The sequence below is a fragment of the Uliginosibacterium sp. sgz301328 genome, from assembly GCF_041807905.1.
Taxonomy (GTDB): domain Bacteria; phylum Pseudomonadota; class Gammaproteobacteria; order Burkholderiales; family Rhodocyclaceae; genus JBGVSA01.
Genome location: NZ_JBGVSA010000025.1, coordinates 1 through 56,320, shown reverse-complemented (window position 1 = coordinate 56,320; position 56,320 = coordinate 1). Strand labels below are relative to the sequence as shown.

Genomic DNA, 56,320 nt, shown 5'->3' with positions numbered 1-56,320 from the left:
CACGGGGATGTCGGCGAGGAAGGGAATCACCAGCGGCTTGAGCCCCGGCAGGCTGAAACTCACGTAGTGCTGGCCGATGAAGGAGGACAGACCGATACCGAAGATGGTCAGCGCCAGTCCCGCCGCCGCCTGGTTGCCGATGAGCGACAGCGACAGCACGGCAAAGATGAGCGAAGCAAGCATGCCGGCCACCGCCCCGGCACCGAGTCCGGCAAAGGCGCCCAGCCCGGTGTCGGCCGCCATGGCGAAGCCTGCCACCGCGCCGATGAGCATCATGCCCTCGACGCCGAGATTGATGACGCCAGAGCGCTCTGCCACCAGTTCGCCGAGGCCGGCGAAGATGAGCGGGACAGCGGCGCCAAGTGTGCCGGCGAGGATGGGTACGAGGTGTTCGATCATTTGTTGTCCTCAAATGCTAATTAGCGCTGAGGTCCCGACATCACTCACCATGACGGTTGGGACCAAAGGTGAAGCCCTGTGCTGCTTGATTCTTCGCTGTTTCTAGCTGTTCGCACTTGCTCTGACGCTCTTGCCGATCACGTCGGCTGGTCGGACAACGCACAAGTCCCAAAACGGCGGATGACGCTTCGCTTTTCCGCCCTGCTCGCATGCATTGGCACTCCCCATGAAGGAGCTTTAGCTCTACGCATATACAGGTGCGAGCCATGGGTGGCCCCATTTGAGCCGCCGAGCAACGCAGTCAAGTCAGGTCGCCCGCGTAGCGGGTCGGCGAGGACTGTTTGAGGAGCGCAGCGACGAGTTCCGCAGGCGCCTGACTTGACGAGTAGCGCGGGGGACCTGCCGCAGGCTGGCGCCGATGCTGGGGTCGAATCGACGGTTACTTTCTTGTCGAAAACAAGAAAGTGACTCGGCCGCCGGGACGAACTCCCGGCCAACGCAATCAAGCAGTCGAGACCAAGCCCGAACACTCCCAAAAAAGGCAAACCCCTAAACCGCCACCAACCTCCCCTTCCTCTTCAACCGATAATCCACAAACACATCCGTCCCCAACAAAAAGAACAACAGCATCCCCTGGAACAAGCCCGTGATCGCTGATGGCAATTGCAGCGACACCTGCGCCGACTCGCCGCCGATGTAGATCAGCGCCATCAACAGTCCCGACAACACAATGCCAAAGGCATGCAAGCGCCCCAGGTAGGCCACGATGATCGCCGCGAAACCATAGCCGGGCGAGATGTTCAGATTGAGCTGGCCGACCGGTCCGGCGACTTCACCGACGCCGGCGATACCTGCCACCAGCCCCGAGAGGGTCAGGCTGAACCACACCGTACGGTTGCTCGAAAACCCCGCGTAACGCGCTGCCGCTGGCGCTTGTCCGCCAACGGCGAGCTGGTAGGCCAGAAAGCTCTTCGATACGAACAACCAGAACGCGAAGACCGCAAACAGCGTGATGAACACCGACGTGTTCACGCGCATGCCTTCCATCAGTGGCGCGAAGAGCGAGGCGTCACTGAACATGATCGACTGCGGGAAATTCATGCCGCCAGGATCGCGCCACGGGCCATTAACCAGGTACGAGAGCGCGAAGGACGCGATGTAGGTGAGCATCAGCGTGGTGAGCGTTTCTTCCGCGCGGAAGGCGGTCTTGAGCCACGCGGCCAGGGCACCCCACAGTGCGCCGCCGAGCGCGCCGGCGACGACCATCAGCGGCAGAATCCACCATGAGTCGAGCCCGTCGAAGGCGATCGCCACGCCGCCGCCAAAGATCGCACCCATGATGAGCTGGCCTTCGGCGCCGATGTTGTAGATGCGCGCGCGAAAACCGATCGCCAGTCCTTGCGCGATGAGGATCAGCGGGCTCGCCTTGACCAGCAGTTCGCTCCATCCGTAGTTGGTCAGCATCGGTTCGATGAAGAACACATGGAAGGCCTGCCATGGATTCTTGCCCAGTGCCGAGAACAGGATCGAGCCGGTAATCAGCGTCAGCGCGATGGCGATCAGGGGTGACGCCAGCCGCATCGGCGTCGACGGTGACACGCGCGGTTCAAGCAGCGACATGGATCTTTTCCGGTTGATGAGGCTCGACGGCGAGCCCCGACATCTGCATGCCGATGCGTTCAGCGTTGGTCTGGCTGGTGGGGACAGCGGCGGACAGGCGACCACCGGCAAGGACGGCAATGCGATCGGATATCTCGAACAGCTCGGCGAGCTCTTCGGAGATGACCAAGATCGCCACGCCCTGCCGCGACAGATCGAGCAAGGTCTGCCGCAGGAATGCCGACGCACCGACGTCCACACCCCACGTTGGCTGTGCGACCACCATGACGCGCGGGCTTTGCGCGATTTCGCGCCCCACGATGAATTTCTGCAGATTGCCACCCGACAGGCTGCGCGCCGCGGCACCGACACCGCCACCGCGCACGTCGAAGCGTTCGATGCAACGCCGTGCGAAATCGCGCGCGGCCGCAAAGCGCACGAACCCGAAGCGCTTCAACCCATGACGATGCGCAGTGAGAATGCCGTTGTCGCTCATCGACATTGGCGGCACGGCACCGCGCCCGAGACGCTCTTCCGGCACGAACGAGAAACCATGGTCGCGCCGGCGGCCCGGATTGAGCAGACCGACGTCGCGCCCATCGATGCGAATGGCGTCCGCGCGCACCGGCCGCTCACCGGACAGCGCGGAAAGCAATTCCGCCTGCCCGTTGCCCGAGATGCCCGCGATGCCAACGATCTCGCCGCTGTTGACCGTGACCGACACGTCGATGAGCGAAGTACCGAACGGATCGTCGGATTCGAGTGAAAGGTTGCGCACTTCCAGCATGGGCCGCACCTCGCCGTGATACGCGGGGGCCTCGCATACCGGCAGGTCCCGGCCGATCATCATGCGGGCCAGGCTGGCGGTACTTTCTTCGGACGGCACGGCTTCGCCCGTGACCTTGCCGCCACGCATGACCGTGGCCTTGTGGCACAACTCCTGGATCTCGTGCAGCTTGTGGCTGATATAGAGGATCGACACGCCTTCGGAAGAAAGGCGCCGCAGCGTATCGAAGAGCTTCTGCACGGCCTGTGGCGTCAGCACCGAGGTCGGCTCGTCGAGAATCAACAATTGCGGGTCCTGCAGCAGGCAGCGCACGATCTCTACACGTTGCCGCTCGCCCACCGACAGGCTGTGCACCAGGCGGTTCGGGTCCAACGGCAACCCGTAGCGCTCGGAGACATCCTTCACCCGCAGGGCCAGTGCAGCCAGATCGAATTTGCCCTCGAGCGCCAGCGCGATGTTCTCCACCACGGTCAGCGTTTCGAACAGGGAGAAGTGCTGGAACACCATGCCGATACCCAGGCGGCGCGCCTCGGCGGGATTGGCGATCGAGACCTGCCGGCCGTTCCACGTGATCTCGCCGGCGTCGGCCTGCGTGGCGCCGTAGATGACCTTCATCAGCGTGCTCTTGCCAGCGCCGTTTTCGCCGAGCACGGCATGGATCTCGCCGGGCATCACCTTGAGGCCAACGTCGTCGTTGGCAACGACGCTCGGGTAGCGCTTGGTGATGTGCAGCAGTTCCAGTCGGGGAACGCTCATGCATAGCCCTCGTGCGGATACTTCATGTCAGGGTGCGCGGCTCAATCGCGGTGTTCGACGAATCGTGCGCCGTAGGTGATGCCGGCCACGCCCTGCACCGCTTCGCGCGCCTCGCGCACTTGCAAGAGTTGGGCCACGACGCCGGCGGCAATCACTGCCGGGGCCTTGCCGCGGATACCCGGAATGCCGATCGGGCACGTCATGTCGGCCATCCGCTCGTGCGCGATGCCGCGCTCGGTGAGTTTCCGCTCGAATGACATCCGCTTGGAGCGCGAACCGATCAGTCCGAAATAGGCAAAGTCGTGCCGGCGCAGGATGCGCTCGGATAGTGCAAGGTCGAGTGCATGGCTGTGCGTGAGCACCAAAAAATAGCATCCGGCGGGAGCGTCATCGATTTCGCATTCGGGCGTGTCGGTTGCCACCACGGTCACCCGGCCCGGCGGATGCGAGGGAAACATGTCGTCGCGCGAATCGATCCAGGTCACGTTCGCTTCGATGGGCGCCAGCGCCCGGACGATCGCTTCGCCGACGTGCCCCGCACCAAACAGGTGCACGTTGAACGGTTCGTCGGCGATCTCCTGCACGAAGGCCCAGTGCTCGCCTTCGAATACGGCGCGCGCCAGATCGTTCTGCGCCCGTTGCGCAATGACTCGCCAGTCGGACGTCGCCATGTCCGCGCAGGCCGTGCGCGACAATCTTGCGCCTGCATCCAGGGCATCGAGCCGGCCCTGCCAGTCGGCGGCCGTCGCCGCCTCGATGCGCTCGAACAGCACCCATACCACGCCGCCGCAGCATTGCCCGAGGCTTGCCCCCAGCGCGAAACGCCGCAACATCATCGTCTGCCCTTCTTCGAGCATGTCGCGGGCGTACTGCATGGCCTGCCATTCGAGATGCCCGCCGCCGATGGTATCGATGGCGCGTCGCGCGCTGACCAGCATCGACGCGCCAGCCTCGCGCGGTGTGGAGCCGTCGGCGCGGATGATCGACATCAGCACCACCGCAGGTTCTCGACGAAGCCAGCCGGGCAAGGTCCGCAGCCAGGTCGGGATCATGTCGCATCCTCCATGGGAGTGCCGCGGCCGGCGGCGATGGCGCGCAGAATGGCTTCGGGCGTGGCCGGCGCGTCGAGCCGCAACGGCGCATCGGCGGGAATCGCCGCGGCGGCCGCTGCACGGATTGCGAAGAACACCGAGAACGGCAGCATCAGCGGCGGCTCGCCCACGGCTTTCGATTTGTGGATGCTGTCTTCGATGTTGGCGTTGTCGAAGAGCTTGACGTTGAACACCTCCGGACAATCCGAAGCGGCCGGGATCTTGTATGTCGACGGTGCGTGCGTCATCAGCTTGCCATCGTCGCGCCACCAGAGTTCCTCGGTGGTGAGCCAGCCCATGCCTTGCACGAAGCCGCCTTCGATCTGGCCGATGTCGAGCGCCGGATTGATCGAACGGCCGACGTCGTGCAGTACATCCACACGCAGCACGCGGGTCTGCCCGGTGAGCGTGTCGATGGCAACTTCCGACACCGCCGCGCCGTAGGCAAAGTAGAAGAATGGCCGCCCCTGCATGGTGGTAGGGTCGTAGTGGATCTTGGGCGTCTTGTAGAAGCCCGCCTCCCACAACTTGATGCGCGAGCGATAGGCCTCCATCACCAACGCCGCGAAGGGCTGGTCGGTGCCGGCCACGTGCACGCGGCCGTCAGCGAATGTCACGCTCGCCGCATCGACACCATGCAAACCGGCTGCGAACTGTGCCAGCCGCTCACGGATTTCAAGTGCCGCCGCGCGCGCGGCCATGCCATTGAGATCCGTGCCGCTGGACGCCGCGGTGGCGGATGTATTGGGTACGCGCGTCGTGTCGGTGGCGGACATGCGCACGGCGTCGAACGGCAGTCCGAACACTTCGGCCACGATCTGCCTGACCTTGGTGTACAGCCCTTGTCCCATCTCCGTGCCACCCTGGCTGACAAGCACCGTACCGTCGTTGTAGACATGCACCAGCGCACCGGCCTGGTTGAACAAGGTGGCCGTGAAGGAGATACCGAACTTGACGGGCGTGAGCGAAATGCCGCGCTTGACGATGGGGTTCGCCGCGTTGAATGCGGCGATGCGATCGCGGCGCGCAGCGTAATCGGAATCCGCCGCGAGTTGATCTATGAGCGGCGCGAGAACGTTGTCCTCCACCTTCATGCCGTATGGCGTCGTGGTGCGCACGTCGCCCGCCGAATCTCCGTACAGGTTGCGGCGCCGCACGGCGAGCGGGTCGGCACCGAGACGGCGCGCGATATCCTCGATGACCGATTCGATGGCGAACGTGCCCTGCGGCCCACCGAATCCACGGAAAGCGGTATTGGACACCGTGTGCGTCTTCATTCGCAGACTGCGGATGGCAACCGCATCCAGGTAGTAGGCGTTGTCGCAGTGGAAGATGGCGCGGTCATTCACCGGCCCCGACAGGTCGGCCGAATACCCGCAGCGCGAGGCTAGCTCGAACTTGATGCCGAGGATCAATCCGTCGTCGGCGAAGCCCACTTCGTAACGGATGTCGAAGTCGTGCCGCTTCCCCGTGATGCTCATGTCATCGTCGCGATCAAGCCGCATCCTGACGGGCTTGCCGGTCTTCCACGCCAGCAGGGCCGCCACGCACGCGGTGTGTTGCGACTGCGATTCCTTGCCGCCGAAACCGCCCCCCATGCGGCGGCAGGTGATCTGCACCTGGTGCGCCTGCCAGCCGAGCGCGTCGGCAACGAGATGCTGCATCTCGGTCGGATGCTGGGTCGAGCAGTACACGTGCATGCTGTCGCCCTCGCCAGGCACGGCGTAGGACACTTGCCCTTCCAGGTAGAAATGCTCCTGCCCACCGAGGTAGACCTCGCCAGCCAGCCGATGCGGAGCGGCGGCAATCGCGGCCTGCGCGTTACCGCGCGCGACTTCGACCGTAGGCAGCAGGTGCGAATCGGCCGCGAGCGCGTCATACACGCTCAGCAGTGCGGGCTGCTTGTCGTATTCCACTTTGGCGCGACGCGCCGCGCGGCGGGCGAGGTCGTGAGACGTGGCAACCACGGCTGACAGCGGCTGGCCGTAGAACTGCACTTTGTCAGCAAAGATCGGTTCGTCATGCGCATGCACCGGACTGCATTCGTTGTGGCCCGGTACGTCGGCACCGGTCATCACATCGACCACGCCCGGCTGGGCGCGCAAGGCGTCGACATCGATCCTGCGCACCGAGCCGTGCGCCACTTCGGCCAACACAAGCGCCGCATGCAGCGTACCGGCCAGCTCCGGCATGTCATCGGTGTACACGGCCGAGCCGGTCACATGCAGCGCTGCACTTTCGTGCGGGCGGGCGTGGCCGACAACGGCGAGCGTCTCGGGTTGGGCTGCGGCCTGGAAGACGATGGGTTGAGGATGATTCACGCGTCTGGCTCCGTCCTGATCCTGTCGTCGGTGGGGGCTATGCGTCTGCCAGCTCTTCTACACGCAGGACGGCGTCGCCACCCTGCGTGCTCAGCCACAGTCGTTCAAGGAGATTCGCCGCCACCGTGCGTCGATACGCGGCACTCGCGCGCATGTCGGAGAGCGGTGCGAAGTCTTCGGCCAGCGCGGCCTGCGCGTTGCGCACGGCAACCTGACTCCATGGCAGACCTTCCAGTGCGCGCTCGGCACGCAAAGCGCGGCACGGTGTGGCTGCCATGCCGCCGAATGCGATGCGAGCGTCTTCCACGATGCCGCCGCGCACCGTAAGGGCGAAGGCGCCGCACACGGCCGCGATGTCCTGATCGGCACGCTTGGACACTTTCCAGATACGAAACAGCCGAGCATCATCCCGCGGTCGCCGGGGGATGCGGACGGCCGCGACGAATTCGCCTTCCTGCAGTGCGGTGCGCCGATAGGCGAGATAGAAATCTTCCAGCGGCATGTCGCGACGCACGGCTTCGCGCTGCAGCACGACGCGTGCGCCAAGCGCGATCAGGCCCGGCATCGAGTCACCGATGGGCGAGCCGTTGGCCACGTTGCCACCCAGTGTGCCGGCGTTGCGCACCGGCGGGGACGCGAAGCGCCGTGCCAGCTCGGCCCACATCGGCTCTTCGGATGTCATGACGGCAAACGCGTCGGTCAGGCTTGCCGCCGCGCCGATATCCAGCCAGTCGTCATCGATGTGGATGTGGCGCAGCGCATCGACCGCGCCGGTGTAGAGGATGTCCGGCAGTTCGCGCAGTTGCTTGGTGACCCAAAGACCGACATCCGTCGACCCGGCCAGCAACGTGGCCTGCGGATGCTCGGCGCGCAGGCGGCCAAGCGTATCGAGATCGCGCGGCGCCCAGAAGCGCTGTCCATGTGATTCATACGCCAGAGCCGGTGCGGCGCGCATGTTGCGCAATGCGTCAATGACGGCGGCACGATCCATCTCAACGCGCGGTTGCTGGTAGGCGGCGCGCGCCGCGTCGAAGATCGGCCGGTAACCCGTGCAGCGACACAGGTTGCCGGAGAGCACGTCGGCCACTTCCTGGCGGGGCGGGCATGACGTGGCGTTCTCGTACATCGCCCACAGGCTCATGACGAATCCCGGCGTGCAGAATCCGCATTGCGAACCGTGGCAATCGACCATCGCCTGCTGCACGGGGTGGAGGTTCGTTGGGCCCTGCCCGGCCAGGTCTTCGACCGTGAACAGCGCCTTGCCGTCGAGCGTGGGCAGGAACTGGATGCAGGCGTTCATCGCGCGCAATTGCAGCGCGTCGTCGACCAGTTCGCCCACCACGACGGTACACGCGCCGCAATCACCTTCGGCGCACCCCTCCTTGGTGCCGCATTGATGGAGGTCTTCGCGCAGGTATTGAAGGACGGTGCGCGTGGGACTGACGCCGGCCACATGGCGGACGCCACCACGGAAGTAGAACTGGATCGGTCTTGCGACCGGCTCTGCGGGTGTCGTGGGGTTCATGATTCGACCCTGCGTCCATTTGATTTGGATCATGAACGCATTATTGCCCCAGCGCCAGTGCGGCTGTCCGCCGGAAAGACGATATCGGTCATTCGCCAAAACCGATGTCGGGCCGGATCGCGATGAGCCCGGAATAAAAAGGCCCGGACGAGCCGGGCCTCTTGTGAGTGCTGCGCCGAGCGGCGCTTATGCCGGTTGCGCGACAGCGCGCGGCTCCAGATTGGCGGGCGCGTCCCGCAGGATCGACCATACGGCGACGGCGGCCAGAATGTCGAAGCAGGCCAGCATGGCGAACAGCGGCGAGAAACCGATCTTGTCGGCCAGCGCGCCGACGACCAGCGCAAACAGCGTGCTGGCGGTCCACGCCGCCATGCCGGTGAGGCCATTGGCGGTGGCGACTTCGTTCTTGCCGAACACGTCCGCGGACAGCGTGATGAGCGATCCGGACAGCGCCTGGTGGGCAAAGCCGCCGATGCATAGCATGGCGATGGCGATGTAGGGGCTCGTGAAGAGGCCGATGATGCCCGGCCCGAGCATGAGGAAGGCGCCCAGCGTCACCACCATCTTGCGCGAAACGATCAGCGTCACGCCGAAGTGCTTCTGGAAGAACGGCGGCATGTAACCCCCGATCACGCAACCGAGATCGGCGAAGAGCATCGGCATCCAGGCGAAGAGCGCGATCTGCTTGAGATCGAAGCCATAGACCTGGTGCATGAACAGCGGAATCCAGGCGTTGAACGTGCCCCACGCCGGTTCGGCCAGGAACCGCGGCAGCGCGATGCCCCAGAACTGACGGTTGCGCACGATCTGCCAGACGGAGGCTTTCTGCGCCTTGTCGTCCTTCAGGCGTTCTTCCTGCCCGTCGAGGATGTAGGTGCGCTCCTCGTCAGTCAGCATCTTGTGTTGCTTGGGGCTACGGTAAAAGACGATCCACAGCGCCGCCCACACGGCACTCAGCGCGCCGCAGATGATGAACGCCATCTGCCAGCTATGGACGAGAATCGCCCACACCACCAGCGGCGGCGCGACCATGGCGCCAATCGATGAGCCGACGTTGAACCAGCCGACGGCCGCCGAGCGCTCTTTGGCCGGAAACCATTCGGAAGACGCTTTCAGGCCGCCCGGAATCATGGCCGCTTCGGCGGCGCCCACCGCAGCGCGGGAAATCGCCAGCCCCTGCCAACTGCCGGCGAAAGCCGTGGAGATACAGAACACCGACCACAGGACGGCGAACACGGCGTAACCAAGCTTGGTGCCCAGCAGATCAAGCACATAGCCTGCAATAGGCTGCATGACGGTGTAGGCCGCCGAGTAGGCGGCAACGATGTAGCTGTACTGCTCCGTGGTCATATGGAGCGTGCGCTCCAGCTCGGGGACTGCCACGGCGATGGAGTTACGGGTCAGGTAGCCAAGCACGGTCCCGAGCGTGACCATTGCAATCATGTACCACCGGAGCCCTTTGATCTTTTTCATGCGATGTACCTCACAGGAATTTTCCGACACCAGAATTCTTCGGACATCTGAAAAGTAATCCTACTACATCGATAAATAAAGCTTTTCACCGCCTCCACCGGTGAAAACTTGTTTCAAATGCAATTACTTTGGAATGATGCGACGACGCGGAGCCGATATTGCCCGGCCACGCGAACGTCAAAGATCACGGAAAAAGAGAACGAACGGAATCACGGTCACGGCCAGCACATACACCAGCCATTCCGCGTGAAAGCGCGCCAGATGGCCCGAGAAGTGAAGACCAAGCACGACCAGGGCCACCACGTAATACAGCGTAAAAAGCATGCCGCCACTCCGAGCAGACTCTGCCCTGCACTGTTCGAGGATGTACCGGACCGATCCTGCAGGCGGATCGGCACGGACCGATACTGCGCAGCGACGCCACCCGGAGGGAATGGAAAGACTGGGCGTGCCACGCCAGAAATGTAGTCTAACTACAGACACCGGTCTGAATTGACCGGCTTACTCCTCTACGTGACGCAGCGAAAAATCGACGGACTGAACATCCTTGGTCAGCGAGCCGACCGAAATACGATCAACGCCGGCCAGAGCGATCTCGCGCACGCGCTCAATGCTGATGCCGCCAGACGCTTCGAGCTGGGCGCGCCCGGCGGCGATGCGGACGGCTTCTGCCATCTGCGGCACCGACATGTTGTCCAGCAGCACCATCGTCGCGCCGCAATCGAGCGCTTCGCGCAACTGGTCGAGGTTTTCCACTTCGATCTCGACGAACGCCGTAGGCGGTGCGATCGACTTGGCCTTTTCCAGCGCCGGACGGATGCCACCGGCGGCGATGATGTGGTTCTCCTTGATCAGGATACCGTCATAAAGCCCAATGCGGTGATTCGAACCGCCCCCGGCCTTGACTGCGTACTTTTGGGCAAGGCGCAGTCCCGGCAGCGTCTTGCGCGTATCGACGATGCGTGCGCGGGTGCCTTCGACGGCGTCCACGAAATGGCGCACGGTGGTGGCGGTACCTGAGAGCAATTGCAGGAAGTTGAGCGCTGTACGCTCGGCCGTGAGCAGGCTGCGCGCATTGGCAACGATGCTGCACAAGGACTGGCCGGCCTGCACGCGCTCGCCGTCACGGGCGTGCCACACCACGGTGCTGGTCGGATCGAGCATATGAAAGGCAGCATCGAACCAGGCGGCGCCGCACAGCACGGCGTGCTGGCGCGTGATGACCCGACCGCTGGCATTGGCCTCGCCGGGGATGAGCATGGCGGTCAGATCGCCGGTGCCGACATCTTCAGCCAGGGCACAAGCCACTTCGCGCTGGATTTCCAGGCGCAGGACAGGATCGATGTGGGGGCTCGTGTATTCCATGGTACGCATGCTCATGCTGGGGGAGCGCACGATTCTACACGCGCAGGGCGCATGCGAATCAGCTACGCCCGTCCCCTGCTGCCGTACAGGGCGACCGCGACGCCCGAGGCCATGATGATGGCAATCCCCAGCATGCCCACATGGTCGGGCAATTGCCCGAATACCAGCCAGCCGAGCAAGGTCGCCCAGCCGAGTTGTGCGTAGCTGATCGGAGCCAGCAGAGAAGCTGGCGCGTCGCGGAACGCCAGCGTGAAGAGCCAGTGTCCGACGAACCCGAGCAAGCCGATGCCGACGAAGAACGCCACGTCCAGCGCGGTCGGCTTCGGCCCTGACCATGACCAGGGCAGGAACAAGCCAAGGATGAAGGTGCCCAGCAGCGCGGTGTAGAACAACATGTTGATGGTGCCGTCAGAGGCACTGAGCACGCGCGAGAGCAGCAGGTAGAAGGCGTAGCAGACCGCTCCTGCCAGCACCAGCCCGACCCCCAGCCAATCAAGTTGCGCCCCGGGGCGGACGACCAGCAACATGCCGCCAAAACCAGCCGCGACCGCGATCCAGCGTACGGCGCCGATGCGCTCTCCCAGGATCGGCCGCGCGAGCAACACCACGAGGAACGGCGACACGAACAGGACGGCGGTCGCTTCGGCCTGCGGCATATGACGGAAGGCCAGCGCCATGAAAAGCGTGACTGGCGCCAGGCAGGCGCCGCGAATGAGCACCAGCGCGGGCCGGCGCATAGTGAATAACGCCCGCCCCATGCGGGGAGCGAACAGGGCCGACATCATCAGCAGGTGCAGCGCATAACGCATCCAGCCGACGAGAGCGGCTGGATAGACGGCCACGAGATGCTTGGTGATCGAGTCGAGGCACGCGAACATCAGAAGCGCGGTCACGCACAACATGACACCTCGCATCGGCCGCTGGACTGCAACCGATGACGCAATGCTGGATTCAGGCGGCAACTGCGACCCCGATTTTTCTGATCACAAGGATTATTCTGCCACGATCATTAGCCCTCTCTCGTTTTGAGACCGGTCGCCATGTCCGCGTAGACAACTGGCGCGATACGCCGCAGGGACTATTTCGCGTCAGATGGCGGACATGCGGTAGAGGGATCGTCTCCACGCTGCAGCGCGAGCAGCCAGCGCTCGGCCGCTCCGAGCTGCAGATCGCTGAATATCTTGACGCCGCACGCCGCCAAGCGCGCCGCCACGACGCCCATCCCTAGGACGCGGCGCCCGCTGAAATGCCCGTCATGGATATTGAGGACCCCGCATGAAGGGCTGCTCTCCTTGAGGACGGCAAACGCGACGTGATGCTCGCGCGCCAATCGGACGGCATGATCAGCCCCTTCCTTGAATCGTGCGGTAAGGTCCTGTCCTGTCGCGTCAATGACTCGATGCGCTCCGCGCCACACGGACGAACCATCGCCGCCAGGCTCGATCTCGGCCGGCGGGCGTGGCGTTGGCAATCCGCCGGCGACTTCCGGGCACACCGCCACGACGCGCCCCTGCTCAATCCAGCGCAGGAGGATCGTATCGAGCCGGGCCGCCCCTCTTCCGTGATAGCGCACGGGATGTCCAAGCAGGCATGCGCTGACGAGAATGCGGTGCATGTGTTCAGGCGTCACGTCTGCGCCATCATGCTCCGGCGCCCTTTGAGTATTCCCGCTGCGACCATTGGGCATCAGAAAACCGGCTCCATCAAAGGTACGTTTTGAACAGGGTCACCGAAGCTTCTACCGGGCCGCCCAGGTATGGCATGAGTTCTTGCTGCGGTTGTCTCGCAAACGCGGTTCTGGAAACGAGAAAGCCCCGCATGGCGGGGCTTTCGGATCGTACAGGCAGGTTTGCGTTTTTACTTGCCGCGCTTGAGGCGGGCGTTTTCGGCAATGCGCATGCGCAATGCATTGAGCTTGATGAAGCCGCCGGCGTCAGCTTGGTTGTACGCACCGCCATCATCATCGAACGTAGCGATGGTCTGATCGAACAGCGTGTCCTTCGAATCGCGGGCCACCACCGAGACGCTGCCCTTGTAGAGCTTGACGCGCACCCAGCCATTGACGTTTTGCTGCGTGTGGTCGATCAGCGTTTGCAGTGCCACGCGCTCCGGCGCCCACCAGTAGCCGTTGTAGACCAGGCTGGCGTAACGCGGCATGAGGTCGTCCTTGAGGTGGGCGACTTCGCGGTCCAGGGTGATCGATTCGATACCACGGTGGGCCTTCAGCAGGATCGTGCCGCCCGGGGTTTCGTAGCAGCCACGGCTCTTCATGCCGACGTAGCGGTTTTCAACCAGATCGAGACGGCCGATGCCGTGCTTGCCACCGATCTTGTTCAGTTCGGCGAGCAGTTCGTGGGCCGCCATCTTCTTGCCGTTGATAGCAACCAGGTCACCCTTGACGAATTCCAGGTCGAGGTATTCCGGCGCGTCCGGCGCCTGTTCCGGTGACACGGTCCAGCGCCACATGGATTCTTCGGCTTCGGCCTTCGGGTCTTCGAGGTGACGGCCTTCGTAGCTGATGTGCAGCAGGTTGGCGTCCATCGAGTACGGCGCGCCGCCGTTCTTGTGCTTCATGTCGACTTCGATGCCGTTGGCTTCGGCGTAGGCCATGAGCTTTTCGCGCGACAGCAGATCCCATTCGCGCCACGGGGCGATGATCTTCACGCTCGGCATCAGCGCGTAGGCGCCCAGCTCGAAACGAACCTGGTCGTTGCCCTTGCCGGTGGCGCCGTGCGAGATAGTGTCGGCACCGACCTTGCGAGCGATTTCGATCAGGCGCTTGGCGATCAGCGGACGAGCGATCGACGTGCCCAGCAGGTATTCGCCTTCGTAGATGGTGTTGGCGCGGAACATCGGGAAGACGAAATCGCGCACGAATTCTTCGCGCAGATCGTCGATGAAGATGTGCTCGGGCTTGATGCCGGCCTTGAGCGCCTTGACTCGCGCGGGTTCGAGCTCTTCGCCCTGCCCCAGATCGGCGGTGAAGGTCACCACCTCGCACTTGTAGGTATCCTGCAGCCACTTCAGGATCACCGACGTATCCAGGCCGCCCGAATAAGCGAGCACCACGCGTTTCACATCACTCATATCTTCCTCGATTTCAGATCGCGGTCCGTCGCCTAACGAAGCGCCCAAGACGACTCTGCATGACCGGGTCGGGTCACCCTGCCCAGTGGGCTTGCCGTTCAGCGCAGGGGATCGTGCACAGCGCCCGCCCGGTGCCGGACGCTACAGACCGAAGTCCGCTATTGTATTACGTTGATGCAGGCAAGGTGGCTGCAATGGCGGGACAAGCGTCGGCGTTGCCGTCGATCAATGGTAAGAGAATGCAACGGCGGCGGCGCGCCTAGGGTTCTGAGCCGTGAAAGACGGCTTCGATGTTGTGCCCGTCCGGATCGAGCACAAAAGCGGCGTAGTAGCCGGGGTGGTATTGCGGGCGCATGCCTGGGGCACCGTTGTCGCGTCCACCGGCGGCGAGCGCAGTCCGGTGGAAGGCGTCGACTTCTGCATGGTTGGCGGCGCGGAAGGCGACGTGAACGCGTGGCGTTTGCGGCACGCCGTGCGAAACCCAGAAGTCACCACCGGGATCAGAACCCGGCTGCGCATCGCGGACTGCACCGAAACCGGCTGCCTTGTCGCCAAAACGCAGCACCACTGCGTAACCCAACGGCGCCAGTGCGGCCTCGTAGAAAGCAATGCTGCGGGGCACATCGGTCACGGTGACGCCAGTGTGGTCGATCACGATGCGCCCCTTGCAAAAACGGATCGTCAGTCGGCGATCGGCATGCGTTCCGCAGCATCCAGCCGCCCGAGCACCAGGTACTCAAGCAGGGCCTTCTGTGCATGCAGGCGATTTTCGGCTTCTTCCCACACCACGCTTTGCGGCCCGTCGATGACTTCGGCGGTGACTTCTTCGCCGCGATGTGCCGGCAGACAGTGCATGAAGAGCGCGCCAGGTGCAGCTACGCGCATCATGTCGCCGTCAACCTGGAAGTCCGCGAAGTCGCGCATGCGTTCTTCGTTTTCGGCTTCAAAGCCCATCGAGGTCCAGACGTCAGTAGTGATGATGTCCGCACCCTTGGCGGCTTCCATCGGGTCGGCGAATTGCTCGAAGTGATCCGTGCCGTAGAGGTTGGCGCGGTCGGCTTCGACCTCATACCCGGGCGGCGTGGCCACGTGCACGTTGAAATCGAGCACTTCGGCTGCCTGCAGCCAGGTGTTGCAGACGTTGTTGGAGTCGCCGATCCAGGCCACCGTCTTGCCCGCGATCGAGCCGTGATGCTCGATGAAGGTAAAGATGTCGGCCATGATCTGGCAGGGGTGGTATTCGTTGGTCAGCCCGTTGATCACAGGCACACGCGAGTTGGCCGCAAAGCGCTCGATGATCGATTGCTCGAAGGTACGGATCATTACCGCGTCGGACATGCGCGAGATGACCTGCGCGGCGTCTTCCACCGGTTCGCCGCGCCCCAGTTGCGAGTCGCGCGTGTTCAGGTAGATCGCTGACCCGCCCAGTTGTTGCATGCCGGCTTCGAACGACAGTCGCGTACGCGTGCTGGCTTTCTCGAAAATCATGACCAGCGTGCGGTCGAACAGCGGGTGATGCGTTTCGTAATTCTTGAACTTGCGCTTGATCGTGGCCGCACGCTCGAACAGATAGGCGTATTCGTCGCGGGTCAGATCGTTGAACTGGAGATAATGCTTGGGCGTTTTCATGATGTGGTCTGTCGCGACTGTCCGGCCCATGCGGCCGTGAGCAGCCGCCTTGGCCTTTCACTGACGCTACAAAACACAACGGCGGCAATAGAAGCCGCCGTCAACCAAGTAACGAATTGTAGCAGAAAACTCCGGCCACCCCACCGGCGCCCGATGCCTTCCTGCAAAGGTTTTGCGCCGCAGCACAAACTCGTCAAGACGGTCTTTTCTGGTAGACTGCGTCCTGCTCAAGCGGCACAAGATCGCTGGGCACGTCCGGCGCCGTTCGCTCTCCTCCGAACGATCAACACCGCCCCGGACACCACCTTCCAACAGACTTCGCGCGCACAGGCTTAATGTCCGCCCCTGCCACCAGCTTTATCATCGTCGGCCAGACTCGTGACGGGCAACGCTTTCGCCCGAGCGATTGGGCCGACCGGCTGTGCGGCATCATGTCTGCCTTCGGGACAGACCGGAAAATGAAGTTCTCTCCCTACGTGCGCCCCGGCTGTACGCTCACCGGCGAAAAATGCGTCATGGTTGATGGGCAGCTCCAATTCATCGAACCGCTGGCGTACAAGTTCCTGCTCAACTTCGCCAAGGATAACGACCTGAAGGTCGACATCCTGGCATCCGAAGTCTGAGTCCTCACCGCTCCGGCACAGGCAATACCATACCGATTGCAGTAGCCGTCGACGGATCCGCACGCGCACGAATACCACTGAGTGCATGATCACACTCACGCGCGGCGCGCCAAGTTCAAACGACTGAAGGGCAAAACAGGAAAGAAGGGATGGGGCGACGGACGGGACTCGAACCCGCGACAACTGGAATCACAATCCAGGACTCTACCAACTGAGCTACCGTCGCCACTTCTGACTGCAAGCGCGAATGCTTGCAGGGAAAAACTTTACTGCGCTGGCCTGCCCGACAGGAATCGAACCTGTAACCTACGGCTTAGAAGGCCGTTGCTCTATCCAGTTGAGCTACGGGCAGATCTCTTATGCCGGACCGGTCTTCGGAATTAAATCACTTCCACCAGTGCATTCTGGTCGGGGTGGAGGGATTCGAACCCCCGACATCTTGCTCCCAAAGCAAGCGCGCTACCGGGCTGCGCTACACCCCGAGGAGGCAGAATTCTAGTAGAGCCTCTCGATTACGTCAAATCATTTTGAGTGGTTCTGCGCAAAGCCATTCTGCCATCCGCGCCACACGCATATTGCGTACTGCATGCGGCGCGAAACACATCAATCAATGATGGTGATGGCCGTGCGGACCATGAACGTGGCCATGGGTGATTTCTTCCTGCGAGGCGGGACGCACGTCGGCGATGGTGATGTCGAACACCAGCGCGGTGCCGGCCAGCGGATGATTGCCGTCGACCACGACCTTGCCGTCTGCCACATCGGTGATGCGGTAGAGCATGTCGTCTTCGCCGTCGTCGCCCACGCGCTCGAAAGCCATGCCGACTTCGACGTTGTCGGGGAAGAGGCTGGCGTCTTCGATATGCACGAGGCTTTCGTCGTATTCACCGAAGGCATCATCCGGTTGCAGCTTGACCTGCAGGGTTTCGCCCTTGTTCTTGCCATGCAGGGTTTCTTCGAGCAGCGGGAAGATGCCGTCGTAGCCTCCGTGCAGGTACACCAGCGGCTGTTCGCCGTTGTCGACGATGTTGCCGTCCGGGTCGCGCACCTTGTAGTCAAGCGTGACGACGGTGTTCTTGACGATTTCCATTTCTGCTCCTAGCGAGTTCTTGTATGAGTCCGAGTATTTCATCCGTGTGCGACGACTGGCTCCAGTCTTCGAACGTGTGATGGATGAATCCATCGCGACCGATGATGAAGATTGCGCGTTGCACATCGGGCTTGATCGTGCCGCCTACTTCACGCTCCTGCCACACACCATAGAGGCGGCAGACCGATGCGTCGGGATCCGACAGCAGCGTGACACCCAGGCCATGCCGATCACAGAATTCGCCGTGCACCAGGCAGTCGTCGAGGCTCACGCCCACCGGTATGGCAGAGCATTGCTCGAAGATTTCGCCGGCATCCGAAAACTCGATGGCCTGCCGCAGGCTCGAAGGCATGCTGTCGCGGGGGTAAAAGTACAGCACGACAATATGGGATCGCGTCACCTCGGCAAGGTCGAACGCTTCCATGTCGGCGTCGGGAAGCGAGAACATGGGTGCAACTTCGCCCGGAGCCGGTCGTGCCTTGCGGCCGATGGCGGATTCTACCCCGCTCACCGACCGAGCACTATCGTTTGATACCGGAGTTGCTTGCGCCATGACGACTCTCCTTCGAACCAGGGCTGCGGCGTCGCTCCCGCGACATTCTGATGAGATAGCCAAGGACCCGCGCAGCCACAAGTTAATTCGTGTCACCTTCATGCCGGCTTGCGACAGCGCATGCGCAAACCGCAACGCACTATCGCAGGCAGACCTTTCGTACTTGCGCCATGTCGGTGTGGCCGGCGAGCACTTTCTCGATGCCGTCCTGGCGCAACGTTCGCATGCCATCACGCAATGCAGTGGCGAAGAGATCCGCCACCGGCGCGCGCGTCTGGATGCGGCGCTTGGCCTCTTCCGTGCCGACCATCAGTTCATGCAACGCAATGCGACCACGGTAACCGGAGTTGCTGCATTCGGGACAACCCTTGGCACGATGCAGCACAAAGTTGCCTGACGCGTCGGCGAACTGCGCGCGCCATGCATGCAGGATGTGGGTGCGCGCGGCGTCGGGGTCGCGGGCAAACGCTTCCGTCTTGCGCAGGTCTTCGCAATATTCCGACAGCAGTGCGTCGATCTCTTCGGGCGATGGCGCATAAGCCTGGCAGCAATTCTTGCAGAGCCGCCTGGCGAGCCGTTGCGCCAGTACGCCCAGCAGCGCATCGGCGAAATTGAACGGGTCCATGCCCATGTCGAGCAGGCGCACTACGGATTCCGGCGCACTGTTCGTATGCAACGTGGATAACACGAGGTGGCCGGTGAGCGATGCTTCGATGCCGATCGCGACCGTTTCGCTGTCACGCATTTCGCCGACCATGATGATGTCCGGGTCCGCTCGCAGGAACGAACGCATGACGGTCGCAAAAGTCAGGCCCGCCTTGCGATTGACCTGCACTTGCCGCAAGCCGCGTTGCGTGATTTCCACCGGGTCCTCGGCGGTCCATATCTTGGTCTCGGGTGTATTGAGTGCCTTGAGCACCGAGTGCAGCGTGGTCGTCTTGCCGGAGCCGGTCGGACCGCACACGAAGAAGATGCCGTAAGGCTTGCTGATGGTCTCCTTCAAACGCGCAAGGTTGTGCGGCGACAGCGCCAGATCGTCCAGCGCGATAGGCTCGCCGCCAGAGAGCAGGCGCATCACGACATCCTCGGCGCCACCAGAGGTGGGCACAGTGGCGACGCGCAATTCGATGTCCAGCGGGCCGTACTTGCGAAAGCGGATCTTGCCGTCCTGCGGTTTGCGTCGCTCGGCGATATCGAGGTCGCACATGATCTTGATGCGCGCCACCAGCGCGTTGCGATAGCTGGCGGGCACTTCAATGTACGGCGTCAGCACGCCGTCCTTGCGAAAGCGGATGAGCGTCTTTTCCTTGCCGGGTCGCGGCTCGATGTGAATGTCGGACACGCCCTGCCGATGCGCATCGATGATGACGCGATTGACGAGCTTCACGAGTTCATTGTCGGCGGCGGCGGAAAGATCGTCCGCCGAGCTGTAGCCCTCGTCGTCCTCGCCCATCTCCGACAGCAGATCGCCCACGTCCAGATCGTCGGTCATGGTGTCGAAGAACTGTGCAACCGTCAGCGCAAACTCGCGTTGTGTCGTCACGCGATAGTTGATGCGCGCATCAAGGAATACGTTCTGGGCCACGCGCGAAGAGGCCACCTGCTCCGGATCGACGGCCACGATCTGGATACCCTGCTCGTTTTCTTCCAGCGGCAACCAGAGACTCTTGCTCGCGTACTCGCGCTTGATGTTGCGCAGCAGATCGATCGGCCGAACCCGGTCGGCGCGGTAGGGCTCGTACGGCACTTCGTAGAAGCGCGCCATCGACTCCCCAAGCTCGACATCGGTGCATGCAAACCCTTCGCGCAGCACCTGCTCCACCGACAGCCGGCGTTGCCGCGCGATGGCCACCGCCGCATCGAGATCGCCCTGCGTCAGGCGCCCGCACGCAACGAGCTGGTCGTAGCGCGAGCGCAGCGGCATGTCGGCATGCTGGCGTTGCGACAACGCGACGGCAAACGTGCGAGCCAAGCCTTGCAGGCCTTCTTCATGGATGCTGGTGAAGGCTTCGTCATCCACGCTGTCGGCCAGCAGCACGACACCGATGAGAGAGTCGTCTTCGCCGTTGATGATCGGCGCGGCCAACGCCTGCCGCTGCGGGCCGTCCTCGCCGATGTCTTCCGGCGCCCAATCGTCGGCGAGCGACTGCATGGCGGCGAGGTTGCCGACATTGGGCAAATTGAGCGTGCGCCGCTCGAACGCACACAGCCCCACCACACCACGCGGTGCAATTGCGATGCGCAGCACGCGCACCATGCCCGCATCGCGCACCCGGGCGCGCAGGCTGCTCTGCGCATGATCGGCCATGAACACCAGCATCCGCCTCGCACCGAACAGCGCGCAGACTTCGTCGGTCAGGCCGAAGATCAGTTCTTCCTGACTGTGCGTCGCATGCACGCGCGTCGTCAGCGCCTGCAGCCCCTTGAAGAAAGCCAGACGTTGCGCGAGTTCGCCGCCCGGTCTCGCGTTGGGTGCATTCATGTCGCTCTTCTCTTACTCGGTGTTGTGGGCGGCAGCGTACCGCGTCTCCGTGTCGCTATAAATAAAAGACTTCATCGGCCTGCAGGGCGCGGGGCTGGAACGGAATTTCGTAGCCCTGCAGTTCGCGCATGATCTGGACTTCGCTGCCCGGCTTGAGATGGGAGACGAACACCTCGGGCCGCACGTCCAAGGTACGCAAGAACTCTGCCAGCAACTGCGGGCACATGTGGCGCGCGGCCGTGGCCATTTCGCGCTGTGCGTCGGTGTAGGCTGTCTCGATGAGAAGGTAGCGAAGGTCATCGAGCGTATTGAGCGCCGCGGCCAGTTCGGGGCTGTGCGTGGTATCGCCCGAAAAGGCCAGGCCAGCGCCATCCGGCGAGGTCGCGCAATAACCCATCGCCGGCACGGCATGGTCGACAGGCAGCCCGCGAATGCACCGGCCATGGCCGAGTTCGATCGTCTGGCCAACGTCGATGGCGTTGAATCGAAGGCACGGCGCCGCACAATCGGGGATGGCGGTGAAATCGGGCCACACGCGCCAATTGAAGATGTGCTCACGCAGAACGCCCAGCGTCGCCGCGTTGGCGAACACTTGCAACGGCTCGCGGCGCAGCTCGCTGACGGCATCGATCAACATGGGCAGCAGCGCAATATGATCGAGATGGGCGTGCGTCACGAAGACGCGATCGATGCTCGCCATCTCATCAATGTCCAAGACTCCGACCCCCGTGCCGCAGTCGATCAGCGTGTCGTCGTCGACCAGCAGCGCAGTGGTGCGCGAACTGACGCCACCAATGCCGCCGCTGCAACCGAGAACTCTCACGCGCATGACGTCTCCCCTGACCAGGCGCATCCCCGCGGAGCGAGCGCGCGAAGTTGCCACAATGCCGCCAATCCGGCGTCGGCACACATGACTTGTGTCACGCTCGACCCCGCAACGCACGCTGCTGCGCAGCACGCCCGCTCACTTCATCCCCCGCGTCGGCGGACACCGAAAACAGATCGATCAGCCCGACGAGCGACAAAACGGCCATGAACGCAAAAGCAACCTGGAACGCCTCGCGCGACATCGCCTGACCTTCCGCCGGGAACCACACCGATGCCGCTCTGAGCAGCACGGCGCCGATCGCCACACCCATGCCGGCGCTCATTTGTACGAGGACGCTGCTGAGCGTGGAAGCGTCGCTCATGCGCGCCGGCGCGATATCGCAGAAACTGAATGTGCTCAGCCCGGTGAATTGCATCGAGCGCGACAGGCCCGTGAAGAACAGCACCAGCATGATGACGGTGCGCGGCGTATCGGCCGTCAAGAACATGCACAGGGCGAACCCCGCTGCAACCAGCACACCGTTGGTGATGAGAACGCCGCGGAACCCCCATGCGCGCATCCACGGCGTGGTCAGTGGCTTCATCGCGATGTTGCCGGCGAACAGGGCGAGCAGAAGCAGGCCCGAAGTGGTCGCGGAAAATCCAAAGGCCAATTGGAACATCAGGGGCGCGAGAAACGGCACGCTGTTGATCGCCATGCGAAACAGGAAGCCGCCGCGCATGGACACCAGGAATGTGCGTACCTTGAATGCGCTCAGGTCCACCAGCGGGTGCTTCGTGTGCAGCAAGTGATGTCCCGCCCAAAGCAGCGTCACGATGCCCAATATGGCGCACAGGCCGACCTGCCACATGTCGAAAGGCGAATGGCTGGACAGATCGCAGGCGAACATCAAGGCGCTGCAACCCACGCCGCTCAGGATGAAACCCTTGACGTCGAATGGACGCGGTCCTCCTGGCTCGCCGCTCACCAGCAACAACGTCAACGCGAAACCGAGCAGACCGAAAGGCACATTGAGAAGGAATATCCAGTGCCAACCCCAATGCGTCGTGATGTACCCGCCCAGCTCCGGGCCGAGCACGGGAGCGCCGAGCGCCGGCCACGTGAGCATGGCGATCGCGCCGACAAGCTGTTCCTTCGGCGTGGAACGCAGCACCACGAGTCTGCCGACCGGCACCATCATCGCGCCGCCAAAGCCTTGCAGAATACGAGCGGCCGTGAAGAACCACAGGTTGTCGCTCAGGCTGCACAGCACCGACGCGAAGGTAAACACCAGAATGGCACCGCCAAAGACCTGGCGCGGCCCAAAGCGATCGGCCATCCAGCCCGACAACGGAATGAACACGGCGAGCGCCAGCATGTAGGCGCTCACCCCCATCGACAGATGGATCGGCAGCGTATGGAAGCTCTGCGCCATTTGCGGCAGAGCGGTGGTGATCACCGTCGAGTCCAGCAGCTCCATGAAGAAAGCGCCGGCGACGAGCCAGACGAGATAACGATTGCGAGCGGATGCGTCGGAAGGGGCGATACTGGACATGAATCAGCAGCAATGCGCCCGCACCGTCCAGACGCAACGCCGCGCCGGACTCATCTGGGCGGGCAGACCGTCAAGCGGACGGCCGCAGGTAAAACTCCATTTTGACTCCGGCGATCTCGATCACGTCGTGATCCCCCAGCAGATGGGCCTGGGCATCGAGCTGCCGGCCATTCAGGATCGGGAAACTGTCGCCTTCCACGTGGGTGATGAAATAGCCGTGGGGGCGGCGCGTGATGACCGCGACCTGCATGCCGGGTTTGCCCAGCGTTGTCAGCGATTTGGACAATTCCAGTTCGCGACCGGCATTGCGCCCGGAGAGAATCTGCACCACGCCAACGGCTTCGCTGCCACTGCCAGCAGGTGTGGCCTGCCCGGCCGCTTCCGGCGGCGTCTGCCAGCCATTGGTGGGCGTGCTTTCAGTCAGAGTGGTCTCGCCAAAACCGAGCATGGTCTCGGTATGCGCGCGCGGAGCATTGCCCAGTTGCGCGCCCTCGCCCTGCGGCAGGAATGCCTTTTCAAAGGTATTGGCGGCCTGAAACTCCGGCGCATCCTTGAGGAATTTGAGACGATATTTGCCGAGCTCGACGACGTCGTTGTCCTTGAGCACGTGCTTCTTGACGGCCATGCCATTCACGTATGTGCCGTTGGTACTGTTGAGGTCTTCGAGAAAGGCGTCGTTGAGTATGGCGACGATGACCGCATGCTCGCCGCTGATGGCAAGGTTGTCGATCTGGATGTCGTTGTGAGGCTTGCGACCGATGGTCGTGCGCTCTTTGGTGAGCGCAATTTCCTTCAGCACCAGCCCGTCCATGCTCAAAATCAGCTTTGCCATGTCTTCCTCAGTGACCGCGTCGCAACGCCGTCATGTGTCTGTCACGTCCGTTCGTTCAGTATGGCAGGTTCCGCCCGAGTCCGGCAGCGCGTGCGCGCTCGAGCAGATCGAGCCCGAGCGACAGGTCCTGGATGCCCATGCCCTGCGACTCGAACAGCGTGATCTGCTGCTCGGTGGTTCGCCCCTTGCGAAAACCCGCGACGAGGTCGCCCAACTCGACCAGACGCCCCGCAGCCAGTCGCCCTTTTTCGAGGCTCGGCAACAGATCGCCCGCTTCCTTCAGCGCAGTCTCGACCGCATCGACACAGATCAGATCAGCACGACTGACCAATGCCTCATCGACCTCGCGCCGTGCCAGCGAATTGGAGCCCATCGCGTTGACATGCGTGCCTTCGCGCAGCCACACGCCTTCCAGCACCGGCTTCGGCGAAGTCGTGGCAGTGACCACGATGTCCGCCAGCCTCGCCAGCGCCTGGGCACTTTCGGCGGGCTCCACTGAGAGCCCGGTCTGGGCGGACATGTCGCGGCAGAAGGTCGCGAGCCGCTCGGCATTGCGGGCGAATACGAGCACACGTTCAAGCCGGCACACATGCGCCAGCGCCAGCAATTGCCCGCGCGCCTGCCAGCCAGCGCCGATAATGCCAGCGATGCGGGCATCGCTTCGCGCAAGGCGACGGGCGGCAACGCCGCCTGCGGCCCCCGTGCGCATCATGCCGAGCAGATCCGCTTCAATGACCGCCATCGGCAGTCCGCTCACGATGTCATAAAGATGCAGCCAGAAGCGTGCCTTGCCTCCCGCCACGGTGTAGACCTTGAAGCCGGTTGCGCCACGTGCAGGCCATCCGGCCTGCAGCAGATGCTGCGTGCCAGCCCCGGCCCGCACACGATTTCGGGGAATGTCGATCGCCTCGCCGCGCGCCAGCGCCATGTGGGCAGCTTCGACCGCGTCGACGGCCATCTGCATGTCGATGAGCTTCTCGACGTCTTGCTCGGTCAGGTAGATCGTCATTCCAGTCGCTCCGTCGGAACCCGTCCAGAGGAATCGCAAAATCACGGCCGGGATCGGCCTGCGCCATCGCTTTTCGCGACGTCCGTCGATCCAGGGTGGGCAGGTGCGCCCCCCCTGTAGAGAGCAAAACGCTCAGGAGGAAGAAGATTCCTCGCGCGCAGTAGCCGAATCGGCCGCCAGCGCCCTGCGTTTGCGCAGCTTTGCAATGGCGAGCACCAGTAGCGCGCCGACGATCGCAAATGCGTAGTGCAAGGTGCGGGTCATGTGGACGACGGACTCGAGCCCCGGCTCGTCCGACAGCATTTCGCCCGCGATCCAGCCCAACAGCATGGCGCCCAGCACCACGATGACCGGGAAGCGCTCCATCAGCCACAACACGATGTTGCTACCGAACACCACGATGGGAATCGACAGCGCCAGACCGATGATCAACAGCAGCAGGCGCGCGCTCTCGGGTGCCGTATTGGCCGCACCGGCGACCGCCAGCACGTTGTCCAGGCTCATCACGAGGTCGGCGATCAGGATAGTGCGAATGGCCGCCAGGATAGAGGTGTGCGCTTTGATGTCTGCATCCCCATCCTCTTCATCGAGCAACTGCACGCCGATCCACAGCAGCAGCAGTGCTCCGACCATCTTCAGCCACGGCAGTTCGAGCAGGCGGGTGGCGAAGATCGTCAGCACGACGCGCATGACGATCGCTGCAACCGATCCCCAGATGATGGCCTGCTTCTTCTGGGCCGTCGGCAGCGAGCGCGACGCCAGCGCGATGACAACCGCGTTGTCGCCCGACAGCAGAATATTGACGCCGATGATGGCGAGCAAACTCAGCCAGAAAGCGCTGGTTTGTATGACTTCCATTCTTGTCTCCCTAACAATGTACGACTCGCCATGCTAAGTGGTCGGACATTTCCTGCAAATTGATTGCAGACAATTATGACCGTGTTCAAGCCAAGAAAAACGCCCGGCTTTGGACCGGGCGCTTTTTTGACAGATACCGAGATATCCGTGTGACCGTTTACAACACCGACTTCAGCAGCTTGCCCATTTCGGAGGGGTTGCGCGTCACCTTGAAACCGCACTCTTCCATGATGGCGAGCTTGGCTTCGGCGGTGTCTGCGCCCCCCGAAATCAGCGCACCGGCGTGGCCCATGCGCTTGCCGGCCGGCGCGGTGACGCCGGCGATGAAGCCCACCACCGGCTTCTTCATGTTGTCCTTGCACCAGCGGGCGGCTTCAGCCTCGTCCGGACCGCCGATTTCACCAATCATGATGACGGCGTCGGTATCAGGATCGTCATTGAAGAGGCGCATCACATCGATGTGCTTCAGACCATTGATGGGGTCGCCACCGATACCTACGGCGGACGACTGGCCCAGGCCCAGTTCAGTCAGTTGTGCGACAGCTTCGTACGTCAACGTGCCCGAGCGCGATACCACGCCGATGCGGCCCTTGCGGTGAATGTGGCCCGGCATGATGCCGATCTTGATTTCGTCCGGGGTGATCAGGCCGGGGCAGTTCGGGCCGAGCAGCAGCGTCTTCTTACCGCCAGCGGCTTCCTTGGCCTTCATCTTGTTGCGCACTTCGAGCATGTCGCGAACGGGGATGCCTTCGGTGATGCAGATCGCCAGATCGAGGTCGGCCTCGACCGCTTCCCAGATGGCAGCGGCGGCACCTGCGGGCGGCACGTAGATCACCGACACGGTGGCGCCGGTGGCGGCCTTCGCTTCGGACACATTGCCGTAGATAGGAATGCCTTCGAAGTCTTCGCCAGCCTTCTTCGGGTTCACGCCGGCCACGAAACAGTTCTGGCCGTTGGCGTAGTCACGGCACATGCGCGTGTGGAACTGGCCGGTCTTGCCGGTGATGCCCTGGGTGATGACCTTGGTGTTCTTGTCGATCAGGATGCTCATTTGAAATTCCTTCTGTGTCGCTGTGGGGGTCGCAATTACTTCGCAGCAGCGACGACTTTTTGCGCGGCTTCGGCCATGGTGTCGGCAGCGATGATCGGCAGGCCCGATTCGGCCAGGATCTGCTTGCCCAGGTCTTCGTTGGTGCCCTTCATGCGGACGACCAGCGGCACCTTCAGGTGCACTTCGCGCGCGGCGGCGACGACGCCCGTGGCGATGGTGTCGCAGCGCATGATGCCGCCGAAAATGTTCACCAGGATGGCCTTGCAGTTGGGGTTGCGCAGCATGATCTTGAAGGCTTCGGTGACCTTCTCGGTGGTGGCGCCGCCCCCCACGTCGAGGAAGTTGGCCGGCTCGCCACCGAACAGCTTGATGGTGTCCATGGTGGCCATGGCCAGGCCGGCGCCGTTCACCAGACAGCCGATGTTGCCGTCGAGCTGGATGTAGGCCAGATCGAACTTGGAGGCTTCGATTTCGGCCGGATCTTCTTCGTCCAGGTCGCGCAAGGCAACGATTTCCGGGTGACGGAAGAGCGCGTTCGCGTCGAAGTCGAACTTGGCGTCCAGCGCCTTGATGCTGCCGTCGCCTTCGAGAATCAGCGGATTGATTTCGGCCAGCGAAGCGTCGGTTTCCATGTAGCACGTGTACAGACGCTTGAGCGTGTCGACGGCTTGCGGGATCGAACCTTCGGGAATGCCGATGCCCTTGGCCAGTTCCAGCGCCTGGGCGTCGGAGATGCCGACCTGCGGGTCGATGAAGACCTTGAGGATCTTCTCGGGCGTGGCGGCGGCGACTTCTTCGATTTCCATGCCGCCTTCGGAGGAGGCCATCATGACGACCTTCTGCGTGGCGCGGTCGGTCAGCGCGGCAACGTAGTATTCCTTCTTGATATCAGCGCCCTCGGCGATCAGCAGGCGATTGACCTTCTTGCCTTCCGGGCCGGTCTGGGGCGTCACCAGTTGCATGCCCAGGATCTTCGAGGACAACTCGCGCACTTCTTCCTTCGAGCGTGCCAGCTTCACGCCGCCGCCCTTGCCGCGGCCGCCTGCGTGGATCTGCGCCTTGACGACCCAGATCGAACCGCCCAGCTTGTCGGCGGCCGCGACCGCTTCGTCGACCGAGAAAGCGGGAATCCCACGGGGAGTCGCAACCCCGTACTTGTGAAGGATCTCTTTCGCTTGATATTCGTGGATTTTCATAGTTGCCCTTCGTCAGACCGCAACCGTAGGCAAAGCCCCCGGAAATACAGCCACACGCCTCGTGAGTTGTTGGAGAAACGTCAGGGTTGGTGAAGGCCAACATCAGACAGCCCCTACACTATTGATGCACTGCACACCAAGACCTGAGTCAACCAACGATTTTAACCGAAACGGCCAGGGTCTTCGAAAAATCGTTCGAAACCAAGCGTGGAGCGGGTTTCCGGCGACACAATCCGTACTAGCCACAAGGGCAGAAGGCTTGACGGATCCCTAAAGGCTGTATCACATCGAAACAACAAAAACTATAAATTTGCGTCCGCATCATTCAGAATGCGCTTACAACATAAGTTGCATCCCCTCGCATAAGGATTCCTGCCTATGAGCATGTCGTGGCCCAACTCGTCGATCGGCCGTCTGCTGCGCGCCTCTCGCAGCGTCCGCGCCGCAAGACGACCGGTGCTGAGCATGGCCTGTTTCGCAGTTGCAATGGCTTGTTCGCCCGCGGCCCACGCGCTTGGAATGGGTGATGCAACGACCCGCAGCCATGTTGGCCAGGCGCTGCGCATCGAAATTCCGCTCCAGCTCTCCGCTGGCGAATCGCCGGACCCTTCATGCTTCCAAGTCGTGCCGGGCAACCACGAAGACGACGGCATTCCGTGGATCACCAATGGGCGCGCCGCTATCGAAGGTAGTGGCGCCACGGCCCGTCTGGTCTTGCGCGCGCCCGCGACCGACGCACCTGCCGTTCGCCTGGCTGTACGCGCAGCATGTGGCGCCAATCTGCGCCGCGAATACGCGCTCTTGCTCGAACCGCCACTGAATGTCGAGTCGGTTCCCACCGTGGCATCGGGAGACGCTGTAGCGCCCCAGCGGGGACGCAGTCCGCAAGCCGCCAGTAGCACGCCCGACACGCCTTCCACGGGTGCCCCCTCTGCGCCGCGTCGCGCAGCAAGCGGCAACCCTCGCCGCCCCGCCGTCGCGCAGAGCGGAGCGACTCGCGCCCGCCCCACGCCGGCCCTGGTGCACGAATCTCCACCGGCATCGCCCGCCGTTCCTGTACGAACACAAACCGCTGCGCCGGCACCGAAGGCGGCGCCGCATGATCAATTGGTGGTCGGTCCGTCATCCACTGAACAACTGGCCGCCAGCCTTCCGCCGGGCGACGCCTCGGCGCCGGTGCGCAGTTCGCATGGCCGCACCGAAGCGGAACTCATCTCCGAACTGGATGACCGCATCGCCCAACAGATCGCCCTCACGGAGCGCCTGCATCGCCTCGAACAATTGCAGACCGAGCTGGCAGCCGACAATGCCCGCCTCGAAGCACAGGTCCGCCAATTGCGCCAGAGTGGCGGCGCGGTAAGCGCTGCCCAGCCAGTCTTCTCGAACGATGACTCGCTGCTATCGCAGCGCTGGCCCTATGCCATCGTGGCGGTGCTGTGCCTGCTGGCGGCCTGGCTGGTCAAGCGACACAAGGACCGCGCCATTGCCGTTCATTCGGAAGGGCCGCACACGGTACGCCTGAATCGCCGCTACAAGGGTCCGGCCTCCGAGGACGAAGACGACGTTTTCGCTCCCCTGACCGAACGCGACCTGTGGCCGGAACGCTCGAGCCTCGTTCCTTTGCCGATCGCGGACAGCGTGACCGAATCGCTGGAGCCGATCCTCAGCATTCCGTCCACGCCGGATGTCGTCGTGACGGAGGACATCGAAGAACACGACTCGGCCGTGGAACTGGCTGAAATCATGATGTCCTTCGGGCGCGTACAGGGTGCGGCGCAGACTCTGGCCGACTTCATCCGCACCAACCCGAAGCAGGCCGTCAAACCGTGGATCAAACTCCTCGAGGTCTACCATTCGGCCGGCATGCGCACGGAATTCGACGGCCTGTCAGCGCAGATCAACAAGACTTTCAACATCCAGCCCGTCACGTGGGAGGATTTCGAGGTCGCATTGCGCGATCCCGCGTCGCTCGAATCGATGACGCATATCCGCAAGCGCCTGTGCGAAACATGGAACACGCGCGATTGCCAAGCCTATCTGCATGCGTTGTTGCGCGACAACCGCGACGGCACGCGCCTGGGCTTCCCGCTGGTGATCGTGGATGAAATCCTGATGCTGCTCGGCGTCCTCGAACAGACCCTGGGGCACTTCCGCTACGAGCCGCCGGCCCCGGCCGAATCCCAGCCCGCCCCCGAATTGCCGGAAGCAGGCCAGACCCCGCTCTCGACGAGCGATACGCATACGCAGTTGGAAACCTGGGTGGATGAAGTGCCCGAGCTACCCATTGAGATCCCGCCTGCCGGCACGGCGCCCCGCACGCCTGCGCAGCCCAATCCGTTTGCCGGCAGCCTGGTCGATCTCGACATCGACGGGCAGGACTTCGGCAAGACGCTGCACTTCAATCTGGACGAACTGGACGGCCACACTCGTCCCATGCCCGAACTGGACAAGAAACAAGCCTGAGCGCAGTGCGTGCGATCGGTTCGGAGGCGTGGCCTACGCTTCCGAACCGAATCCTTGCGCCGGCACGCGGGCGACGCCGCATGCCGGAATCGTGCTTCAGACCGGATTGTCGATGTCGATAAACATCGTCTCCAGCCCCTTGGCTTGCGCAAGGTGCGCGGACAACGCGTGGATACCGTAGCGTTCGGTCGCGTGGTGCCCTGCCGCGATGTACGCCACGCCGCTCTCGCGGGCGAGGTGGACGGTGGGCTCGGAAATCTCCCCCGACACATAGGCGTCCGCACCGGCATCGATTGCCTGTTGCAGCGACCCTTGGGCGGCGCCGGTGCACCAGGCCAGGCGGCGCACGGGTTGATCGGCATCGCCAATCACCAGCGGTTCGCGCCCTAGGCGCGCAGCCAGCGAACGGGCAAGCTGGCCGACCGTATGCGGAGAATCCGGCTCGCCTAGGCAGACGAGGTCCATCTCACCGGTACGTGCGGTCAGATGCCATCCACATATCCGCGCCAGTTGGGCGTTGTTGCCCAGCTCCGGATGAAGATCCAGCGGCAGGTGGTAGGCAAAGAGATTGATGTCATGCGCAAGCAGCGCAGCCAGGCGCCGTCTTTTCTGGCCGATCACGCGATAGTCCTCGCCACGCCAGAAGTACCCGTGATGGACGATGACGGCGTCGGCCCGCTCGTCGATCGCGCGATCGATCAAGGCCTGGCTGGCGGTGACCCCGCAGACGATGCGCGACACATTCTCGCGACCTTCCACCTGCAGGCCGTTTGGGCAATAATCCTTGATACGCGCGCAGTCCAATAAAACATCAAGATAGGTCTGCAGTTCAGCGCGTTTCATCACCCGTCCCCCACTCCGACATCAACGTAATCTGGAATCCGGTCGCATTATGCATCGCCTCTGGCTCGTCTTTGCACAAACCGTGACCGTCGCGCTCGGCGTGCTGTTCGTATTGCTCACCTTCAAGCCGGCATGGTTCGGCCAGCGGGTGGCCGCCATGCCAGTGGTCAATATTCTCACCGCGGCCGAACCCGCGCCGGGCACGCGCGCCACCAGCGACCGCGCAAGCTATGCCGACGCCGCGCAGAGTGCGCTGCCATCGGTGGTGCACATCTTCACCAGCAAGGAAGTCCGCCAGCAACGCAATCCGCTGCTGGATGATCCGGTGTTCCGCCATTTCTTCGGCGACCGCGCGCAACCGCAGGAGCAGCACACGGCGGGCCTCGGCTCGGGCGTCGTGGTGAGCAGCGAAGGCTACATCCTGACCAACAACCACGTGATCGATGCCGCCGACGAGATCGAAGTCGCGTTGCAGGATGGCAGCAAGTTTCCGGCGCGCATTGTCGGCCGCGACCCGGAAACCGATCTGGCCGTCCTGCGCATCGATGCGGCAAAGCTCCCGGCAATCACCTTTGCCAACAGCGACAGCGTGCGCGTGGGCGACGTGGTGCTGGCTATCGGCAACCCGTTCGGGGTCGGGCAGACGGTGACCCTGGGCATCGTCAGCGCCATGGGGCGCAACCACCTGGGGATCAACACGTTCGAGAACTTCATCCAGACGGATGCCGCCATCAACCCCGGCAACTCGGGCGGCGCGCTGATCGACAGCAAGGGCCACCTCATCGGCATCAACACGGCCATCTATTCGCGCACCGGCGGATCGCTGGGCATCGGTTTCGCCATTCCCGCCAGCTTTGCGCGCGACGTGATGGAACAGATCATCAAGACCGGCAGCGTGACGCGCGGCTGGATCGGCGTTGAAGTGCAGGAGATCACGCCGGACCTGGCCAGTTCATTCGGCCTGCCGCGTGAAGGCGCATTGATTTCCGGCATCGCGCGCAACAGCCCTGCGGCGAAGGCCGGCGTACGCCCGGGCGATGTATTGGTGGCCGCCGACGGCAAATCGATCAACGACGCGCAAAGTGTGCTATCGACGATCGCTGCGCTGCCGCCCGGACGCCTCGTGCAACTGCGCCTGATCCGTCAGGGCAAGACGATCGAAGTCAACGCGCAGATCGCGCGCCGGCCGCTGCCGACCGCCAACGAATAGCGCACACTCATGCGATGGCCGGCATACCCGGCCAATCGCGCCAGGCGCCGATGCGCTGTGTGGCGCCGTCCAAATCGGCCAGCCCCTGCGAAGCCAACACGGCATACCACACCGAGCCCTGCAACTGACGCACCGCCAGGAACGGCGCCAACGAAGGCCACGACGGCGCGCCCGGATACAGACGCAGCGCCGCTTCAGGGCCGCCCGGCATGCGCCGGGCGAAACAGGTCAGATCCCATTCGATGGGCCCGCAGCACGCATCTTCGAAGTCGTTCCACAACAGTCGCCCGTCGCGGGTCCGCAACAGGTTCGGTCCTTGCGCATCGCCGTGCAGCGCCTGCGCGGGAAAGCCATGGCGGGCGAACCAGTCGATGACTTCACCGTGCGCGGCGGCGAGCATGTCGGCGTCGCCGGCATTCAGGATGGTCTTGTCGCGAGCAGTGGCGATCCAATCGCCGATCTCGCCGATGAGCCGATCAAAACCCGGCAACTCGCCACGATAGGCGACCAGGGCTTCGTGCAGACGACGCAGGCGCGGCGCCATCTCTTCGGGGGTGGGTGGCTCGTCGACCACATCCACCCATTGCCAGAAACTGAAGACAAAACCGTCGCGCGAATGCGGCCCCGGCGGCAACAGCCCAGACGGAGGCACGACATCGATGCCACCATCGTCCAGGAATGCCGCGAGCGAGACTTCGCGTGCCAGCCGCTGCAACACATCCGGCCGGATGAGCGCCGTGGTCGCCGCCACACGGGCGACGATCGGCAACGGTGCCAGATGCACCAGCACGTTGCTCCAATGCGCCAGCACACGCGGCACGCTCACCGCCAGACCGTGCTCACGCGCAAAGGCGGCCACGCATGCGGCCGCCTGGTCGGCATAGCGAGGGGCCGGCATGCCAATCACATTTCCTGGTAGATGGGGCCTTCTCCGCCCTGCGGCGCCACCCAGTTGATGTTCTGCAGAGGGTCCTTGATGTCGCAGCTCTTGCAGTGCACGCAGTTCTGCGCGTTGATTTGCAGACGCGGCTCCCCGCCCTCTTCCCGCACGATTTCGTACACCCCTGCCGGGCAATAGCGTTGCTCGGGGGAATCGTACTTGGCGAGATTCACCTCGATCGCCAGCTTCGGATCGATGAGCTGCAAGTGGCAGGGTTCGTCTTCTTCGTGATTGGTGTTCGAGAGGAACACTGAAGACATGCGGTCGAAGGTAAGTGTGCCGTCCGGCTTCGGATAAATGATCGGCTCGCATTCGGCAGCAGGCTTGAGCTGGTCGTGATCGGCCGAGTTGTGCAGTGTCCAGGGCGCCTGTCCGCCAAACACTTTCTGGTCGATGCCGAAGAGCAGCGAGCCCATGAACAGCCCCTTCTTCATCAACGGCTTGAAGTTGCGCGTGGTGTGAAGTTCGCGATGCAGCCAGCTCTGGCGGAAGGCCGACGGATACGCGGTCAGCTCATCCTGGGCGCGGCCTTCGCCGATCGCCGCAAAGGCGGCTTCGGCCGCCAGCATGCCGGTCTTGATGGCGCCATGCGTCCCCTTGATACGTGCCGCATTCAGGAAACCGGCGTCGTCGCCGATCAGCGCGCCGCCCGGAAACACCAGTTTCGGCAGCGACTGCAGCCCACCCGCCGTGATGGCGCGCGCGCCATAGGCCACGCGTTGGCCGCCCTGGAGGAAGGGTCTGATTTGCGGATGCGTCTTGTAGCGCTGGAATTCCTCGAAGGGAGAGAGGAACGGGTTCTGGTAGTTGAGACCGACCACGTAACCGACGGCCACCTTGTTGTCGTCGTAGTGGTACATGAACGAGCCGCCGTACGTGGCCGAATCGAGCGGCCAGCCGGCCGTGTGCAACACCATCCCGGGCCGGTGATTGGCGGCAGGGACTTCCCACAGCTCCTTGATGCCGATGCCATAGGTCTGAGGATCGACACCTTCGCGCAGGTTGAATTTTGCTTCGAGTTGCTTGCCCAGATGGCCGCGGCTGCCTTCGGCAAACAGCGTGTAGGCGGCGTGCAATTCCATGCCGGGCTGGTAATTGGGGCCTTGGCTGCCATCCTTGAGCACGCCCATGTCACCGGTGATCACGCCCTTTACGCGGCCGGCTTCGTCGTAGAGCACTTCGGCGCCGGCAAAGCCAGGGTAGATTTCCACGCCCAGCGCCTCGGCTTGCTCGCCCAGCCAACGCGTCAGGTGGCCCAGGCTGATGATGAAGTTGCCGTGATTCTTGAAGCAGTCGGGCAAGGCGAATTCGGGCACGCGCAGGCCGCCCGTGGCGGTCAGCATCATGAAGCGGTCTTCGCTCACCTCCGTCTGCAATGGGGCGCCCTGCGCCTTCCAGTCGGGGATCAGTTCCGTCAGGGCTCGCGGATCGAGCACTGCGCCCGACAGAATGTGCGCGCCGATTTCGGCGCCCTTTTCGATCACACACACCGACAGCTCGCGCCCGGCCTGCTGTGCCAATTGCTTGGCGCGGATCGCCGCCGACAACCCGGCAGGCCCGCCGCCCACGATCAGCACGTCAAATGCCATCGATTCGCGTTCCATCAGTGTTTCTCCCTCATCCCAAATTGCGCAAAAGCCGCTATTTTCTCGCAGCGGCGTGCCAAAGCGCCAGCAAAGAAAAGAACAAGATCTCATGATCGAGTGCGCGGGCGTTATCGAAAGGATCTGATACCGCGCAAACGCACCCCGAAGCAGCACCCGGACAGGAGAGCCCGATGATCGACCGTCCCTTGTGGCAACCCGATGCGGCGCGCATCGCCAGCACGCGCCTGACTGCATTCACGCAAGAAATCGAAGCCCGGACGCGTCGGCGTTTTGACGACTACGCTGCCCTGCACGACTGGTCGATCGACGAGAAAGAGGCTTTCTGGAGCGCGCTGTGGGACTTTGCCGGCGTCGTCGGGCACAAAGGTGAGCGGGTGCTGATCGACGGCGAGCGCATGCCCGGCGCGCAGTGGTTTCCGGATGCGCAACTGAACTTTGCACGCAACCTGCTGCGCCAGCGCGGCAATGGCGAGGCGATCGTTTTTCGGGGCGAGGACCGTGTCGAGCGCCGTCTGTCGCACGACGGGCTGTACACCGAAGTCGCGCGACTGGCCGCGGCATTGCGAGCCATGGGCGTGACGCGTGGCGATCGCGTGGCGGCCTACATGCCCAACATGCCCGAAACCGTCATCGCCATGCTGGCGACGGCGAGCATCGGCGCGATCTTTTCGTCGGCGTCACCGGATTTCGGCGTACAGGGCATTCTCGACCGCTTCAGCCAGATTGAACCGAAGGTGCTGATCGCCAGCGACGGCGCCTTTTATGCAGGCAAACGCATCGACAACCTGGCGCGCGTGGCCGAGATTGCGGCGCACCTGCCCACCGTGGAACGCGTCGTGGTGGTGCCTTACGTTGGCGCGACCGAGGGATTCGATAGCATCGAACGCGCCACGTGGTGGGCGGATTTTCTCGCGCCGCACGCGCACGTCACAGACATCGCGTTCACCAATATGCCGTTCGCGGCGCCGCTGTACATCCTGTTCTCATCGGGCACCACGGGGGTACCGAAGTGCATCGTGCATGGTGCTGGCGGCACGCTGCTGCAGCACCTCAAAGAACATCAACTGCACAGCGACGTACAGCCGGGCGACCGGGTTTTCTATTTCACCACCTGCGGCTGGATGATGTGGAATTGGCTGGTGTCGGCACTGGCATCGGATGCCACGCTGCTGCTCTATGACGGGTCTCCCTTCGCGGGAGACGGCGCGATTCTGTGGGACTATGCGCAAGACGAACGCTGCACGCTGTTCGGCACCTCGGCCAAATATCTCGACGCCGCGGCAAAGACCGGACTCACCCCTGCGCGTACGCATTCGTTGCCTGCGCTTCGCGCAATCCTGTCGACCGGCAGCCCGCTGTCGCCCGAAGGCTTCGAGTACGTATATCGCGGCATCAAGTCCGACGTGTGCCTGTCGTCCGTTTCCGGCGGCACCGATATCGTGTCCTGCTTTGCTCTTGGCAATCCCAATGGCGCAGTGTGGCGCGGCGAATTGCAGTGCAAAGGTCTCGGCCTTGCCGTAGAGGTCTTCGACGACGACGGCCATCCAGTGCGGGAACAGAAAGGCGAACTCGTATGCACGCGCCCTTTCCCCTGTATGCCGATCGCATTCTGGAACGATCCGGACGGCGCCCGTTACCACGCGGCGTATTTCGAGCGCTTCGCCAACATCTGGTGCCATGGAGACTGGTGCGAGGAAACCTCCCATGGCGGGCTGATCATCTACGGTCGGTCGGACGCAACGCTCAATCCGGGCGGCGTGCGCATCGGCACGGCCGAGATATATCGACAGGTAGAAAAACTGCCCGAGGTGCTCGAATCCATCGTCATCGGGCAAGACTGGGACAATGACGTACGCGTGGTGCTGTTCGTGCGACTGCGAGAGGGCATTCAATTCAGCGACGAACTCGTCGCACGTATCCGCAAGACGATCCGCGACAATGCCAGCCCCCGGCACGTACCGGCGGTGATTCTGCCGGTACCGGACATTCCGCGCACCAAGAGCGGCAAGATCGTGGAGCTCGCCGTGCGGGCCGTCGTCCATGGCGCCCCCGTGAAGAATGTCGAAGCGCTTGCCAACCCGGAGGCGCTCGATAATTTTCGCGACCTGCCAGCGCTGCGGGCTTGAGTCCGCAAACGAAAAAAGGGACGCCGCAGCGTCCCTTTCTATTGCCTGAACCTGGCGCTTACTGCTGCGCCGGTTGCTCGGCCGGCGCTTCGTTCAGCAGTGCCTTCATCGACAGGCGAATCTTGCCCTTCTCGTCCGTTTCGAGCACCTTCACGCGCACCGCCTGGCCTTCCTTGACGTAGTCGGCGACGTTGTTGACGCGCTCGTTGGCGATCTGCGAGACGTGCAGCAGACCGTCGCGGCCCGGCATGATGTTCACGATGGCGCCAAAGTCGAGCAGACGCACGACGGTACCGTCATAGACCTTGCCGACTTCCACTTCCGCAGCGATCGCTTCGATGCGTGCCTTGGCCAGTTCGGCCTTGGACGAATCCACCGACGAAATGGTGATGCTGCCGTCGTCCTGAATGTCGATCACGCAGCCGGTTTCTTCGGTCAGCGCACGGATCACGGCGCCGCCCTTGCCGATCACGTCGCGGATCTTTTCCGGATTGATCTTCATGGTCATCATGCGCGGCGCGAATTGAGACACTTCGCCGCGGTGTTCGCCCAGCGCGCCCTTCATCAGGCCGAGGATGTGCAGGCGGCCTTCGCGAGCCTGTTCCAGCGCCTTGTGCATGATGGCCGGCGAAATCGAGTCGATCTTCAGGTCCATCTGCAGCGCGGTCACGCCGGTCGCCGTGCCGGCCACCTTGAAGTCCATGTCGCCCAGGTGGTCTTCGTCACCCAGGATGTCGGTCAGCACCGCGAAGCGGTTGCCTTCCTTGATCAGGCCCATGGCGATGCCGGCAACGTGATCCTTCATCGGCACGCCGGCATCCATCATCGACAGCGAACCGCCGCAGACGGAAGCCATCGAGCTGGAACCGTTCGATTCGGTGATTTCGGAGACCACGCGCACGGTGTAGCTGAAGTCCTTGTCGCCCGGCAGCATGGCTGCCAGTGCGCGCTTGGCCAGGCGGCCGTGGCCGATTTCGCGGCGCTTGGGCGAACCCACGCGGCCCGTTTCGCCAGTGGCGTACGGAGGCATGTTGTAGTGGAGCATGAAGCGCTCCTTGTATTCGCCGGCGATGGCGTCGATCACTTGCTCATCGCGACCGGTGCCCAGCGTGGTGACGACCAGCGCTTGCGTCTCGCCGCGCGTGAACAGTGCCGAGCCGTGGGCGCGCGGCAGCACGCCGACGCGGATGTCGATCGGGCGCACCGTGCGGGTGTCGCGACCGTCGATACGCGGTTCGCCATTCAGGATGCGCGAACGCACGATGTTCGATTCGAGGTCGAAGAGCACATTCTTGACGGCATTCTCCGACGGAGCGCCCTCTTCGCCCGTTACCAGACCGGCGATCGCCTTCTTGGTTACGTCCTTCAGCAGGCCACTGCGCTCGCTCTTGCTGGTGGTGCGGAAGGCCTGCTCCAGATCGGCCTGGACCAGTTCCTTGACGCGGCCGATCAGCACTTCGTCCTTGGCCGGGGCGGTCCAGTCCCATTCGGGCTTGCCGGCTTGCTCGACCAGTTCGTTGATGGCCTGGATGACGGCCTGCATCTGCTGGTGACCGAACACCACGGCACCGAGCATCACGTCTTCCGGCAGGCCGGTGGCTTCGGATTCGACCATGAGCACGCCGACTTCGGTACCGGCGACGACCAGATCCATCTGGCTGTCTGCGAGCTGCGTCTTGGTCGGGTTGATCACGTATTGGCCGTCGATGTAGCCCACGCGGGCGGCGCCGATCGGGCCATTGAACGGAATACCCGAGATTGCGAGCGCGGCCGACGTTGCGATGAGCGAGGGAATGTCGCCATCGACTTCAGGGTTCTGCGACATCACCGTCGCCACGACCTGGACTTCGTTGTAGAAGCCTTCCGGGAACAGCGGGCGAATCGGACGATCGATCAGGCGGGAAGTCAGCGTTTCCTTTTCGGTCGGACGGCCTTCGCGCTTGAAGAAACCGCCGGGGATACGGCCGGCAGCATAGAACTTCTCGACGTAATCAACGGTAAGCGGGAAAAAGTCCTGACCCGGCTTCGGGTCCTTGGCGCCAACAACGGTCGCCAGAACGACGGTGTCGTCAATCGTGCAGATGACGGCGCCATGCGCCTGGCGAGCAATCTCGCCGGTTTCCAGCGTGACGGTGTGAGCGCCGTACTGGAAGCTCTTCTTGATAGCGGTGGGCATGGGATTCCTTTCTTGGAAGAAGCCTCGGGTGGCGTCACATGACGCAGCGAGTCAGAGGCTTGAAGGCTTGCTACCGGGTAGAAAAAAGCAAAGCCGGCGCGCCCACGGGGCGACACCGGCTTTTGCCGTGTCAGTGCAACCGCGCCGGCCCGAGAGGCCCGGCACGCCAACGGTCACGACCGCGAGCGCTCATGGCGGTTGAGCACAAGATGATTACTTGCGCAGGCCCAGACGCTCGATCAGGGAACGATAGCGGTCGTAGTCCTTGCCCTTCAGGTAGTCCAGCAGCTTGCGGCGCTGGCTCACCATCTTGAGCAGACCACGGCGCGAGTGGTGGTCCTTGACGTTGGCCTTGAAGTGATCGGTCAGGCCGTTGATGCGTGCGGTCAGCAGGGCAACCTGCACTTCCGGCGAACCCGTGTCGCCTTGGGATTGTTGGTACTCGGCGACGATCTTCGCCTTAACTTCAGTAGCGATCATGGCTAATGTTCTCAATTGCTTTCGGCAAGCCTGCGATTCTAAAGGTTTTTTTCAGTCGAACGCAAGCGAGCCGCCGCCACCCAGCATTACCTCCAGGCGGCGGAGACGAAAAAGAGGCGGACGAGCCAAATGGCCATCCGCCCCGCGAATTTGGAATTCTACCTCAGTTTAGAGCGGCTTGATAGTCGAAGCCTGACGACCCTTGGGGCCTTGCTTGACTTCGAACTCGACGCGTTGGCCTTCCTTGAGCGAGCGGAAACCCGCGCCGGCGATCTCGGAAAAGTGTGCGAACAAATCTTCTCCGCCCTGGTCAGGGGTGATGAAGCCGAAACCTTTAGCGTCGTTGAACCACTTGACGATACCAGTTGCCATACTGCGATTTCCTTACTTGCAAATAAACGATGGAATCGGCTGTTGAGCCTTGCCGCAAACGAATCGGGAAAACCATGGAGGAGAACAACATGTTTTCCCCGTCCGTTGCTGATTGGCAAGATACGGGAATAAATTCTGACAGGCAAGCGATATGCCCTTTCCTACAGACATTTTTTTATTGATGTAAACCCGCGTAAGGAACATCCCAACGGAATACAGAAAATCGCACTAAAAAGAGCAAAAATCAGCACCACAACAGTGCATGAACTTCCGGAAAGCCGCGCCATATCGACATTACAAGGCAGTGACCCTGCTCGTCGATTTTGTTGTTTTCAACAGATATGAATAAGCATTCCATTGAAACTCTATTACGCCAATCAATTCGTTCTGCCTTTACCGGACGGCCATCGCTTTCCGATGGAGAAATATTCCAGGCTGAAAGAAGCCCTTATTGATTCGGGGTTTTTCGATAATGACGATTTTCAAGTTCCGCCGGCCGCAACCGATGTGCAGATCGCACGCGCGCACGATGACGATTACCTGAATCGTGTCACCCGAGGCGATTTGACCGCGGCGGAGATGCGGCAGATCGGGTTCCCGTGGTCGCCGCAGATGGTTGAACGTTCGCGGCGATCGTCCGGCGCCACCATCGAAGCGGCCCGGGCGAGCCTGGTGGCGGGCTGTGCGGTCAACCTTGCCGGAGGCACCCATCATGCCCATGCCACGTACGGCAGCGGCTTCTGCGTATTCAACGATGCCGCCATCGCGGCGCGTGCAATGCAGGCTGAAGAGGGTGTCGGTCAGGTGTTGGTGATCGATTGCGACGTCCATCAGGGCGACGGTACGGCCACCATCCTCAACGGCGACGACAGCATTTTCACCTTCAGCATTCACGGCGCGCGGAATTTCCCGTTCTGCAAAGCATCGAGCGACCTGGACATCGAACTGCCCGACGAAACCGGCGACGAGGACTACCTCGCCGCGCTCGGGAGCGGCCTCGATGAGGCGTTCAAGCGCTGTCGGCCCGAGCTGGTGATCTACCTGGCGGGCGCGGACCCTTATGTCGGCGATCGTCTTGGACGGCTGGCGCTGAGCAAGGACGGACTCCTGCGTCGCGACCAGATGGTGCTAGGCGAATGCGTGTCTCGACGCACGCCCGTCGCCATCGCGATGGCCGGCGGCTACGCAAACGAGATTGACGACACCGTGGCGATCCATGCCGCCACAGTGATATTGGCGCGCCAGATTTACGGCTAGTGCTGGGCGTTGTCGAAGGTATCGATCAGCGCGATCTTGAAGCGGAAGTGCAGCTTGGTGAATTGCTCGTAGAGCAACCACGTCAGTACCGCGACGACACCGAGCGTCAGCGCCATCCATGTCATCGGCGGCTGAATGTCGGCGCTCACGGCGACGATGGCCACAAAGACCAGCAGCGAGACGACGATCGGCACCGATTCGGCCACCAGGCGACGGAAGAAAAGCAGCAGGCGGCCGGCGTGCGGACCGATGATCATTTCGGCCAGCAGCATTCCCAACGCCTTGAGCTTGCCGTAGCCCGCCAGCAGGAAAGGCACCGAGGCGATCAGCGCGAGCCCCCAGACGATGGTGTTCTGCACATCCACGTCCGAAATCCAGGGCGTAACGTAGCGTCGCCCGCCATCAATGAGGAACGCAGCCGCCAGGAACACCGCGACCACCAGCGAGAAATTGATGCCGATCTGAAGCAGGATTCGCTGGATGATGCGGGCGAGCATCGCTCGCTCGCCTTCCGGACGCATCGCGCGCAGTTTTTCCGTGTAGGCGTTGGCAAACTGGGCGACCCTGCGCGGCATGGCGCGCGCCAGATGCAGCGACAAAGGATCGGCAAGACGGATCAGGTACGGCGTGAGGAGCGCCGTCACGGCCGACACCGCCACGGCTACGGGGTAAAGAAAACCGCTGGTGACTTTCAGCGACACCCCGAGCGAGGCGATGATGAACGAGAACTCGCCGATCTGCGACAGACTCATGCCGATACGCAGCGAGGTCCGCCCGTCCTGCCCCGCGGCGAACGCGCCCAGGCCGCAGGAGATCACCTTGCCGATCACCACCGCCACGGTAATGATCGCTACGGGCTCCCAATATTCGACCAGGATGCGAGGGTCGAGCAGCAGGCCGATGGCGACGAAAAAAATCGCGCTGAACATATCCCGCACAGGCTCGATCAGGCGCTCGACCGTATGCAGCTCGCGCGCTTCGGCCATGATCGCACCGATGACGAACGCCCCCAGCGCCAGGCTGTATTCGAGCTTGACGACCAGCAGGCAGAAGGCAAAGCACAGCCCGAGCACGGTCACCAGGAGCATCTCGTTGTTGTTGAAGCTCGCTACGTACGACAAGAGGCGCGGCACGATCAGAATGCCCAGCACCAGCGACACCACCATGAACAGAGACAGCTTGCCCAGCGTGGCGAACACGGCACCGGTGCTGACTGCGCCCGTGGTGGCGATGGCCGACAGCAGCACGATCATGGCGATGGCAAGAATGTCTTCGACGATGAGAATGCCGAATACAACCTGGGCGAACTGCTCATTCTTGTAACCCAGGTCGTTGAGCGCCTTGATGATGATGGTGGTCGACGACACCGCCAGCATGGCCCCCAGGAAGATCGAATTCATCGTCCCCCAATCGAAGAACATGCCGATCTCGTAGCCGACCCACATCATCAGCGCGATTTCGGCCAGGGCGCCCGCAAGCGCCGCAGCACCGACGCGGAAGAGCTTGCGGATGCTGAACTCGAGCCCGAGCGAGAACAGCAGGAACACGACACCGAGCTCGGCCAGCGTCTGGATGGTGTGCTCGTCCTTGATCAACTGGAACGGGGGCGTATAGGGCCCGATGATGACGCCCGCCACGATATAGCCCAGCACCACCGGCTGCCGGAAGCGGTGAAACAGCACCGTCACCACACCCGCGACGAGCATGACGACGGCAAGATCCTGAATGAAATCGATTGCGTGCATTGGATTCTTATTTGTAGAGGAAACAGGATCACCCTTCAGCGGGGCCCGGATTTTTCGGACATTACGCAGCCATGTTAGTTGCAACAAATGTACCAATTTTCTCTGAACGCTCCGCCAAACCGTAAGAAAACCTCAACACTCGCGCGGCAGACTGCGCAGATTTACCTTCCACAACGTACTCGTGCGATGAACCGCCGCGACTTTATCCGCCGCTCTGCCCTGTTCCCCGCCCTGCTCGCCCCGCTGCCCGCGATGGCACAAGGTAACGAATTTTCCGTCGGGATGTCGGCGGACCTCTCCGGCCCGCTTCAGAATCTCGGCCGCGATTACTTCACCGGCGCCAAACTGGCGTTCGATCAGGCCAACGCCGCCGGCGGCGGACGGCGCATCCGGCTCATTCAAATCGACGACGCGGGCGATCCGGCACGTGCCATCGCCAACACGCAGAAGCTGCTCGCATCGGAGCGTGTCGATGTGCTGTTCGGCTACACCGGCGACGCCGCCGTGAGCGCGGTTGCCGCCAGCCCGGTATTTCGCCAGTCGGGGCGCGCGCTCTTCGCGCCGATGAGCGGCGTCGACGTCACGAACAACGATCGCATCGTCTTCCTTCGCGCGACTTACGCGGAAGAAGTCGCCACGGTCCTCGCGCGGTTTGCACGTATCGGTCTGGCGTCGCTCGCGATCGCACACACCAGCGGCCCGGCCAGCGCAGCGGCGCGCAACGCGGCCGTCGCGCTCATGCGCGAGCGCAAGGCGCCCGACCCGATGCTGTTCACATTGGCCGACGACGGCCGCAATGCCAGCGCGCTGGCACGAGACATCACCAATCGGAAGCCGCAAGCAATCGTCATACTGGCCGACACCATTGCTGCCGGCCTGCTGGCGCGCGAATTGATTCCACGTAGCCCCGGGCTCTTCGTCTGCATGATCTCGACCGTCGACGTCATGACCTTGCAGCAAATCGTCGGCCCGAAGGACTCGGTCGGCATCGTCGTATCGCGCGTCGTGCCCGACCCCGCGCGCGCCACCGCGCCGATCGCCCGCGACTTCGCACGGGCCGCGGCGAAGATGCTGGACGAAGCGCCTTCGGCCACCAGCTTTGAAGGCTACCTCGCCGCGCGTGCACTGCTGGCCGCCATGCAACGCGGCACTGATTTTGGCAACGGCTTCGATTCCCGCCGCCTGCGCGCGCTCGATCTGGGGGGCTGGTCGCTTGACTTCAGCCGGGGCAATCGCGCGTCGCACTACGTCGACACCAGCGTCATCTCACGTACGGGCACGCTTTCCGGATAAGCAAGAAGGGCTGCGCCCGCCGTTCATCCCGACGGCGGATGAGGCAAATTTCTGCAACCCACCTCCCCGGTGACGGCCTCATCTGCTATACGGAAGGCTTGGCATGCCTCGTGCATGAGCGAGCCCCATGAATCTGTTCGAACACTATGTAAACAGCGCCGACCGCTACGACGAGCTGCTGGCTGCCGATGGCACGCCCCGGCAGCATTGGCGCGAACTCATCGAGCGGCTCAAGGACCGGGGGCCCCGCGCCATGCTCGATGCGCGCGACGCCCTGCAACGCCAGATCGTCACCAACGGTGTCACCTACAACGTCTATGCCGATCCGCGTGGCGTGGATCGACCGTGGGATCTCGACCTGCTGCCCCAGATCGTGCCCGCCGAAGAGTGGGCGCAGATCGAACGGGCCATTGCCCAGCGCGCGCGACTGCTCAACAAGGTGCTCGCCGACCTGTACGGTCCGCAGCGACTGATCGAACAGGGTCTGGTGCCGGCCGCCGCCATCTACGGACATCCCGGCTACCTGCGCCCCTGTCGCGGCATCGACATGCCCGGCGACGTGTTCCTGCATCTGTACGCGGCCGATCTGGCGCGTTCGCCCGATGGCCAATGGTGGGTGGTTTCCGATCGCACGCAGGCGCCGTCCGGTGCGGGCTACGCGCTGGAAAACCGCAGCCTCATCGGCAGCCAGTTTCCCGAACTGTTGCGCAGCCTGCGCGTGGAGCCGCTGATGGGCTTCTTCCAGGCACTGCGCAACAGCCTCGCACAATGGGCGCCACGCGGTGACGAACAACCATTGCTGGTACTGCTCACACCCGGCCCATTCAACGAGACCTACTTCGAGCACACCTATCTCGCGCGCCACATGGGCCTGCCGCTGGTCGAAGGGCAAGACCTTACCGTTCGCCACGGCGGCGTATTCCTCAAGACGCTCTCCGGCTTGCGACGCGTGCACGCGATCCTGCGGCGGCAGGACGATGCCTGGTGCGACCCGCTCGAATTGCGCGCGGACTCCACGCTCGGCGTGCCGGGGCTGGTCGACGCCGCCCGGCGCGGCGAAGTGCTGGTCGCCAACGCGCTGGGCAGCGGACTGATCGAATCGGGGGCTCTGCTCGGCTATCTGCCGGCCATCGCCGAGCACTTGCTGGGCGAGTCCTTGGCGATGCCGTCGGTCGCGACCTGGTGGTGCGGCGAAGAGGCCGCCTGTGACGTGGTGCTCAAGCGTCTGCCGGAGCTGGTCATCAAGCCCGCGTACGTGCAAAGCGGCGTAACACCCATGTTCGGCGCCGATCTGAACGAAGCGGAACGGTCTGTCCTGGCCGCGCGCATCCGGCGCGAACCGCGCGAATTCATCGGGCAGGAACCTGTGCACCTGGCGAGGTCCCCCGTCTGGGATGTGATTCACGGCGGTCTGCAATCGCGCGTCGCCGGCCTGCGCGTCTATGCCGCCGCCACCCCCCAGGGCTATACCGTCATGCCGGGCGGGCTCACACGCGTGGCAGGTCCGCAGGATTTACGCGTGATCTCCATCCAGCGCGGCGGCGGCAGTAAGGACACCTGGGTCACGGCCTCGGCGCAACAGGAACTGCCGCTGGGCACGGCGCGCGATCTGTCGCCCGGACTGGTCGCCCACGAACGCGAACACGGCGCGCTCGCCAGCCGCATCGGCGAGAACATGTTCTGGATGGGGCGCTACATAGAGCGGGCCGATACGGGCCTGCGCCTTCTGCGCACAGGACTGCGCGCGCAGCTCGCCGCGGACGACGCCGAATGGCCCCAACTGCTGGAGACGGGACGCGCCGCGGGCGTCATTCCGCCCGCCGGGTCCGCCATGACGCCGCAAGCCACGCTGCTGGCGGCGCTCGGCGATACGAGCCTGCCGGGTTCGGCCGCCAGCAACCTGCAGCAGGTGGTGCGGCTGGCACGCACCCTGCGCGATCGCCTGGCGCCAGATAGCTGGCGCATCTACAACCGGATCGAGCGACTGCTCGGCCAATGGCGGCGCGGCCCGCACACGTTGTCCGACGCGCTGGAGTTTCTCGACCAATCGCTGCTGGCGCTCATCACCCTGTCGGGCTATGCCATGGAGCACATGACGCGCGACGCCGGCTGGCGCTTTCAGTCGCTGGGACGACGAATCGAGCGCATGCAATCGCTGTCGACCTGGCTGGCGCATCTGCTTGTCCCGCAGGGACAGCCTCCCGCGCTCGAAACGCTCATCGACCTCTCCGACAGTGTGCTGACCTATCGCCGGCGTTATCAGCGCACCACCGAGCAGGCCTTGGTCGCGGAACTGCTGCTGATCGATCACGACAATCCGCGTGGCTTCATCTATCAACTGCAGTCACTGCTCGATCACACCCAGGAACTGCCGGACAACGCGCCGGGGTCGGTCGATGAGCTGCTGCTTCCGCTCATCGACCGTCTGCTCGCCCTGCCGCCGGAAGGATGGGTCGCCACCGAAGAACGTCAGGCGCAGTTGCGCCGCTTGCTGTCCGATGCCTGGCAGGTCGGTAATGCGCTTGCCACACGATTGCAGGGACGGTATTTCAGCCACGTCCGCACGCGCTCCACGTTGGCCTAGGTTTTCTCATGCGCTATTGCATCGACCACGTTACCGAATACCGATATGACGAGGCTGTCACCCTGAGCTATCAGGTGGCGCACCTGCGGCCGCTGGATACGCCGTGGCAGCGCTGCATCGACCATGTACTCGATGTCGCGCCCAGCCCGGACCTGCGCCAGGACGCGACAGACTACTTCGGCAATCCCACGACGCGATTCGAGATCGCCAGACCACACACGACGCTGAAAGTGCGAGCGCGCAGCCTTGTGGACGTATCGCGCGGCGGGTCGAGCCTGCCGATCCCGTCTGCGTGGGAGGATGTCGCGGCACATTTTCGGCAGCCGATATTGGCGGATCGGGATGAGCGCTCGGCCTGTGAGTTCCTCTTTGCGACGCCGCACACGCCCACCAATGAAGTGGTGCGCGCTTTCTTCGCGGCGGTTTTCAAGCCAGGGCGTCCGACCCTTGAAACGCTGATGGCGCTGATGGCGCATATTCACGATGGCTTCGAGTTCGATCCGGATGCAACGCGGGTCGAGACATCGCTGAGCGAAGTGCTCGCGCTGCGACGCGGCGTATGCCAGGACTTCACCCACTTGATGATCGCCGCCGTGCGCGCCATGGGCCTGCCAGCCCGCTACGTGTCGGGCTATCTATTGACGAAGCCGCCCCCGGGGCAAGCGCGACTCGTGGGTGTCGATGCCTCTCACGCCTGGGTGTCGGTGTTCGTCCCGGGCTGCGGCTGGCTGGAATTCGATCCAACGAACAACGTGCGGCCGACCGATGAGCACATTGCACTGGGTTATGGGCGCGATTTCTCGGATGTCTCGCCCCTGCGGGGAGTCATTCTGGGCGGCGGCAATCACGCGCTGGACGTGGCCGTAACAGTCGAGCCCGCGGAATCGCGAATCCCCGGCTAAACCCTGCTGTGATCAGGGATAGGGGCATCTGTGTCGACACAATTTTCTTGTTGCCATGTGATCAATAGCTCATCACAATAACAATCATTCTTATTCGCAAACAAGTTGAGCGCGAAAATGATTGTCTGTCTGTGCAAGGGCGTCAGTGACCATCGGATCCGCAACGCGATCCACAATGGCTCTCAATCCGTCGATGAGCTGACACTTGAACTCGGCGTTTGCTCCGGGTGCGGCTGCTGCCGGGAGACCTGCGAAGATCTCATCTCGGAGTGCTCGGGTACGGCTACCACCGTTCAGGTTCTCTGCGCAGCGTAAGAAATTCCTCATCCCCTCCCATCGCCTGCTATGCTCTTATCCTGATTTTTCGGGAGGAGGCTGATCATGCAAGGCGACAGCGGAGTCATCGCGTTTCTGAACGCCCAGCTCAAGAACGAGCTCACCGCGATCAACCAGTACTTCCTTCACGCGCGCATCTATCGCCATTGGGGCCTGGATAAACTCGGCGCAAAGGAATACGAAGAATCGATCGGCGAAATGAAGCATGCCGACCGGTTGATCGAGCGCATCCTGATGCTCGAAGGCCTGCCCAACCTGCAGGATCTGGGCAAGCTGCTCATCGGCGAGAGCGTCCCTGAAGCGCTCGATAGCGACCTCAAGCTCGAATACGGCGCGCAGAAGACCATCAAGGACGGCATGGCCCACTGCGAAAGCGTGCGCGACTATGTCTCGCGCGACTTGCTGCAGGACATTCTCAACGATACGGAAGAACACATCGACTGGCTGGAAACGCAGATCGACCTGCTCGGCAAGATCGGCCTGCAGAATTACCTGCAATCGATGGTCAAGGCACCGGAATAACCGGGCGCCTCGGCGGAGCAAAACGGCGCTTTACAGCGCCGTTTTTTTTCGTTGCAGGACATCCCGCCCCGCCAGCCCTGCTTGACTTCACTGGCGGACTTCCCCGACGTTGCCGGGCGACCACGTGCCATCGCTGCTGCGGAAGGGGTTGATGTCCAACCCACCGCGGCGGGTATAGCGCGCCCACACGGCCAGGCGTTCAGGGCGACAGCGGCGCGTGATGTCCATGAAAATGCGCTCCACGCACTGTTCGTGGAATTCATTGTGCTCACGGAACGAAACCACGTAGCGCAGCAAACCTTCGCGGTCGATCGCGTTACCGCTGTAGCGGATGGCCACCATGCCCCAGTCCGGCTGCCCAGTGACCAGACAATTCGATTTGAGCAGGTGTGAGTACAGCACTTCGTCCTGCACGTGAGCCGCGCCCACGCTCAGCAGCCGTGCGTCCGGCTGATAGCGGTCGATATCGATATCCAACTCGTCGACACAGACGCCTTGCGGCAGCCCGAGCGCGCGCGTGGCGCCGCCAACGGGTTCGAGCCGTACTGTCACCTCGCCGCCAGCGGCGGCAGACAGATCGCGCGTGAGCATTGCCCGCAGTTCATCAAGACTCGCCACCCGCGTCTGGTTGAATGAGTTCAGATACAGCTTGAGCGACTTCGACTCGATGAGACGCGGCGTATCCGCCGGCACGCGGAATTCGCCCAGCGCCACCCCCGGCTTGCCCCGCAGGTTCAACCACGAGATCTCGTACGCGTTCCAGATATCCTCGCCCACGAACGGCAAAACGCCATCGATGCCGATCTCCTCACGCTTGCCGCTGCGCGCGATCGGGAACAGCAATTCGGGCGCGTACTCGCTGCGGTAAGCCGTGGCTTTTCCGAGCGGAGATTCATTCACGTCGATAGAAATATCGGTACTCATCAAGACAGATCCTGCAAGCGCTGCGACAGAAAGGCCGCTCAGTTTACTTCAGGCGCAGAAGGTGACGGTTTGCGTGCCAGAGACGTCACACATCGCCACCACACATCAGATCACACCGCGAGCGAGCGGGCCAAGGCGTTGTGTCGCGCACACACCTGCGGCAGATCGACTGTCGTGAGGCCCCCATCTCGCACCACCACGCGCCCATTAATCACCGACCAACGTACCCTGGGCGGCGTACAGAACACCAGCGAAGCTAGCGCGTCGTGAACCGCGCCGCCAGCCATGCCGACACCGTCGAGCGGAAACGCCACGCAGTCCGCGCTCATGCCCGGCGCGATCGCACCGATATCGTCGCGCCCCAGCACACGTGCCCCACCCACCGTGGCGATCTCCAGCGCCTGCCGCGCGCTCATGGCAGTCGGCCCAAAACCGACGCGCGCCAGGAGCATCGCAGCACGCGCCTCGCCCAGCATGTGCGCGCCGTCGTTCGAGGCAGATCCATCCACGCCCAATCCGATCGGTACGCCCGCCGCGCGCATCGCGGGAATAGGTGCGATGCCGGACGCCAGCCGCATGTTCGAGCACGGGCAATGCGCGACACCTGTCCCGGTGCGTGCGAAGAGTTCGATCCCGGCTGCATCCAATTGCACGCAGTGCGCGTGCCACACGTCGTGACCGACCCAACCCAGCGACTCGGCGTATTCAGCAGGCGTCATGCCGAATTGCTCGCGGCTGTAGTCGACGTCCTTCGCGTTCTCGGCCAGATGCGTGTGCAGGCGCACGCCATAGCTGCGTGCCAAGATCGCCGATTCGCGCATCAGGTCGCGGCTGACCGAGAACGGTGAACACGGGGCGACCGCCACCTGCACCATCGCGTGGCGCGAAGCGTCGTGCCACGTCTCGATGACGCGGCGAGTGTCGCGCAGGATGTCGTCCTCGCGCTCCACGACACTATCCGGCGGCAAGCCTCCCTGTGAGCGCCCGACGCTCATGCTTCCCCGCGATGCGGTGAAGCGCATGCCGATCTGCGCAGCGGCTTCGATCGAATCATCCAGCCTGCAGCCGTTGGGATAGATGTAGAGATGATCCGACGACGTCGTGCAGCCCGACAGGATCAGCTCCGCCATCGCCGTCAGCGTCGACACGCTCATCATCTCGGGCGTGAGCCGAGCCCACACCGGATACAAGGCCTGCAACCAGTCGAACAGCTCGGCGTCCTGCGCGGAAGGCAATGCACGCGTCAGGCTCTGGTACATGTGGTGATGCGTGTTGATCAGTCCGGGCAGAAGCGCATGTCCTGCCAGATCGATGACTTCGTCAGCCTCGGTGGGCAGATCGGCGCTGCTGCCCACTTGTTCAATCACGCCGTCACGGATGAACACGCCTCCGTGTGGAATTTCGCGCCGCGAGGCATCCATGGTGGCAAGAATGTCGGCGTTCTTCAGCAGTAGCGTCGTCATGGCATCGGGGGTGGAAAAAAGCCGGAGAAGAATAGCCGAGCGGACAAAACAAAGGGCGCCCGGGGCGCCCTTATGTCCAAAACCGGATGAGCCTCGGCGACTCAGCTGGCCTGTTCCGTCGCGACTCGATCGCTGGCAACCTCGGCGCGCGATGGCGTGGTCTTCATGACTTCGCGCAGTCGGTTGAGCTCGGTATTGACCTTGTTCGCGTAGAACATCGACGAATCATTGGGTGCGCCGCCATACATCTGCAACGCGCGGTCGAGACCGCCGGATGCCTTGATGTACTCCTTCAGGATCAGCGCACCGACGCGCAGGTTTTCGTTGGGATCGAACAGCGCAGTCTTGCCCATCGAAGCCGTGATCTTGTCAGAATGAAAGCGCGGAATGATCTGCATGAGCCCCTGGGCGCCCACCACGCTTTCGGCGAGCGGATTGAAGCGCGACTCCACCGAGGTGACCGCCAGGATCAGGATCGGGTCGACGCCCGTCGCATGCCCTTCGCGCACCGCGGCCTGGACCAGCGGCTGCACAACCAGCTTGGATACCTTGTAGCGCTTGGCGATGTAATCCGACAGGCGCACCAATTCCGGCGTCAGATGCTTGACGGAGGCCCAGGTACCCATTGTCGGGACCGACGCCACCGACGAAGCCGCGGCCGACGACGACGATGCTGCCGCGATGACGGGTGTCACCGGCGCCGCATCAGCCCCAGTAACCGCCACGCTGTCAGCGCTTTCACCATGATTGAACAAAAGCCGGGGGTTGAGGCCCTCGACGCCCGCATGGGATACCTGGTAACCGATCAGCGCCAAAACCATGACGCCGGCCATGACGAGGCCCCCATGCGCAAAGTGCAGTAGAAAAGTCCCAGTGTGGCGCACAACCTGCGCGCAACGCACCAATTGACTCATGATCTCACCTCAACGTTCGTTCTCGATGCGGACCGACACGTAGCGCGCAAGGGCTCCACGCGGACGACACTGCTCGACAACCTGGCGGCGTGTGCTCCGGAGACCGGAGTGTTGGGATGTATAGGATGCCGCCTACTTCAGATCACGCGCGCCTGGGCCTGAGAGGCCAATGCGACGCACGCACGTACTATTGCTTTGTGGCACAGCAGGTCACTTGAAGGCCATTCGGCCAGGGCGCCCGGGACAGACCTTGCTGCACGGAGATTTCATCCTCGTATTCAATGCGGGACCACTTCGATTTGCCAAGGGGCAACGGGGTCACAACCGGCTGCAATGCTTTTGGCATAAACAGTAAACCCGGCCGCACTCGATCAGGCGCGAACGCAGTCTATTGATTTGCAAGTACTTTGTCAATGTAGCCCAATCCCGCATGGTGACTGGGACTTGCATTTTGCATATCGAGGAAGTGGGGTACAGGTATCGACTTTTGCGCGATCAAAGGACTCGGACCGGCATTTGTATCAAAGTGTTCGGACTGTTCCTACAAAGCTCACAGGACCGGACGATCCCCGCAGGAAATCCCTGCCGGCGGCAATCCGCAAACAGTCATATATAGAGTGGCGCCACGTTCCGACCATGCCGCAGTTCGCCGCTCTTTGGCCTGCCGTCGCGCACGAAAAAAAGCCCCCTGGCCGCACGAGGCAACCAGGGGGCGTTGCTGCCTGCGCGACCGAGGTCGCGCAGCGATGCGTCATCAGGACGGACGCGAACCCGTCGGGAACGGCCATGCCGCCGTCGGATTGAGCGACGACTTCAGACCCGGGGTTGCAGCAGTCGAAGGCTTCGGCTCGGCCGGCGCAGCAGCGGGTGCCGGAGCCGGTGCAGCGGCGGGTGCCGGTGCAGCAGGCTTTTCAGCAGCCGGAGCGGGCGCAGCGGCCTTCTCCACCTTCTTCGCCGGCGCCTTTGCCTTCTTCGGCGCAGCAGCCTTCTTCGGTTCAGCCTTCTTTGCCTCTACCGCTTTCGCAGGCTCAGGCTTTTCGGGCTTTTTTGCCGCAGCCGGCTTGGCAGCCTTCGCAGCCGGCTTGGATGCCTTGCCAGCCTTGGCAGCCGGAGCCTTCTTCACTGCCGTCTTGGCGGCCTTGGCGACCGGCTTGGCGGCAGCCTTCGGCGCGGCGACCTTCTTCGCGGCGGGCTTCGCAGCCGGCTTGGCGACGGCCTTCTTGGCAGCAGGCTTCGCAGCAGCCTTGGTCGCGGTCTTCTTGGCAGCCGGTTTGGCAGCGGCCTTCTTCGCCGCGGGCTTGGCGGCTACTTTCTTCGCAGCCGGCTTGGCGGCTACCTTCTTCGCGGCCGGCTTGGCAGCAACCTTCTTGGCTGCCGGCTTGGCGGCGGCCTTGGCAGCCGGCTTCGCTGCCGCCTTCGTCGCCTTGGCTGCCGGCTTGGCAGCAGCCTTGGTCGTGGCCTTCTTGGCGGCCGGCTTCGCAGCGGCCTTGGCTACCGTCTTCTTAGCGGCAGGCTTGGCGGCGACGGCCTTCTTGGCGACCGGCTTGGCGGCGACCTTCTTCGCAGCCGGCTTTGCAGCAGCCTTGGTCACCGTCTTCTTCGCTGCGGGCTTGGCCGCAGCCTTCGGCGCAGCAGCCTTCTTCGCGGCCGGCTTCGCAGCAGCCTTGGTCACCTTGGCAGCGGGCTTCGCAGCAGCCTTGGCGGCCGGCTTGGCGACAGCCTTCTTCACTGCCGGCTTCGCGGCGGCGGCCTTCTTTGCCGGTGCTGCCTTGGCAGCGGGCTTCGCGGCCGCCTTGGCGGCTTTGGGCTTCGTGGTCTTTGCAGCAGTTGCCATAATCACACCTCCTTTGATCGCCTTCGGGTTAGTCGGCGTTACACAAGAAACACCTTCGCTCCGTCAGGTGCGAATGGTGCGATGCCACGCGAATACGTGGCTAAAAGAAGCCTGCCTGCGCAGGCTCCTGAAACTGTGCTGAAGCAACCGGGGGCTGAAACGAAAACAGCACTGCCGGGCCCGCCGCGATGCGGCAGCCAGGCAGTGCTGCAGAGATGGGGCAAGTGCCGTGTACTCAATCAGTCCCAGTTCAGCGTTCCACCCGTTTGATACTCGATCACACGGGTCTCGAAGAAATTGCGCTCCTTCTTCAGATCCAGCATCTCGCTCATCCACGGAAACGGGTTTTCCGCGCCCGGGTAGATAGCGTCGATACCGATCTGCTGACAACGCCGGTTGGCGATGAAGCGCAGGTATTCCTTGAACATCGATGCGTTCAGACCCAGCACGCCACGCGGCATGGTGTCTTCGGCATACGCATACTCGAGCTCGACGCCCTGTTGCATGAGGTCGCGGATTTCTTCGCGGAACTCAGCCGTCCACAGGTGCGGGTTCTCGAGCTTGATGGTGTTGATGAGGTCGATGCCGAAGTTGCAGTGCATCGACTCGTCGCGAAGGATGTACTGGTACTGCTCGGCCGCGCCGGTCATCTTGTTCTGGCGACCGAGCGCCAGGATCTGTGCGAAGCCGACATAGAAGAACAGGCCTTCCATGATGCAGGCGAAGACGATCAGCGAACGCAGCAGTTGCTGGTCGGTCTCCGGCGTGCCCGTCTTGAAGTTCGGGTCGGTCAGCGTGTCGATGAACGGGATGAGGAATTCATCCTTGGCACGAATGCAGGCGACTTCGTGATACGCGTTGAAGATTTCGCCTTCATCGAGGCCGAGCGATTCGACGATGTACTGGTAAGCGTGCGTGTGGATCGCCTCTTCGAACGCCTGACGCAGCAGAAATTGACGGCATTCCGGCGCGGTGATGTGGCGATACGTGCCGAGCACGATGTTGTTCGCAGCCAGCGAATCGGCCGTGACGAAGAAGCCGAGGTTGCGCTTGACGATGCGGCGCTCGTCGTCGGTGAGACCGTTGGGGTCTTTCCACAGGGCGATGTCGCGAGACATGTTGATCTCTTGCGGCATCCAGTGGTTCGCGCACGTGGAGAGGTATTTTTCCCAGGCCCACTTGTACTTGAAGGGTACGAGCTGATTGACGTCGGTGGCGCCGTTGATGACTCGCTTGTCCGCGACGTTGATGCGACGCGACGCGTCGTCCTCGTCTGCGGATTCACTGGCGACGACTGTCTCCTGCGCGAAGGAGGACTGGGTTTGCAGCCCTGCTTGCGGAGCACGTGGTGCCAACGCGTTCAGATCATCTTCAAAGTTCAGCATGCCAATATCCTTTAGATCAAATTGCTCGTCGATGCAATGTTTTTTCGCACCTGCCGAAGCCCGGATCGCTAGTGTTTACGCGGCTCTCCGAGCATCGATTCTATTGTCATAACGCATCGCCCCTCGCAAACCCGCATGAAATAAGGCTCTGCGAGAAGCACATCATTTTGTCTGCGCAGAACGCGCGCACAACACGCGCTTTGCGACGAACACAACACTTCCGACAGACGGTGCGACGCCCATGTCATTCATCGCGTCGCACCGTGTCGACGCAAATGGAGTGAACGAAGGTCGCAAACAGCGCGCCCGATCGCGTCGACCGTGTCGCGGGTCGAGCTCGCGAGCGCATCGTCGACACACTTTGCCGATGACAAAACAGCCCGGCGACGCACTGCGTTTTCTGCTCGCGAAACGTTCTGCGTGACACCGTCTTCCGCATGAGAGACGGTGTCGTTCGGAGTGCGATTCGGGCCACGAACTCCCGCGACCTGACCGGCCTCACCGACAGGCTTCGCAGCTCGCTTCGCTCGTACGCCGTCTCTCGACAGAGACGGGGTTAGGTTGTGGCTTCGCCCCCTCCGATCGTTACCGCTGCTTACCGCGGAGAGCTTCGCAGCTCGCTTCGCTCGTACGCCGTCTCTCGACAGAGACGGCGTTAGGTTGTGGCTTCGCCCCCTCCGATCGTTACCGCTGCTTACCGCGGAGAGCTTCGCAGCTCGCTTCGCTCGTACGCCGTCTCTCGACAGAGACGGCGTTAGGTTGTGGCTTCGCCCCCTCCGATCGTTACCGCTGCTTACCGCGGAGAGCTTCGCAGCTCGCTTCGCTCGTACGCCGTCTCTCGACAGAGACGGCGTT

The 56,320-nt window shown here is 62.9% G+C and carries 44 protein-coding genes, 3 tRNA genes and 2 pseudogenes; 10 read left to right on the top strand and 39 right to left on the bottom strand.

Annotated features, from left to right (window positions below; genetic code table 11):
* From ACDA63_RS16660 to argF, 14 genes and pseudogenes are all read right to left on the bottom strand, one after another.
* Nucleotides 1-399: pseudogene (locus ACDA63_RS16660) on the bottom strand (ABC transporter permease); the annotation flags it as partial.
* 549 nt (nt 400-948) lie between these two features.
* Entirely contained in the window at nt 949-2,019 is a 1,071-nt protein-coding gene (locus tag ACDA63_RS16655; protein WP_373664405.1) for an ABC transporter permease, read from the bottom strand.
* Complete coding sequence (locus ACDA63_RS16650) at nt 2,006-3,541, bottom strand: ABC transporter ATP-binding protein (RefSeq protein WP_373664404.1); 1,536 nt, start codon at nt 3,539-3,541, stop codon at nt 2,006-2,008. The genes ACDA63_RS16655 and ACDA63_RS16650 overlap by 14 nt, the downstream gene beginning before the upstream one ends.
* Nucleotides 3,542-3,582: 41 nt before the next feature.
* On the bottom strand, nt 3,583-4,593 hold the full coding sequence (xdhC, locus tag ACDA63_RS16645; protein WP_373664403.1) for a xanthine dehydrogenase accessory protein XdhC: 1,011 nt from the start codon (nt 4,591-4,593) through the stop codon (nt 3,583-3,585).
* A complete protein-coding gene (xdhB, locus tag ACDA63_RS16640) occupies nt 4,590-6,953 on the bottom strand; it encodes a xanthine dehydrogenase molybdopterin binding subunit (protein ID WP_373664402.1) in 2,364 nt (787 codons plus the stop codon). The genes xdhC and xdhB overlap by 4 nt, the downstream gene beginning before the upstream one ends.
* Nucleotides 6,954-6,990: 37 nt before the next feature.
* Nucleotides 6,991-8,478 (bottom strand): xanthine dehydrogenase small subunit, encoded by a 1,488-nt coding sequence (gene xdhA / locus ACDA63_RS16635; protein WP_373664401.1) that lies wholly within the window; start codon nt 8,476-8,478, stop codon nt 6,991-6,993.
* Nucleotides 8,479-8,664: 186 nt separating this feature from the next.
* Nucleotides 8,665-9,951, bottom strand: a complete 1,287-nt coding sequence (locus tag ACDA63_RS16630) for an MFS transporter (protein WP_373664400.1) — start codon at nt 9,949-9,951, stop codon at nt 8,665-8,667.
* 177 nt (nt 9,952-10,128) lie between these two features.
* Nucleotides 10,129-10,275 (bottom strand): hypothetical protein, encoded by a 147-nt coding sequence (locus ACDA63_RS16625; protein ID WP_373664399.1) that lies wholly within the window; start codon nt 10,273-10,275, stop codon nt 10,129-10,131.
* 177 nt (nt 10,276-10,452) lie between these two features.
* Nucleotides 10,453-11,316 carry a carboxylating nicotinate-nucleotide diphosphorylase gene (gene nadC / locus ACDA63_RS16620; protein ID WP_373664398.1) on the bottom strand — a complete coding sequence of 288 codons (864 nt, stop codon included), beginning with the start codon at nt 11,314-11,316 and terminating at the stop codon, nt 10,453-10,455.
* Between the two features lie 62 nt (nt 11,317-11,378).
* Complete coding sequence (locus tag ACDA63_RS16615; RefSeq protein ID WP_373664397.1) at nt 11,379-12,230, bottom strand: DMT family transporter; 852 nt, start codon at nt 12,228-12,230, stop codon at nt 11,379-11,381.
* Nucleotides 12,231-12,394: 164 nt separating this feature from the next.
* Nucleotides 12,395-12,931, bottom strand: a complete 537-nt coding sequence (locus tag ACDA63_RS16610) for a DUF523 domain-containing protein (RefSeq protein WP_373664396.1) — start codon at nt 12,929-12,931, stop codon at nt 12,395-12,397.
* A 242-nt stretch (nt 12,932-13,173) separates the two neighbouring features.
* Nucleotides 13,174-14,403, bottom strand: a complete 1,230-nt coding sequence (locus ACDA63_RS16605; protein WP_373664395.1) for an argininosuccinate synthase — start codon at nt 14,401-14,403, stop codon at nt 13,174-13,176.
* A gap of 259 nt (nt 14,404-14,662) precedes the next feature.
* Complete coding sequence (locus ACDA63_RS16600) at nt 14,663-15,058, bottom strand: VOC family protein (RefSeq protein WP_373664394.1); 396 nt, start codon at nt 15,056-15,058, stop codon at nt 14,663-14,665.
* A 26-nt stretch (nt 15,059-15,084) separates the two neighbouring features.
* Entirely contained in the window at nt 15,085-16,032 is a 948-nt protein-coding gene (gene argF / locus ACDA63_RS16595) for an ornithine carbamoyltransferase (RefSeq protein ID WP_373664393.1), read from the bottom strand.
* Between the two features lie 335 nt (nt 16,033-16,367).
* Between argF and ACDA63_RS16590 the strand changes: the two genes are divergently transcribed.
* Nucleotides 16,368-16,655: a DUF3579 domain-containing protein gene (locus ACDA63_RS16590; RefSeq protein ID WP_373664392.1), complete on the top strand. Its 288-nt coding sequence runs from the start codon at nt 16,368-16,370 to the stop codon at nt 16,653-16,655.
* A 150-nt stretch (nt 16,656-16,805) separates the two neighbouring features.
* On the opposite strand, the gene ACDA63_RS16585 is transcribed toward ACDA63_RS16590, so the two are convergent.
* The 13 genes from ACDA63_RS16585 to sucC form a co-directional block, all read right to left on the bottom strand.
* A tRNA-His gene (locus ACDA63_RS16585) sits at nt 16,806-16,881 on the bottom strand.
* A 49-nt stretch (nt 16,882-16,930) separates the two neighbouring features.
* Nucleotides 16,931-17,007, bottom strand: a tRNA-Arg gene (locus ACDA63_RS16580).
* A gap of 53 nt (nt 17,008-17,060) precedes the next feature.
* A tRNA-Pro gene (locus ACDA63_RS16575) sits at nt 17,061-17,137 on the bottom strand.
* A 125-nt stretch (nt 17,138-17,262) separates the two neighbouring features.
* Nucleotides 17,263-17,745, bottom strand: a complete 483-nt coding sequence (locus tag ACDA63_RS16570; protein ID WP_373664391.1) for a peptidylprolyl isomerase — start codon at nt 17,743-17,745, stop codon at nt 17,263-17,265.
* Nucleotides 17,711-18,298, bottom strand: a complete 588-nt coding sequence (locus ACDA63_RS16565) for a peroxiredoxin (RefSeq protein WP_373664390.1) — start codon at nt 18,296-18,298, stop codon at nt 17,711-17,713. Before ACDA63_RS16565 ends, ACDA63_RS16570 begins: the two co-directional genes overlap by 35 nt.
* Before the next feature lie 139 nt (nt 18,299-18,437).
* Nucleotides 18,438-20,780: a GspE/PulE family protein gene (locus ACDA63_RS16560; protein WP_373664389.1), complete on the bottom strand. Its 2,343-nt coding sequence runs from the start codon at nt 20,778-20,780 to the stop codon at nt 18,438-18,440.
* A 55-nt stretch (nt 20,781-20,835) separates the two neighbouring features.
* A complete protein-coding gene (locus ACDA63_RS16555) occupies nt 20,836-21,609 on the bottom strand; it encodes an MBL fold metallo-hydrolase (RefSeq protein WP_373664388.1) in 774 nt (257 codons plus the stop codon).
* Nucleotides 21,610-21,700: 91 nt separating this feature from the next.
* On the bottom strand, nt 21,701-23,143 hold the full coding sequence (locus ACDA63_RS16550; RefSeq protein ID WP_373664387.1) for an MFS transporter: 1,443 nt from the start codon (nt 23,141-23,143) through the stop codon (nt 21,701-21,703).
* Nucleotides 23,144-23,213: 70 nt separating this feature from the next.
* Nucleotides 23,214-23,975: an FHA domain-containing protein gene (locus tag ACDA63_RS16545; RefSeq protein WP_373664386.1), complete on the bottom strand. Its 762-nt coding sequence runs from the start codon at nt 23,973-23,975 to the stop codon at nt 23,214-23,216.
* A 55-nt stretch (nt 23,976-24,030) separates the two neighbouring features.
* Nucleotides 24,031-24,984, bottom strand: coding sequence for an ornithine cyclodeaminase family protein (locus ACDA63_RS16540; RefSeq protein ID WP_373664385.1), 954 nt, complete (start codon nt 24,982-24,984; stop codon nt 24,031-24,033).
* A 132-nt stretch (nt 24,985-25,116) separates the two neighbouring features.
* Nucleotides 25,117-25,842 (bottom strand): TerC family protein, encoded by a 726-nt coding sequence (locus tag ACDA63_RS16535; RefSeq protein ID WP_373664383.1) that lies wholly within the window; start codon nt 25,840-25,842, stop codon nt 25,117-25,119.
* Nucleotides 25,843-25,999: 157 nt separating this feature from the next.
* The gene (sucD, locus tag ACDA63_RS16530; RefSeq protein WP_373664382.1) at nt 26,000-26,893 is read right to left on the bottom strand and encodes a succinate--CoA ligase subunit alpha; all 894 of its coding nucleotides are present in this window, start codon (nt 26,891-26,893) and stop codon (nt 26,000-26,002) included.
* 35 nt (nt 26,894-26,928) lie between these two features.
* Nucleotides 26,929-28,089 (bottom strand): ADP-forming succinate--CoA ligase subunit beta, encoded by a 1,161-nt coding sequence (gene sucC, locus ACDA63_RS16525; protein ID WP_373664381.1) that lies wholly within the window; start codon nt 28,087-28,089, stop codon nt 26,929-26,931.
* A gap of 519 nt (nt 28,090-28,608) precedes the next feature.
* Between sucC and ACDA63_RS16520 the strand changes: the two genes are divergently transcribed.
* Nucleotides 28,609-30,552: a FimV family protein gene (locus ACDA63_RS16520; RefSeq protein WP_373664380.1), complete on the top strand. Its 1,944-nt coding sequence runs from the start codon at nt 28,609-28,611 to the stop codon at nt 30,550-30,552.
* Between the two features lie 96 nt (nt 30,553-30,648).
* Here ACDA63_RS16520 and ACDA63_RS16515 read toward each other — a convergent pair whose 3' ends face one another.
* Nucleotides 30,649-31,395 (bottom strand): Nif3-like dinuclear metal center hexameric protein, encoded by a 747-nt coding sequence (locus ACDA63_RS16515; RefSeq protein WP_373664379.1) that lies wholly within the window; start codon nt 31,393-31,395, stop codon nt 30,649-30,651.
* Nucleotides 31,396-31,444: 49 nt separating this feature from the next.
* On the opposite strand from ACDA63_RS16515, the gene ACDA63_RS16510 reads away from it, so the two are divergent.
* On the top strand, nt 31,445-32,605 hold the full coding sequence (locus ACDA63_RS16510; protein WP_373664378.1) for a Do family serine endopeptidase: 1,161 nt from the start codon (nt 31,445-31,447) through the stop codon (nt 32,603-32,605).
* Nucleotides 32,606-32,612: 7 nt separating this feature from the next.
* Here ACDA63_RS16510 and ACDA63_RS16505 read toward each other — a convergent pair whose 3' ends face one another.
* Both ACDA63_RS16505 and ACDA63_RS16500 read right to left on the bottom strand, forming a co-directional pair.
* Complete coding sequence (locus ACDA63_RS16505) at nt 32,613-33,503, bottom strand: phosphotransferase (protein WP_373664377.1); 891 nt, start codon at nt 33,501-33,503, stop codon at nt 32,613-32,615.
* Between the two features lie 5 nt (nt 33,504-33,508).
* Nucleotides 33,509-35,149: an electron transfer flavoprotein-ubiquinone oxidoreductase gene (locus tag ACDA63_RS16500; protein WP_373664376.1), complete on the bottom strand. Its 1,641-nt coding sequence runs from the start codon at nt 35,147-35,149 to the stop codon at nt 33,509-33,511.
* 173 nt (nt 35,150-35,322) lie between these two features.
* Here ACDA63_RS16500 and ACDA63_RS16495 point away from each other — a divergent pair, with 173 nt between their 5' ends.
* Nucleotides 35,323-37,278 (top strand): acetoacetate--CoA ligase, encoded by a 1,956-nt coding sequence (locus ACDA63_RS16495; RefSeq protein WP_373664375.1) that lies wholly within the window; start codon nt 35,323-35,325, stop codon nt 37,276-37,278.
* A gap of 58 nt (nt 37,279-37,336) precedes the next feature.
* Here the strand turns inward: ACDA63_RS16495 and pnp are convergent, their stop codons facing one another.
* The 3 genes from pnp to ACDA63_RS16480 form a co-directional block, all read right to left on the bottom strand.
* Nucleotides 37,337-39,454 carry a polyribonucleotide nucleotidyltransferase gene (pnp, locus tag ACDA63_RS16490; RefSeq protein WP_373664374.1) on the bottom strand — a complete coding sequence of 706 codons (2,118 nt, stop codon included), beginning with the start codon at nt 39,452-39,454 and terminating at the stop codon, nt 37,337-37,339.
* A 213-nt stretch (nt 39,455-39,667) separates the two neighbouring features.
* Nucleotides 39,668-39,934, bottom strand: coding sequence for a 30S ribosomal protein S15 (rpsO, locus tag ACDA63_RS16485; RefSeq protein WP_373664373.1), 267 nt, complete (start codon nt 39,932-39,934; stop codon nt 39,668-39,670).
* 168 nt (nt 39,935-40,102) lie between these two features.
* Complete coding sequence (locus ACDA63_RS16480) at nt 40,103-40,306, bottom strand: cold-shock protein (protein WP_373664372.1); 204 nt, start codon at nt 40,304-40,306, stop codon at nt 40,103-40,105.
* A gap of 357 nt (nt 40,307-40,663) precedes the next feature.
* Between ACDA63_RS16480 and ACDA63_RS16475 the strand changes: the two genes are divergently transcribed.
* Nucleotides 40,664-41,563: a histone deacetylase gene (locus ACDA63_RS16475; RefSeq protein ID WP_373664371.1), complete on the top strand. Its 900-nt coding sequence runs from the start codon at nt 40,664-40,666 to the stop codon at nt 41,561-41,563.
* On the opposite strand, the gene ACDA63_RS16470 is transcribed toward ACDA63_RS16475, so the two are convergent.
* Nucleotides 41,560-43,308 carry a cation:proton antiporter gene (locus tag ACDA63_RS16470; RefSeq protein WP_373664370.1) on the bottom strand — a complete coding sequence of 583 codons (1,749 nt, stop codon included), beginning with the start codon at nt 43,306-43,308 and terminating at the stop codon, nt 41,560-41,562. The genes ACDA63_RS16475 and ACDA63_RS16470 overlap by 4 nt on opposite strands.
* Nucleotides 43,309-43,494: 186 nt before the next feature.
* On the opposite strand from ACDA63_RS16470, the gene ACDA63_RS16465 reads away from it, so the two are divergent.
* The 5 genes from ACDA63_RS16465 (at nt 43,495) to bfr (ending at nt 48,945) form a co-directional block, all read left to right on the top strand.
* On the top strand, nt 43,495-44,601 hold the full coding sequence (locus ACDA63_RS16465) for an ABC transporter substrate-binding protein (protein ID WP_373664369.1): 1,107 nt from the start codon (nt 43,495-43,497) through the stop codon (nt 44,599-44,601).
* Between the two features lie 127 nt (nt 44,602-44,728).
* Nucleotides 44,729-47,185 (top strand): circularly permuted type 2 ATP-grasp protein, encoded by a 2,457-nt coding sequence (locus ACDA63_RS16460; protein ID WP_373664368.1) that lies wholly within the window; start codon nt 44,729-44,731, stop codon nt 47,183-47,185.
* Between the two features lie 8 nt (nt 47,186-47,193).
* Nucleotides 47,194-48,087: a transglutaminase N-terminal domain-containing protein gene (locus ACDA63_RS16455; protein ID WP_373664367.1), complete on the top strand. Its 894-nt coding sequence runs from the start codon at nt 47,194-47,196 to the stop codon at nt 48,085-48,087.
* A gap of 117 nt (nt 48,088-48,204) precedes the next feature.
* On the top strand, nt 48,205-48,402 hold the full coding sequence (locus tag ACDA63_RS16450) for a bacterioferritin-associated ferredoxin (RefSeq protein WP_373664366.1): 198 nt from the start codon (nt 48,205-48,207) through the stop codon (nt 48,400-48,402).
* 66 nt (nt 48,403-48,468) lie between these two features.
* Entirely contained in the window at nt 48,469-48,945 is a 477-nt protein-coding gene (bfr, locus tag ACDA63_RS16445; protein ID WP_373664365.1) for a bacterioferritin, read from the top strand.
* Nucleotides 48,946-49,032: 87 nt separating this feature from the next.
* Here bfr and queF read toward each other — a convergent pair whose 3' ends face one another.
* The 5 genes and pseudogenes from queF to ACDA63_RS16420 form a co-directional block, all read right to left on the bottom strand.
* Nucleotides 49,033-49,869, bottom strand: a complete 837-nt coding sequence (queF, locus tag ACDA63_RS16440) for an NADPH-dependent 7-cyano-7-deazaguanine reductase QueF (protein ID WP_373664364.1) — start codon at nt 49,867-49,869, stop codon at nt 49,033-49,035.
* Nucleotides 49,870-49,979: 110 nt separating this feature from the next.
* Nucleotides 49,980-51,332, bottom strand: a complete 1,353-nt coding sequence (locus tag ACDA63_RS16435; protein ID WP_373664363.1) for an 8-oxoguanine deaminase — start codon at nt 51,330-51,332, stop codon at nt 49,980-49,982.
* Nucleotides 51,333-51,433: 101 nt separating this feature from the next.
* Nucleotides 51,434-52,246 carry a transglycosylase SLT domain-containing protein gene (locus tag ACDA63_RS16430; protein ID WP_373664362.1) on the bottom strand — a complete coding sequence of 271 codons (813 nt, stop codon included), beginning with the start codon at nt 52,244-52,246 and terminating at the stop codon, nt 51,434-51,436.
* Nucleotides 52,247-53,000: 754 nt separating this feature from the next.
* The gene (locus tag ACDA63_RS16425; protein ID WP_373664361.1) at nt 53,001-54,080 is read right to left on the bottom strand and encodes a hypothetical protein; all 1,080 of its coding nucleotides are present in this window, start codon (nt 54,078-54,080) and stop codon (nt 53,001-53,003) included.
* Nucleotides 54,081-54,319: 239 nt separating this feature from the next.
* Nucleotides 54,320-55,453 (bottom strand): annotated as a pseudogene (locus ACDA63_RS16420) (ribonucleotide-diphosphate reductase subunit beta); the annotation flags it as partial.
* Between the last annotated feature and the right edge of the window lie 867 nt (nt 55,454-56,320).

Coding starts and splice junctions, on each gene's coding strand:
- ACDA63_RS16655 (WP_373664405.1), bottom strand. CDS start 2,019: ATGTCGCTGCTTGAACCGCGCGTGTCACCGTCGACGCCGATGCGGCTG.
- ACDA63_RS16650 (WP_373664404.1), bottom strand. CDS start 3,541: ATGAGCGTTCCCCGACTGGAACTGCTGCACATCACCAAGCGCTACCCG.
- xdhC (WP_373664403.1), bottom strand. CDS start 4,593: ATGATCCCGACCTGGCTGCGGACCTTGCCCGGCTGGCTTCGTCGAGAA.
- xdhA (WP_373664401.1), bottom strand. CDS start 8,478: ATGAACCCCACGACACCCGCAGAGCCGGTCGCAAGACCGATCCAGTTC.
- ACDA63_RS16630 (WP_373664400.1), bottom strand. CDS start 9,951: ATGAAAAAGATCAAAGGGCTCCGGTGGTACATGATTGCAATGGTCACG.
- ACDA63_RS16625 (WP_373664399.1), bottom strand. CDS start 10,275: ATGCTTTTTACGCTGTATTACGTGGTGGCCCTGGTCGTGCTTGGTCTT.
- nadC (WP_373664398.1), bottom strand. CDS start 11,316: ATGGAATACACGAGCCCCCACATCGATCCTGTCCTGCGCCTGGAAATC.
- ACDA63_RS16615 (WP_373664397.1), bottom strand. CDS start 12,230: ATGCGAGGTGTCATGTTGTGCGTGACCGCGCTTCTGATGTTCGCGTGC.
- ACDA63_RS16610 (WP_373664396.1), bottom strand. CDS start 12,931: ATGCACCGCATTCTCGTCAGCGCATGCCTGCTTGGACATCCCGTGCGC.
- ACDA63_RS16605 (WP_373664395.1), bottom strand. CDS start 14,403: ATGAGTGATGTGAAACGCGTGGTGCTCGCTTATTCGGGCGGCCTGGAT.
- argF (WP_373664393.1), bottom strand. CDS start 16,032: ATGAAAACGCCCAAGCATTATCTCCAGTTCAACGATCTGACCCGCGAC.
- ACDA63_RS16590 (WP_373664392.1), top strand. CDS start 16,368: ATGTCCGCCCCTGCCACCAGCTTTATCATCGTCGGCCAGACTCGTGAC.
- ACDA63_RS16570 (WP_373664391.1), bottom strand. CDS start 17,745: ATGGAAATCGTCAAGAACACCGTCGTCACGCTTGACTACAAGGTGCGC.
- ACDA63_RS16565 (WP_373664390.1), bottom strand. CDS start 18,298: ATGGCGCAAGCAACTCCGGTATCAAACGATAGTGCTCGGTCGGTGAGC.
- ACDA63_RS16560 (WP_373664389.1), bottom strand. CDS start 20,780: ATGAATGCACCCAACGCGAGACCGGGCGGCGAACTCGCGCAACGTCTG.
- ACDA63_RS16555 (WP_373664388.1), bottom strand. CDS start 21,609: ATGCGCGTGAGAGTTCTCGGTTGCAGCGGCGGCATTGGTGGCGTCAGT.
- ACDA63_RS16550 (WP_373664387.1), bottom strand. CDS start 23,143: ATGTCCAGTATCGCCCCTTCCGACGCATCCGCTCGCAATCGTTATCTC.
- ACDA63_RS16545 (WP_373664386.1), bottom strand. CDS start 23,975: ATGGCAAAGCTGATTTTGAGCATGGACGGGCTGGTGCTGAAGGAAATT.
- ACDA63_RS16540 (WP_373664385.1), bottom strand. CDS start 24,984: ATGACGATCTACCTGACCGAGCAAGACGTCGAGAAGCTCATCGACATG.
- ACDA63_RS16535 (WP_373664383.1), bottom strand. CDS start 25,842: ATGGAAGTCATACAAACCAGCGCTTTCTGGCTGAGTTTGCTCGCCATC.
- sucD (WP_373664382.1), bottom strand. CDS start 26,893: ATGAGCATCCTGATCGACAAGAACACCAAGGTCATCACCCAGGGCATC.
- sucC (WP_373664381.1), bottom strand. CDS start 28,089: ATGAAAATCCACGAATATCAAGCGAAAGAGATCCTTCACAAGTACGGG.
- ACDA63_RS16520 (WP_373664380.1), top strand. CDS start 28,609: ATGGGTGATGCAACGACCCGCAGCCATGTTGGCCAGGCGCTGCGCATC.
- ACDA63_RS16515 (WP_373664379.1), bottom strand. CDS start 31,395: ATGAAACGCGCTGAACTGCAGACCTATCTTGATGTTTTATTGGACTGC.
- ACDA63_RS16510 (WP_373664378.1), top strand. CDS start 31,445: ATGCATCGCCTCTGGCTCGTCTTTGCACAAACCGTGACCGTCGCGCTC.
- ACDA63_RS16505 (WP_373664377.1), bottom strand. CDS start 33,503: ATGCCGGCCCCTCGCTATGCCGACCAGGCGGCCGCATGCGTGGCCGCC.
- ACDA63_RS16500 (WP_373664376.1), bottom strand. CDS start 35,149: ATGGAACGCGAATCGATGGCATTTGACGTGCTGATCGTGGGCGGCGGG.
- ACDA63_RS16495 (WP_373664375.1), top strand. CDS start 35,323: ATGATCGACCGTCCCTTGTGGCAACCCGATGCGGCGCGCATCGCCAGC.
- pnp (WP_373664374.1), bottom strand. CDS start 39,454: ATGCCCACCGCTATCAAGAAGAGCTTCCAGTACGGCGCTCACACCGTC.
- rpsO (WP_373664373.1), bottom strand. CDS start 39,934: ATGATCGCTACTGAAGTTAAGGCGAAGATCGTCGCCGAGTACCAACAA.
- ACDA63_RS16480 (WP_373664372.1), bottom strand. CDS start 40,306: ATGGCAACTGGTATCGTCAAGTGGTTCAACGACGCTAAAGGTTTCGGC.
- ACDA63_RS16470 (WP_373664370.1), bottom strand. CDS start 43,308: ATGCACGCAATCGATTTCATTCAGGATCTTGCCGTCGTCATGCTCGTC.
- ACDA63_RS16465 (WP_373664369.1), top strand. CDS start 43,495: ATGAACCGCCGCGACTTTATCCGCCGCTCTGCCCTGTTCCCCGCCCTG.
- ACDA63_RS16460 (WP_373664368.1), top strand. CDS start 44,729: ATGAATCTGTTCGAACACTATGTAAACAGCGCCGACCGCTACGACGAG.
- ACDA63_RS16455 (WP_373664367.1), top strand. CDS start 47,194: ATGCGCTATTGCATCGACCACGTTACCGAATACCGATATGACGAGGCT.
- ACDA63_RS16450 (WP_373664366.1), top strand. CDS start 48,205: ATGATTGTCTGTCTGTGCAAGGGCGTCAGTGACCATCGGATCCGCAAC.
- bfr (WP_373664365.1), top strand. CDS start 48,469: ATGCAAGGCGACAGCGGAGTCATCGCGTTTCTGAACGCCCAGCTCAAG.
- queF (WP_373664364.1), bottom strand. CDS start 49,869: ATGAGTACCGATATTTCTATCGACGTGAATGAATCTCCGCTCGGAAAA.
- ACDA63_RS16435 (WP_373664363.1), bottom strand. CDS start 51,332: ATGACGACGCTACTGCTGAAGAACGCCGACATTCTTGCCACCATGGAT.
- ACDA63_RS16430 (WP_373664362.1), bottom strand. CDS start 52,246: ATGAGTCAATTGGTGCGTTGCGCGCAGGTTGTGCGCCACACTGGGACT.
- ACDA63_RS16425 (WP_373664361.1), bottom strand. CDS start 54,080: ATGGCAACTGCTGCAAAGACCACGAAGCCCAAAGCCGCCAAGGCGGCC.